The organism is Bacteroides sp. BFG-606 (assembly GCF_024788145.1).
In the GTDB taxonomy this organism is placed as follows: domain Bacteria; phylum Bacteroidota; class Bacteroidia; order Bacteroidales; family Bacteroidaceae; genus Bacteroides; species Bacteroides vicugnae.
The window spans coordinates 923701-981371 of record NZ_JANUIL010000001.1 but is presented as its reverse complement, the minus strand read 5'-3'; the positions used below and the strand labels follow the sequence as shown (position 1 = coordinate 981371).

The following is a 57671-nucleotide window of genomic DNA, read 5'->3' as shown; positions in this document are numbered from 1 at the left end:
CGGAAAGAACTGGCATTTGTATTGGGGTATTATTATTCTGATTATGACCTCTCGAGTTTGGTGCATTCACTCTCTAAATACATCAATAGTTTCCAGTATTTCGTTATCCAGAACCATCAGAAAGTAAAGACGGTGGAAGAACTCGCCCAGTTGGGTGGATATACACTTAGTACATTCCGTCGTATATTCAATAATGTTTTCCATGAACCCGTCTATGAATGGATACTGGCACGACGCAAGGAGGGTATCCTCGATGATCTGAATAACTCTACTTATAGCATTTCTGAGATATGCTATAAGTATGGCTTTGAATCTTTACCTCATTTCTCTAATTTCTGTAAGAAATCATTCGGTGCTTCTCCGCGTAATTTGCGTGGGAAAAATGGCTCATGGTAATTTATTAATAATAGTCGTGATCTATTAATAAAGAAATCCCCTGTCGGACTAGCCGGCAGGGGATTCTGTCATTAATCAAATTAAGCTCTCGCTATCTTGAAATCTAGCAATTTCTAGTCTTTTAATTTTGCGATGATGAAGTCACGGTTCAAGCGGGCGATGTTGCTGATAGAGATGTTCTTCGGACATTCAGCCTCACAAGCACGAGTGTTTGTACAGTTACCGAATCCCAGTTCGTCCATCTTTGACAACATAGCTTTTGCACGACGCAAAGCTTCCGGTTTACCTTGCGGCAGCAAGTTCAACTGGCTAACTTTTGCAGAAACGAATAACATAGCAGAACCATTCTTACATGCAGCTACACAAGCACCACAACCGATACAAGAAGCAGCATCCATAGCTTCGTCAGCGATAGGCTTCGGAATCAGGATAGCGTTAGCATCCTGCGGAGCACCTGTACGTACGCTCACGTAACCACCAGCCTGCATAATCTTGTCATAAGCAGTACGGTCTACCATCAAGTCCTTGATTACAGGGAAACCGGCCGAACGCCAAGGTTCAACAGTAATCGTATCACCATCCTGGAAACGACGCATATAGATCTGACAAGTAGTAGCACCTGTTGCAGGACCGTGCGGGTGTCCGTTGATGTAAAGAGAACACATACCGCAGATACCTTCGCGGCAGTCGTGGTCGAATACTACCGGTTCTTTTCTTTCGCTGATGAGCTGTTCGTTCAGAATATCCAGCATTTCGAGGAAGGAAGTATCGCCGGGGATATCTTTCATTTGGTAGGTTTCAAAAGCACCTTTAGCTTTCGGACCAGCTTGGCGCCATACCTTCAGTGTAAATGATATATTTTTATCCATTTTCTTCTAATTCTTTTAAATGTTTAACTTCACCGATTAGCTCTTGTAGTTACGGGTTTGAACCTTGATAGCTTCGTATACCAGCGGTTCTTTGTACAACACCGGAGCTTTTTCATCGTCACCTTGATATTCCCAGCATGCTACATAGAAGAAGTTTTCGTCATCACGTTTAGCTTCTCCTTCTTCAGTCTGGTATTCTTCACGGAAGTGACCACCACAACTTTCGTTACGGTTCAATGCATCGTAAGCAACAAGCTCACCCATTGTGATGAAGTCGTACAGACGGATTGCTTTGTCAAGCTCTACGTTCATGCCTTCTTTAGAACCGGGGATAAACAGATTCGTTTCGAATTCCTTGCGGATTTCTTTCAGTTCGGCAATACCTTTCTTCAAGCCTTCTGCTGTACGTCCCATACCTACATATTCCCACATAACATGACCCAGTTTCTTGTGGATAGAATCAACAGATTCTTTACCCTGGATGCTCATGAACTTGTCGATCTTAGCTTGAACTGCCTTTTCTGCTTCTGCAAACTCAGGAAGATCAGTAGAGAAACGAGGAACAGTGATTTGATCTGCCAGATAATTCTGGATTGTATAAGGCAATACGAAGTAACCGTCAGCCAAACCTTGCATCAATGCAGAAGCACCGAGGCGGTTTGCACCGTGGTCGGAGAAGTTACATTCACCGATAGCGAACAGCCCCTTGATAGTGGTTTGCAGTTCGTAGTCTACCCAGATACCCCCCATTGTATAGTGGATAGCCGGATAAATCATCATCGGATTATAATATTTTACGCCATTGATTTCTTTTGCCAGTTCTCCCGGATTAACGTCAGTGATTTCTTCATACATATCGAAGAGGTTACCATAACGTTGGAGAACGATGTCGATACCCAAACGGTTGATAGCTTCAGAGAAATCGAGGAATACGGCTAAGCCGGTGTTGTTTACACCGAAACCTGCGTCGCAACGTTCTTTGGCAGCACGGCTGGCAACGTCACGCGGAACCAGGTTACCGAATGCCGGATAGCGGCGTTCCAAGTAATAGTCGCGGTCTTCTTCAGGAATATCACTTCCTTTGATTTCGCCTTTCTGAAGTTTCACAGCATCTTCTTTCTTCTTCGGAACCCAGATACGACCGTCGTTACGGAGAGATTCAGACATCAAAGTCAGTTTAGACTGCTTGTCACCGTGTACCGGGATACAAGTCGGGTGAATCTGAACGTAAGCGGGGTTAGCGAATACAGCACCCTTGCGGTAGCAAGAGATAGCAGCTGTACAGTTACATCCCATAGCGTTGGTAGACAGGAAGTAAGCATTGCCATAACCACCGGTAGCGATAACTACAGCGTGAGCGGCAAAGCGTTCCAGTTCACCTGTTACAAGGTTTTTAGCGATGATACCGCGGGCACGTCCGTCAACGATTACCACGTCTTGCATTTCATAACGAGTGTACAGTTTTACAGTACCTACGTTTACCTGACGGCTCAATGCAGAGTAAGCACCCAGCAACAACTGCTGACCGGTCTGGCCTTTAGCATAGAAAGTACGGGATACCTGTGCACCACCGAAAGAGCGGTTGTCCAGTGTGCCACCATATTCGCGAGCGAAAGGAACACCTTGTGCCACACATTGGTCGATGATAGCGTTAGATACTTCAGCCAGACGATATACGTTAGCTTCACGGGCACGATAGTCACCACCTTTTACAGTATCGTAGAACAAACGGTAAACGGAGTCACCGTCATTTTGATAATTCTTTGCAGCATTGATACCACCCTGTGCAGCGATAGAGTGCGCACGACGGGGAGAATCCTGAATACAGAAATTGAATACTCTGAAACCCATTTCACCGAGTGAAGCAGCGGCAGAAGCACCTGCCAGACCCGTACCCACAACGATGATGTCCAAACGGCGTTTATTAGCGGGGTTCACCAATTTCTGGTGAGCTTTATAGTTGGTCCATTTCTCAGCCACCGGGCCTTCTGGAATTTTTGAATCTATCTTGATCATAATATTATTTACAATTTAATCATTTACAATTTACTATTTAGCAAGCACCGCCACAAATCAGTGTTTTCACAAAGAATACCACTACTACCAGTGCGAAACCGAGTACAACAATCGTAGAATAGATGTTAGAAATGCATTTCCAACGATTGATCCATACTTTGTTGTTCCATCCCAGTGATTGCATTGAACTCCAGAAACCGTGAGTCAGGTGGAACCACAAAGCAAACAGCCAAACGAGGTAAAGAACTACGTAAACCGGGCAAGAGAAAGTCTGCTGGATGTGATAAGCACCGTTAGCAGCATAAGCCAGTGTCAGTGTGTCAGCATGCATGCCCATGTTGTGCATCAGTTCCGGCAACTGCATTTTTGCCCAGAAGTTGAAGAGGTGCAAACCAAGACCTACGATAACGATAAGACCCAGCACCAACATGTTTTGAGATGCCCATTCTACAGTTTTCGGTTTGTCTGTCACTGCATAGCGTTCGCTACCACGCGCTTTGCGATTCTGCATTGTCAGCCAGAATGCGTAGATAATGTGAATTACGAAAAGAGCAGCCAGTCCTGCGGTAGCCACTAATGCATACCAGTTTGCTCCCAGGAACTCACAAATCATGTTGTAACCATCAGCCGAGATGATCGCAACCAAGTTCATCGCCATGTGAAATGTTAGAAACAGGACAAGGGCGATACCGGTAACGCTCATCACCACTTTCCTTCCTACAGATGAATTACTTAACCACATAAATGATTGAATTTAAATTATTTAATTGTTAGAACTAAAATTTCGACGTTTTACACCTCTTACGGACTGCAAAAATAGGGGAAATAGATTGATTGAGCAAGGAATTAAAGAAATAATTCTTTAATAATGAATCAATGTGCTAATGTGTCAATATGCCAGCCAGTATGCACGCATGGCGCAACTGATTGGCATATTGGTATTATGGGACTATTTATTGTATCTTTCCGATTTTCTCACCACTGGCTGCTTTCTTGCGTAAAGCGCGTGGGGTATCGCCAAAAGAGTCTTTGCAGAAGTGGGCGAAGTGAGACAGGGAGTCGAATCCGTATTTGTTGCAGATTTCAGTGATTCGCATTTTGGTGTGTTGCAGGTCTTCCAGTATTCCTTCCCGTTTCTTTTCCAGTATCCATTCATATACGGGCATGCCATACAAGTTTTTGAAAAGGCGGCGGAAGGTAGTGGTCGTGTATCCTCCCAGATGCGCAAATTCTTCCACATTCTTTACATTACTGTAATTCTGCATGACGAAATAGTGGAAACTTTCCGTATAAGTGCTGATGGGATAGAAGAATGAACTTAGCTGGGGCAGAGGATAGAAATTGGTGATCAAGAAAACAAGTTCCTTACATTTTAAGTCGATATACTTGCCGCAAGGAGTTTCTTCGTTGAGGAATTCGGGCATGCTGGTGACAAGGTGGTATAACCTTTCACTCATAATCAGTGGAGTGTAGGTCACCGGGACCTCTGTGTGTTCCATCATTTCCTTGTACCGGTCTTCGCAGAGCAGAGGCAGTTCGTTGAACCAGTAGACAACGTATTCAACATCTGTCAATGCTAGTATTTCGACCTTGGAACCAATAGCTTGCAGGATAAACTGTCTTTCACGCAGTGTATTTCCGGGATACTCCTCACTATTGATAAGTAACTCACCCTTTATCATGAAAAGCATACAATTCTGCGTACACTTATCCTTGGGGATATGTTCCCCTTTGGGTAAGTTTCTGTATATAAGGATATTCTCAACAGCTTTGGGACATCCTGTACAGTTGGTATATTGTATGCAAAATGAATCTCCTGGCATGAAGTTATTCGTGAATTGTTATTTACGGGGAACAAAGATATAATTTTTTTTGCGGAAAATGACATTCTTTCTTTCATTTATGTTTTAGTAGAAAGCTTTGTACGATTGTCTTTATTATAGTGGAATGAATTTATAACTAAAATTATGAACTATATTATGAAGAACAAAAAGGTATTAATAGGAATGGCGGGCATGGCTGTTTTGTCTGCCGAAGCTATCGCACAGAAACCGGCCAATATCATACTTATCAACCTGGACGATGCTGGAAACGGAGATTTCTCTTGTCGTGGAGCAGTTGGTTATCAGACTCCACATATTGACTGGATGGCTGCCAATGGGATGGCAATGAACAATTTTTATGCGGTTCAGCCTATTAGTGGTGCTTCGAGGGCGGGGTTAATGACAGGATGCTATCCGAATCGTATCGGATTTGCTTACGCTCTGAATCCCGGTTCTCCTTATGGGATCAGTGCGGAGGAAGAAACGGTTGCGGAATTATTGCGCGACAAAGGATATGCAACGGCTATTTTCGGGAAGTGGCATCTGGGAGATGAGAAAAAGTTTCTTCCGCTTCAGCATGGTTTCGATGAATATTATGGGCTGCCTTATTCGAATGATATGTGGCCTCATCATCCCCAGTACAAGTTCCCGGATCTGCCTTTAATTAAGGGGAATGATATTATCGGTTATAATACGGATCAAACAAGGCTGACTACCGACTATACCAATTATGCAGTCGACTTTATTCATCGCAATGCAAGGAGTAAGCCGTTCTTTTTGTATCTGGCCCATTCGATGCCTCATGTACCTTTGGCTGTATCTGATAAGTTTAAAGGAAAAAGCAAGCAGGGGTTGTATGGTGATGTGATGATGGAGATAGATTGGAGTGTGGGGGAGATTCTCCGAACCATTCGTGAGGAGGGGATAGAGGACAATACGATAGTGATTCTCACTTCGGATAATGGGCCGTGGGCGAATTATGGCAATCATGCAGGGTCGTCCGGCGGACTTCGGGAAGCAAAGGCGAATACATTTAATGGAGGTACCCGTGTTCCTTGTTTCTTCTATTGGAAAGGGAAGATTCAACCGGCTACAGTGTGCAACAGTTTATATTCCAATATCGATATTCTGCCTACTTTGGTTGAGATAGCGGGAGCTGAAAAACCGAAGCAAAAAATAGATGGAATTAGTATGTTGCCAGCATTGACGGTTGATCCTACGATTGCTGCCCGCAAATATCTTTGTTTTTATTATCATAAGAATTCGCTGGAGGCTATTACTGATGGAAGTTATAAGCTGGTTTTTCCTCACAAATATGTGTCTTATGACAGCCAGGTGCCTGGTAATGACGGACTTCCCGGAGCGTTGGGAAAGGGTGAAGTGAAGGAGTGCGAACTTTATGATTTGAGACGGGATATGGGTGAACGTGTGAATGTGATTACGCAGTACCCGGAAATTGTGAAAGATTTGATGAGAGAGGCCGATGTGTGGCGTGATGAACTGGGAGATGATCTGACCGGGCGTCAGGGAAAAGCACGAAGGGAAGCCGGTAAGTCGGATAAGGCTGCCAAGTAGATAAGATAACCTAATAGATTCAGAATATATATGGTTAAAGTCAATATCTGCCGGAGTGCATTATTTCCACCTATATCATTATTTCTATTCATTTTTGTAGGCTTCTCTTTGTTTACGGTGGATTCTGTGGCATCGGTTTCTTATCGGAACTTGATTCCCGAACCAGTGTCGATAGTAGAAAAAGATGGGAGACCATTCGTCGTGAATGAGCAGACGAAGGTGATTTATTCGGGGAACTATCCTGAATGGAAATCTGTTGCGGATTTACTGGCTGCTTATCTCTCGGAAAGTACCGGATATCCGTTGACTATTGGAAAGTTCTCAAAGCTGCAGCGTAGTAATGAAATTATTTTTGAAAGGAATTTCCAACTGCCGAAAGAAGGGTTTAAGTTAGAAGTTACGGAAGATTATATGATTATCGAGGCGGCAGACTTGGCGGGAGCGTTTTATGCTGTTCAGATGTTGCGGCAGTTATTACTTCTTGGGTGGGAAAGACCGGCGGAACAGGAAAAAAGAATAGGAGAAGTAATCGTATCGGGGAAGGAGTTAAGTTTTCCTCCTGTGGCGTTGGAAGATTATCCTTCCATGTCATATAGAGGGGCCATGCTTGATGTGAGCCGTCATTTCTTTTCCGTTGCGCAGGTGAAACGTTATATCGACTTATTGGCTTTTCATCGTTTGAATCATTTTCACTGGCATCTGACGGACGACCAGGGATGGAGGATAGAAATAGAAAAATACCCGAATCTGACTAAAGTCGGTGCATGGAGAGGGGCGGACAAATATGGTGGTTATTATACCCATGAAGATATAAAAGAAGTAGTGGCTTATGCAGCCGAAAGATTTATAACGATTATTCCGGAAATAGATATGCCCGGTCATACACAGGCTGCTTTGGCGGCATATCCGGAATTAGGTTGTATGGAGAAGAATTATGAAGTGGCTACGGAAGTTGGTGGAGTTCATAAAGATGTGATGTGCCTGGGAAATGATTTTACCCTGCCTTTTGTAAAGGACGTTTTGAAAGAAGTTGCCGGGTTATTTCCGGGGGTGTTTATTCATATCGGAGGGGACGAAGTGCCTAAAGACCGTTGGCAGCAATGTGATGCTTGCCAGAAGGCAATCACGAAACATGGTTTGAAAGATGCTGGTCGGCATACGGCAGAGGAGTTTTTGCAAAGTGCTTTTAATGAAGAAATAGCTGGTTATCTGCATGGATTGGGAAAGCGGATGATTGGCTGGGATGAAGTGCTTTCCGATAGTTTGAGCAGGGAGGTTACTATTATGTCCTGGCGTGGGCTAGGACGTGCCACGGCTGCGCTCCGCAAAGGTCACTCTGTGATTGTATCTGCGGATTCTCATTTGTATTTGAATCATTATCAGACAATAAACTCGGAACAGGAACCTCGTGCAACCGGCGGACTGGTGGAGATGAAGAAAGTATTTGAGACTCCTTTTTTCTCCCTGCAACTTTCAACGACCGAAAAGGAAAGAGTGCTAGGGGCGGAAGCATGTTTGTGGACTTCATTTATCGACAATGACTCATTATTGGATTATATGCTCCTTCCGCGTCTGGCTGCTTTTGCAGAAGCTGCATGGTGTGAAGGGAGGCGTGGCACTTACGATCATTTCTTGCACCGTTTGCCCGGTCTTCTGAATTGTTATAACCGGTTGGGATATGGACATGCGAATCACTTTTTTACTATTTCCGCAGCCTATCAGTCCGTTCCTGAAGAAAGGAACTTGCAGATTTCGTTGGAAAGTTTGCCCAATACGGAAATTTACTACACGTTGGATGGCAGTCAACCAATTAAATCTACTTCTTCCTTATATAAATCTGCCTTCCGGATAGATAAGAGTTGTGTCTTGAGGGCTGTTTCCTATTTATCTGACGGACTTTCCAGTGATGAATTGCGTCAGGAAATCTTTGTGAATAAAGCCACATTCAGACCTGTCCGGTTATTAAATGCCCCTTCCGAACGTTATCAGGGGGAAAATGGGAGAGTACTGGTAGATGGAATCCGAAGCATAAACTTTCATAATACAGGTTTGTGGGTAGGGAACCACTCCTCTGATCTGAGCGTAGTGATAGATTTGGAGTCTTTGCAATCTATTTCTTCGGTGGAAGTCTCTGCTTTGACTGATTTAAGTGCCTGGATTATGGGGCCACAGTCTATTTCCGTATTCGTATCTACGGATGGAGAGAAGTATGCTGCAGTATCCCGCCAAATATACGATGCGCCGACAGACGCTATGGGAGAAAAACAGAGTGATCTGAACCGGCTTTCTTTTGATGCAACGTCTGCGCGTTATGTAAAGATTGTGGCGGAGCCTTTTAAAAGCTTGCCTAAAGGACATTCCGGTGAAAACGAACCCCCTTTTCTATTTATTGATGAAATAAGAATCTATTAGTTATTAGTACTACTACTTCTTCCGGCAAGTCCCGTACTGTAGCCATTGGCTTGCAGAGTAGTTGTCAGTCGGCGGATGTTGCTATTACAGGCATAGTCTGCCGACAGACCGGTAAGTATCGTTTTATTCATAGATATATAAGTGTTGCATTTCCTCAAATGTCAGTTTGTGCCCGTCTTGCCACCAGTGGGAGTCGGATAAGTTGCAGAAATCTTTTTCTTCTTCCATACGGAAGGCTAATTGTTCTTTCAGGTCGTGCGCTGTTTTTTCCTGTCCGGGTAATAGATTATGTTGTTCCGATGGATCTTTCTGCAGGTCGAATAATTGTTCGGTAATTGTTCCGCCTACATTGTAAATAAGGTATTTGTATTTTCCGCTGACGAATCCCCGTTGCAGGTTGGAGTAGGCGAGAAATAAATCGCTGCGGTGTGTGGCGGTAGAGTCTTCCAACACATGACAGAGAGATTGTGCCGTCATACTTTCCGGTAAGGCAATGTTTGCCAGTTCACAAAGTGTCGGGGCAATGTCGTGCAGATAGCACAGGGCGTTACTCTTTCTCCCTTTCTGTACTTTGTAGGCGGGAGCGATAAGGGTGAGCGGTACTTTCACGCTGTGGTCGTAAAGGTTCTGCTTTCCCAGTAATCCGTGACGTCCCATTGCCAGACCGTTGTCGGAGGCAAAGACGACAATCGTGTTGTCCGCCTGTCCCGTTTCTTGCAATGCCTGCATAATACGTCCTATCTGTACATCCACTTCGCTAATCATCCCGTAATAATCGGAGAGTTCTTTTTGTATCTGCCCGCCTGTCCGTGGGACAGGTACCAGTAATTCGTCACGCACGTTCATCTCTCCATTGTCAAATGGGTGGCGGGGGGAGAAAATTGGCCGGCAGGTTAAGAGTGTCCGGAGCGTATTTCTGACCGTAAGCAGGGAGTTGGTTGCGCGGGTCGTGAGGTGAAGTAAATGCGACATAAGCAAGGAAAGGCTGCTTTTCATCTTTACGCCTTTGCAAAAAACGGATAGCTGCGTCAGCATACATTTTTGATGAGAATTCTTTTCCTGTAAATTCAGTCTCTTTTCCATATACGCCTGTCGAGTCGTAATGGTTCAGATGAGGTGAACAATGCCCGTTCAGTTCATACGGATGCATACCACCGAAATAGATGTTGTCTCCTTCCTGAAATGAGCGGTTGAAGGAGGCCTTGTCCGAATGCCATTTTCCTGTGGCAAAGGTGCGGTAACCATTCCGTTTGAATTGTTGCGGGAAAGTGGTGTGTGTTTCGGGAATTTTCATCCCGTCCGCCTGAATATCATAGATTCCGCGTCCGGTCATCAACATGGCGCGGCTTGGCATGGATAATGCTCCACACAACGCACCATTCGTATAAGTATTTGTAAAGGTGATACCTGCGGCGATGAGGCTGTCGATTGCAGGAGTGCACACGTCATTATTACCTAGAGCATGAATAGAAGAAGCTTGTAAATCATCTGTTAAAATGAATAAGAGGTTGGGATGCTTCGGAGTATTTTCTGTGTTCGGCTGACATCCGGTGACTAATGGCGTAAAAATGAATGGGAGATAGCAGATATTTAATGAATGTTGGATGATTTGTTTCATGTTGACAATGGCTGTATTTAAAGTTACCTTTAAAAGGTTTATTATGTTTTAGACGTGAATTAAGTTTGTAGAACGAACCGGGAAGAAATTCGTAAGGTCACTTAATTCACGTCTAAAGATAATGAATGTAATTTGCGCTATTTATTTTTCAACAAAAGTTAGTTTGTCTTTGTAAAGCATTGGTCGGCTTTCCATTCCTTGACACTTCCGGATACTAACGTTGCATGGTTATTGTTTCCTGAACTGTCATACAGAATTTCGTCTTTACCTTCCTCGACCGGACCTTCATCCATTTTCCAGTAACCGACAAGATTGGAGTTTACAGTGACTGGACCTGCCATGTTGTTTTGGATTTCAGACTGCGTGAGAGCTTTGTTCCAGAGTCGTGCCTGTCCCATCATGTGCTCATTTATCGTATTGGTGTTGAAGAATGCAATGGATGTGATAGGAACAGGTATGCCGCTTGCTTCAACGTCTTGTACTTTTTCTCCGTTGGCATAGAAATAACATTTCACTTGGTCGTAGACAAGAGCGACATGTGTCCAGGTCCGTTTCTGGAAGGAGAACTTGTTGAAGAACCCTTTGTTATTTTCGGCTTGCGTTCCGAAGATATTAATCTGCATCTGGTCTTTGGTAATCTGGTTGTTGGCATTACCCAAACGAATGTAGAAGGCAGAACAGTCGATAACACACTGGTTGTTGTAATTGAAGCCGTCCATCCACAGCCAGAATTCGATAGTGAAGTTTTCTACCGAAATAGTGTTTACATTTTCCGACTTGAAGCCACCTAGAGTACTCATATAAGGTGTATACTGAGTCCACGGCTTGTCGAGTAACAAAAGATATTTGGAACCCAGTTTTTCTTCGGGGACACTGCCGTCGCCTATCACTCTGATGGGCAATGCATATTTTACGCCTTCTGCCGCGTCATAAGGGCTAATGGTCACAACAGTCGGTTGAGCCATTGTCTTGCCGCTTGCGATGGTCACTTCTTTGTTGAATGAATGTTTGTCTGCCGGCAATAATGAATAGTTGGCCAGCGTCTTTTCATTGTATTCGTTCAGTATGGTTTCATCCACCACCAATGTGGCGTTGACGTCTTTAGACATGATGTCGGCGATGCGGACCGTAAAATCTGTTACTGTCTTTTCACCTACATTGACAGGCACGCTCTTTACATTCTTGAAAGCAGCTTCATTGATGTAAATGCGGTTTCCTATCGGGTCATATTCTTCCTTACAACCGGTTAAGGCTAACAAAGTCAATAATCCGGCAAATAATGTATATGCTTTATTCTTTCTCATAATATATTATTTTTTAGCTGGGTTCATTATTTGGATAGCTTGGCGCAAGTATTTGTAATTGTTGGAGAATTCGTATTCCATGTGGAATGTACCCAGTCCCCCTTTGCGTCCTTCAACAGGGTTCCAGTAAGCCATTCCGAGCAAGGAAGGCATTTCTCCTCGTTCCGGGTCACGGAAAGTAACTCCACCGGTTGCGGCCCAACTTTCAAAGTTTTCCGTTACGATGTAACGTTCGGGACCTATATATTCTTTTATCCAGTCGAACCGTTGTTTTAATCTTGTGGCGGAAGTTGCTCCGTATGCTTGCGATACTGCATAATTGGCATATTTCCAACCCTCTTCCGAGATGAGATCTACAAAGCCGTCTACAATAATCAACTTGTCCGGACCTAATCTTTGACGCATTTCCCTTAACAGGGTAGTCATGTTTTCTTCTTTGTACAGCAAGTCTTTGCTGGTACATTCGTGGTCGAAATCAATTCCGTCATAGCCGTATTTGTGTATACTGTCGGCTATCGCTTGTGCAGCTTTCGGAATATTTTCCGCTACGTTCTCGAAGTTACCGGGAAGATTGGCCATGTTGTGTGAGAATAGGGTGAATGTAACACGTGTTCCCAACACTTCCTGAACATATTTCAGGTCGTCTTTCTGGAATTGCGTCAGACTGCCGTATGATCCCCAGATAGAAACGATATCTACACTGTCCGGAATACTTTTCAGACTGTAGTATAACGAGGCTGCCCCTTGCGGTGACCAGCTTCCGAACCATCCGAATGTGAGGGGGTGATCACTTTTTTTATATTCCCTGAGTGCTGCATAATATTCTTCAGACAGCGGTTCAGGTTCGAAATTCTTGGTTTCCATTTCAGTCCAGTCATCGCAGCTATGGAAATTCATAGCTATGAGCATCACAAATAATAGGTTGAATATATTTTTCATATTGTTTATTCTTTGGTAATTTATCCGGTTAATCCTTCTTTGCCCACCATAAATCAGTAGCATCCGTATCCTGTCCGTTCGACAAGAAAGTACAAGCCTCTGTAACGTTGGCTCCATTACTGTTGTATTCATCTTCCGAGAAACGCAGACGGCGTTGCTGGCGTTCTTTAGTGACACCTTGTGTGGAAAGGTTGTCATGTGCGGGGAATACAGCCGGATATCCGGTGCGACGGAAGTCAGCCCAAGTTTCGTTTCCAATCGGGAAGTTGGCAATCATCTTTTGTGTCAGGATGCGTTGCAGGTTATCTTCGTCTGCATTAGCACCTGTCTTATCCCAAGCTACCGTTAATTTGCATGGGTTTGTGTAGTTGTAGGCAGCGTTCAACGGACATATGTAATCAGCCGGTACGTTCGTATTGTTGGCAATGTATGCATCGGCACCTGATATTCCGTGCTCGTTGAATGACAGGCGGATACCTTCTTTGTAGAATTCTTCTGCCGTTCCGCCCATGTTCCACTTTTTCAGTGCGCCTTCAGCCCGTAGGAAAGCTACTTCTGCTGCGTTGAATATCAACATGGGAGTTTTCGTTTCTACTTTGACGGTAGAATAGGTTGAGAACATACTGGTGGTAATACCTTGTATGCCGGAGCGCACGCCGATATAATCATAATCTCCGGATACGGATGATTTAGTAAAGTAGGCTTCGCAACGAGGATCCTGATATCCGTTCATAAAGGAGACGATGCAGGCATTGGCACGAACCTCCCCCAAGAGTTCACACTGGCAAGACCATTCTTATAGTTCGTTGCAGTGATGTTGTCGTAGGCGTCGCAGTCGTTACTGTCCATCACTCCGTATGGATGCGATACGGCTTCTTCTGCTTTTTCCTGTGCATATTCGGGTACTGCATTACTGATGCGGATAGCGATACGTAGTTTCAGGGAATTGGCGAATTTAATCCATTTCTTATAATCCCCCTGATAGATACGGTCTTCTGTGGTCAACTCGTTAAAGGACGGGTCGGTATTCATCAATGCGGTGAGTACGCCGATGCTGTAATCCAAATCGTCCATCATTGCTTTCCATGCAGTCTCTTCATTATCGTATCCTACGGAGTATTGTCCGCTTTCAACTTTTGTGTAAGGAAGCGGACCTTGCATGGTAGCTATAATCTGCATGATATATACCCGCATGATTTTAGCTAATGCATAATAGTGTCCCGAGGCTTCGCTGAAACGCTCGATGGAGAAATAGTTGGGGTAGAAATTTTTGAAATACCAGTCAACCGACCATTTATTCCAGTTGTCGTCTACATTATAAGTATAGAAATGTTGCGACCGGCTCCAACTGCTGGAAGGAGTCAGCATGCCACCGAACGGACCTGCCCAGAAAGTGATGTTACGTTGGGCGGGGTTCTCTTCGGTAGAAGACATACACGTGATAAGTTGTGCAAACAGCAGACGGGAGTTCAACGTAGGTGGCTGATACTGATTGGTGTTGAATTCCTCAAATTTTCCCGTACAATTACACATGAGTACTGTCAATAGTACCGAACATATTATTTGGGTTACTTTTTTCATAATTCTTTTTGTTTAGAAATTGAGTTTTACGCTAAATCCGAGATTACGTGTAGTGGGCTGCATAAAGTAGTCATAACTTTGATAGTAGTTCGACTGTGTTGATGCGGTTGCTTCTGGGTCGAAAGGTGCCTTGCAATAAATCATCCAGAGATTCTTACCTACTAATCCGACGGTCATTCTTAGTTTGTCACGGAACCATTCTTTAGGCAATGTGTAGCTCAGGCTCAATTCCGCCAGACGCACATTGGTGGCGCTGTATGTATAATATGCAGCGTATCCTTTCACAGTGTCAAAGTATTTTTCCGTATCTACATATCCATGATTGATAGGCACGCCACCAGTATCACGGTAGTTGGCAGTTACTTGTGAAACTCCGTACTGGTCAAGCACACTTTGTGTACCGGACAAGGCAATACCACCGAAACGAGCAGTAAGCGTCATACCCAGATTGACACCTTTGTAAGAGAAGTTGTTGCTCCATCCCATGTTTGTCTTCGGCAGGATCGAACCTAGTTTGAATTCGTCTACCGATTCGATTTCAATCTTTCCTTCCTGTGAAACGAAGACGTTACCATTACCGTCTCTCTTGATACGGTGAGTAGCATATACGTCACCGATAGAACCGCCTTTGTATAATTTTACACGTGCATCGAGATTGCCTAATTGTCCCATATCGTAATTATCTTTGGTAATTGGCTCTCCGGTCATCGGGTTAATGGAACCTTCGGTCAGCTTGATAATTTTATTCTTGTTCCAAGAGAGAGTCAGGTGGCTGTCCCATGCAAAACCGTTCCACTTGTCGCTATATCCTAATGCCATTTCTATACCTTCATTGCGGACATTACCACTTTGGATATACGCTTTGGAGTATCCGGACGAGATAGATAGGTCGGCGGTGAAAGTCTGGTTGATCGTGTTCGACTTATAATAAGTCAAATCGAAAGAAAGACGGTTGTCCAACCATTTTGAGTTCAGACCGAATTCCCATGAACGGGTCTTTTCCGGTTTCAGGTTACGCATCGGGTAAATGGATGTGGAAGACCATTTACCGGAAGCTATATTGAATTCGTATGTCGGACGTGTGATGAAACGCTCGAAAGAAGTACCTACTTCTGTATATGAACCGCGCACTTTCAGGAATGAAATCCATTCGGGTAGTCTGGCCATGCTGGAAATGACACCGGACAAACCTACGGATGGATAGAAGAAAGAAGATGCTTCGGAAAAGGCAAGTTGTGATTCCCAGTCGTTACGTCCGGTAGCGGTTAAGTAAAACATACTCTTGTAGCCGACTTCCGCATTGATGAAAACACCTTGCGACTGCTGGATATATCCCGATTGGATTCTTCTGTATTTGGCAGATGTGTCAATGTTGTGTACGGCAAAGAAGTTATAAATACCTTCCAGGTTACCGCCATGACCTATCTGCTCTTCTCTCTGGTCGTTGATAGAAGCTCCGATATTGGCATTTACGGACCACATGTTTTCGTTGAATGATTTGGCAATGTTCAGCATGATGTCACCGTAGAAACTGCTGTACTCTTTGCGGTTGTCATAGTAACCACCATAATCGCTGGCAAACTGCTCGATAGTAGAAGCGTAGCGCTTATCGGTGGAACGCATATCTGTTTTGTCATATTTCAGACGACCGGTAATGTCAATTCCGTCGATGATGTTCCATTTCAACGATGCATTGGTCATGAAACGTTTCTTTTTATTCTCACGGACAATGCGGTTCATGGTCCAGTAAGGATTTTGCAGTTCCATACTTTGAGTTTCGTACGGCCAGTATTGTTCATAAATGCCCAAACCTTCGTTGTAGCGTTCGTACATACGGATTGCATCGAAGTTTTCTCCGCGTGGGAACAGGTATAAAGCGGTAAGCGGGTTGAAATAACGTCCCTGTGCGGTCATATTTCTGTCATTCTGGAAAATCAGGTTGGCACCGAAGTCCAGAACCAGTTTGTCGTTCAGGAAACTAGCGGTATTGCGTCCTGATACATTATAACGTTCGTATTTGTTGTTTGGCAGAATACCGTTTGAGTTAGTTGCCGAGACGGAAACATACGTCTGGTTTTTTGACGTACCAGTAGAGAGCGATACCGAATTAATGGTATTTACACCTGTGCGGAAAAACTTTTCAGGGTCATAGTTGCTGTTCACAAGGTCACCCCAGCTGGCGAATACTCCATCTTTATTTCCATATTTACTTTGCATTTTGGGTAACATGGTGGGAGTAGAGAAAGTAGTACTGCTCGATACACTGATATTCGTTTTATCTTTTGTTCCTTTCTTGGTGTTGATAAGTACTACACCGGAAGCAGCAGCATTACCATAAAGTGCCGCTGCAGCGGGACCTGTCAGCATGTTGATGGACTCAATATCTTCCGGGTTGATATCCGCAACGGCGTCACTACCAGGCTGGTCGGCTGTGATACCCGTATCGGTCCCTTCGTTCACAACGTTGAACATCGGAATACCGTCGATAACGTAAAGGGCATTATTAGATTTGGTAATTGACTTCACGCCACGCATTACCACACGCGCTGCAGAACCCGCACCGGATGCCGAAGAATTGATTGTCACACCTGCAACCTTACCATTCAGCGAGTTCATAAAATTCGCATCCTTTACAGTAGTGATATCGTCAGAGCTTAACTGTTGCACATTGTAGCTCAACGCTTTCTCCGAACGTTTGATACCCAAAGCGGTTACAACCACCTGCTCCAGTTCAGTTGCTTCTTCCGACAGGACGATGTTCAGTCTCGTCTGACCGTTGAAAACAATGTTCTGTGTCTGATAACCGATATAAGAAACAGTCAGCACATCACCGACGTGTATATTTTCCAAACGGAAATCACCGTCAATAGAAGTAATGGTTCCCTGTCCGTTTTTAGTGGAGATGGAAGCTCCGATAACAGGACCGGAGGAATCATTTATTACACCCGAAACGGCATAGGATTTCTGTTGTTCCGTTCCTGATTTTTTGATAAACAAAACAATCCGTTTGTCTGTAATCCGATAATCTATGGAAGTGTTTTTCAGTAAAGAGGTTACGATTTGATTAATATCATTCGATGTCATCTTTATTGACGTCTTCTGATTAGTGTTGATGTCACTGTTGTAAAAGAAAGAATATCCACTTTGTTTCTCAATACTTTCGATTACTTTGGCAATGGAGGTATTCGTAAAGTCTAGCTTGACATCCCGTTTCACGGTCTGTGCGAGAGCAAAATAGGGAATCATTAAAAGTAATATTGCCAAAAAGAGGTCTTTTTTGAGCTCTTGTGTGGAAGTGTGGCAATATTTTTGATAAGAAATTTGGTACTTTCTTAAGTTTGTCATACTTTTATAAATTAGAAATTAAGGATTGTGACGATGGGCATCGTCATGATTTTTGCAAAGTCTCAGAAGCGGGAAAATATTGGTACTATTTTCTCGCTTTTTCTGTGTTTTTTACAGTACTATGTCATAGGCTATTCGTTTTTTAAGTTTTACAATATGGGTTATTTTAGTATTATATTTTTTCCTTTTCGTTCATACTTGAACGGGGTGCTTATCTGCATTATTTTTAAAATAGACTCAAGCGGCTCATTGGTATAAAACTCTCCCGTAAAGGATTTTCCTATCAGCTCATCATTCATGATGATAAATTTCACATTAAACAGTTGTTCCAGGCGTTGGCAGATGTCGAGCAAAGGAGTATCTGACAATACCCATACATTCTGGGTCCAACGTATCTCACGGATGGCATTGTTTAATTCTGTAAGCAGCATATTTCCGCTGTTAACATCGTACTTCAGTTGCTGACTGGGTTTCATCAACATCTGTTTCTTTTCATTGCTTACTTCAATAGAGCCTTCCAGTAAGGTCGCTGTAATCTGCGGAGACTGCGAACTGGCATTTACAGTGAACTTTGTTCCCAACACTCTGATCTTTAATTCACCGGCACGTACAATGAATGGATGTTTCTTATCATGCTTTACATCAAAGTAGGCTTCCCCTTCCAGAAAGATTTCTCTTGAATCGCCCGAAAAATGCTCCGGATAAATCAGCTTGGAATGATTGTTCAACTGAATCATGGTTCCATCGGGCAATGGCACTTTCTGTACGATCCCACTGTTGTTGGTCTTTATGATGAACGAAGGATCTGTATCCAACATCATGTACAACCACCCGCTCATTGCAATTAACAAAGCCACCGTAGCTGCTGCGAGCCATATTCGGTACTGCTTGTTACGGCGGCGGAAAATGTCAATAGAGTTGCTGTCAGTTTGGATTCGTGTCATCAGCCGGGAGAAAGACTTTTCTGCTGAGTGTTCTTTACTTGGTCCCGGAGATCGCAGTTTGATACCGGCAATCAACTCATCCATTTCATTTGTTTTTTCTTTTTCAATGCGCATTTTTTTCTTGTTTTCTAAAGCTTTATACTATATAGAAAACTCAAGTGGTAAAACTACTAAAAGGAAAAAGAACTTTTTTTTAAAATTTTTCTAGAAACGGTTTTATTGATTCCTTTATTTTAGCTTTGGCGAGTAAAAGCTGGCGTTCTACGGTACAAAGTTTCACGTTTAAAGCCTCTGCTATTTCGCGATGATTCATTTCATCTTCTTTCGCCATTTGAAAGATGACACGGCAACGTTCGGGCAATGAGGAGATTGCCTGTTTTACTGCTTGATGCAATTCTTTGTAGGATAATTCGTCCAGAGGATTCTGGGTAGTGATGTTTATTTGCAGTTCGGTCTCAGGAAGATCATCCCTTTTGGAGATATATCCACTTTTCAGTACATTGAGGCATCCGTTGCGTACTGCTTGATAAATGTAAGGGTGAAAATTAGGGATAGCCGTAAGCATGCTTCTGTCTTTCCACAAAACAAAAAATACGTCTCCTATAACGTCCTCGCACGCAGCTTCCGAATGAAGAAACAGCATCGCGAAATTGAAAAGGCGGTCGTAATAATGCATATATAACGTACGAAAAGCTTTCGAATCCCCTTCAGATACTAATTTCAGTATCTCTTGTTCATTGCTTATACGTTGTTTATTACTCATAGATTTTTCTCTTCTGGTAAAAGATTGTGGTTTGGCGTACAAAGAAACAGACTTTATTTTGTTTTTCCTAACGTTTTTATGAGTGGTGTTTGTTTTTTCTCTGTTATTGAGAAAACTTTATGTTGATTTTTGGAAGTATTATAGTAATTATTGAACATCTATTTCTATTTGTCATGCGTATTTTTGTGATCTAAATTCATTAATTATCAATCATTATGCTAATGCTAAGAAAAATTGTATTCTCTCTTTTTTTTGTTTGTAGGGTTATCGTTATTTGCACAACAAAACTATATGGTGAGTTCTTATGTGCGGGGTAATTTCTACAATCGCGGACGTATTTCTACTGAAAGTCTGCGGGCGAGTGACGACCTTATTTTCTTGAATGTTCATCCTGATAAAGATGGATCGCTTTCATTCGAGAACCCACGTGCATTTCAGGGAAAGGGGGTGACAACTTGGGAAGGATTGATTAAATCGGTTCGTGCAAAAGTAAAAGGAACAAAAGCGAAAATACGTTTAGGAGCTTCCAGTGGTGAATGGAAGGCAATGGTGGCTGATGAGACTGCTCGTACGGCATTTGCAAGAAACATAAAGAAAGTGCTGGAAAAGAATAAATTGGATGGCATTGACCTTGACTTTGAATGGGCGGAGAATGAGAAAGAGTATGAAGATTATAGTCTGGCTATCGTGAAGATGAGGGAGGTGTTGGGCGATAAGTATATTTTCAGTGTTTCTCTGCATCCTGTTTGCTATAAAATTAGCAGGAAAGCTATTGATGCAGTTGATTTTATTTCACTTCAATGCTACGGTCCTTCGCCGGTTCGTTTTCCGGTAGAGAAATATGATTCGGATATTCAGATGGTATTGAAGTATGGTATTCCCAAAGAGAAACTGGTAGCGGGAGTTCCTTTCTATGGTGTGACAAAGGATAATTCAAAGAAGACAGAGGCTTATTTCAGTTTTGTACAAGAGGGATTGATTACTGAGCCTGCACAAAATGAAGTAATATATAAGGGAGAGAAATATGTGTTTGACGGACAGGACAATATCCGCACTAAGACCCGTTATGCGATGGAGCAAGGACTAAAAGGCATGATGAGTTGGGATTTGGCCACGGATTTGCCGCTGGATGATTCTAAATCATTGCTCAAAGTGATGGTTGAAGAATTAAGGAAATGACCTCCCCTACAGGTCGCTGAATTTCCTATTGGGAGGTATCAGAAGAGATTCTTCATTATCGTTCTGAATAATAGAACAACATGAAGGCAGATTCTACTTCTGATACATCTCCCTTTCTCAAGATTGTTTAATTTGCTTCAGGTAATCTGAAGGAGAGAGCCCAAATTCTTCCTTAAAGCATTGACGGAAATATCCCGTACTGTTCATTCCTACTTTGTAGGCTATTTCAGAGATATTGAACTTCCCTTCAAGCAGCAAACGTTCTGCATTCTTCATTTTCACTTTTCGGATATATTCGTTGGTCGAGAGTCCTGTAAGTGCTTTCATTTTCCGGTAAAGAGTGGAACCGCTCATGCACATTTTATCAGATAGATAGTTAATATCAATCTTCTCTGAAGAAAGGTTTTCCTCGATTAAAAGGGTAATTTTTTCGATAAACTCATTATCTAATTTGCTCAAAGCTTCGGCAATTACTATACGCTTTTCACTTAAATCTATTTGACTTCCCGGAGTAGATTGCGCCTGGAATTGGGCTACTAACTTTTTCCTTGAATCGAGCAGATTATTGATTCGGCTACGTAACAGAGAAGCACTGAAAGGTTTCGTCAGATAAGAATCGGCTCCTACTTCATATCCTTCTTCTTTATCTTGGAGAGAATCTTTGGCTGTCAGCAGAATAATAGGAATATGGCTGGTGCGCACATCATCTTTTAATTGCTTGCATAAAGTGATGCCATCCATCACAGGCATCATAATGTCGCTGACTACAATATCGGGGATACGGCTAAGAGCTTGTTGCTTACCTTCTTCTCCGTTGTTGGCCGTGATTACCTCAAACGAGTCGGTGAAGGATTCAACTATATATTTCTGTATTTCTTCATTGTCTTCTACAATCAATAGGATTGGTTTACTGGTATCTAATGTCGCTTCTTGTGAATATTCCAGTTCCGTATTCTGGTTCATCTCTTCTTGAACCGGTTCCGTTGAGTCTGCGTGTAAGGCATTGGGGTAGATATTATCCGTCAGTAAACTGATATAGAACGTACTTCCTTCATTTTGGATGCTTTCTGCACGAATTTCCCCTTCATGTAAGGTGACGAGATTCTTCACCAAGGCCAGTCCGATACCTGTACCGGATGCCTGATGCTTGCCGCTTTCCTGATAATAGCGGTCGAAAATATGTGGCAGGGCCTCGGCGGAAATTCCGTACCCTGTATCACTGACTTTTATTTCCGTATAAGCTACCTCATTACGCATGGTCTGATGCAAACTTAGCGTTACGCACCCTTGTTCCGTATATTTGATAGCGTTGGAAATCAGATTGTCCAAAACAATCGTGATGATTTCTTTATCGAAGAAAAGAAACATTTCTTCTTTTTCTATCTGAATCCGGAAATCTATTTTGGTATTTTGATTTAATTCTTTGTATTTAAGCCCTATTTCATAAATCAGAGGGGCAATGTTTCCTTTGCTGACACACAATTTCTTGTTTTGTGTCTCCGTCTTTCGGAATTCCAGTATCTGATTGATCAGATTGAGCAAACGTAGTGCGCTCTGATGGATAACTGATAGTTTCTGGGCTTGTTTTGCAGGAAGTGATGCTTCTTTTTGCATATCTTCGAGAGGACCGAGGATTAAGGTCAGAGGGGTACGTAGCTCATGCGTGATATTGGTATAGAAACGCAAGCGTTCCTGATTTAACTCCTGTTCCTGCTCATGGTTTTTCTTTTCCAACGTATAGAGACTCTCCAGATCTAACTTCTTTTTGTAAGCATGCAAGATAAGATAAGTGATGCTGATAGATACCAAGATGTAGATAAGTTTTGCCCACCACGTCAACCAGAGAGGAGGATTGATACGGATGGTCAGGGAAGTGGCTTCTTCCGGCCATTTTTGATTATGAATTCGTGCTTTGATAAGGAACTCATATTTTCCCGGAGGAATGTTTCGGAAAGTGACACTATTATTTTCGTTGACGGTATACCAGGAATTTTCGAGTCCTTTCAGCATATACACATATTCTACCTGATTGACAAGTGAGTAGTTTTGTACATTGAATGTCAATCCGAAGCTATTTTGTGCATGACTCAACTCAACGTTTTGTCCTTTGGAGAGATTGATAATCATGTCATTGTTTTCCAGATTACTCAACCGTCCCAGTATTTTCATCTCTGTGACAACTGCTGCCGGGGCCGGTTGTTCATTCATAGTAATGTCTGGATTGAAACAACATACTCCATTGATAGAACCGAAATAAATCTGTCCATTCTTGCTTTGTGTGACACAACTGCTTGAAAAACTTCCTGCCGGAACATCGTCAGAGTGGTCATAGTTATAAAAACAGCCTTTATTCGTGACATAACAACTGATACCTTTATTATTGCTAAACCAGATATTCCCTTTTTTATCTTCTGTTATGGCACAAATATTCGTATTGATCAGCCCGTCTTTCCGTTGGTAAGTTTTGTAATTCAGCTCATCAGTCGACAGGAAACAAACTAATCCTTCCCCCGTTCCTATCCACATTCTTTTTTGTTTATCCTGTATGATCTGATTGATGGTGTTAGAACAAAAGCCATCTCTTTGAGTGAACGTCTTGATTTTCTGTAAGTTCGGGGTGTATATGCCAAGTCCGTCTCCGAAAGTTCCAATCCAAAAACGTCCTTTCTCATCTTGAGCTATAGAACGTATAAAATCACTGTGCAGTTCGCTATTATCTGTATTGTAATGTTGGATAATTTTCATGGTGAGAGGATTTAATACAACAATTCCTCCACTATATCCAACCCAAATGTTATGTTGGGCATCTTCATAGATCGTACGGACGTCTAGATTAGATTGTCCCATGAGGGAGATGGAACGGAATCTTTTATTCCGGCTATCATAATAGCTGATTCCTCCTTGGTAGGAACCGAACCATAAATTCCCTTTTGAATCCTGTAAAGAAGCTAATATAAAATTTGAAGGAATATCTCCACTCTCTTTCTTATAAATGGCAATCCGTTTCTCTCCTTCAAATACATTAATACCTCCTCCGTCTGTTCCGATCCAAATCCGTCCTTGTCTGTCCATACAAAGACTGCTGGCTACTTTGTTGTTCAGGCTGTTTTCATTGTTTGGAATCGGGGAATAGCTTAATGTGGTGAACAAAGGAGGTTTGCTACTAATAAAGTTGATGCCTCCTCCCCATGTTCCTATCCAGATATTGTCGAAAGAATCCTGAAATATACATCGAGCGCTTGCATTAGAGAGGCTTCGACTATCATCACCCTCCTGTATGTATTCAATAGAAAGCTCCTCTGGTGAGAGAAACATACCTTGCTTCAGGTTTAATATGGCAATGCCATTGAGCTCTGAAGCAATCCAAAGTCTATTATCTTTTAATTGCCGGATGGATAATATGCGACTGCATAAAGTAGCATACTTGTCATTCTTGTTATTTCTGAATGTGATAAAGTTATCATTGGCAGCATTATATAGAGCCAATCCATTATTCGTTCCTAACCAGATGTTGCCGTTTGCATCTTTTATGATACAAAACACATCATTACCGGGCAAGCTTGTCGGATTTCCCGTTTCATTCTGGAAATTCTTTACACTTTTGTCTTTGAGAGAAAAAATACTGAATCCGCTTCCGACATGGCCGATATACAAATTGTTGTCTCCTCCGTCCAATACTGTCCATGTCTGATTGGAGGGCAGACTAGGCACCGTACTCCTATTATAATGTGTGAATTGCCCGTTATTAATATTTAGATATTCTATACCTCTATAATAGGTGCTGACCCATAAACCATCGTCGTTTTGGGTGGAAGGAGAGATGTCCGTTACGTCATTTGTAATCAGGCTGTGTGGATTTTCCGGGTTATGTTGGTAGGCAGTAAATGTTTGTTCGTCATAATTGTATGCATTTAGTCCGTCTCGCTGAGTGGCTATCCAAATGATGGGACGTTTGGAATCAGCATACACCCGGTTGAGTTCGTTGCCGGTGATTCCCTGATTGTTATGTGGCAAATCATTTTTATAATAAGTAATGAAGCGGGTACCGTCAAACTTATTAAGTCCTTCTTCTGTAGCAAACCATAAAAAGCCTTGTTTATCCTGTGTAATACTGACTACATAATTGTTGGATAATCCTTGTTCTATCCCCAGTTTTTTTACAGAATGAGACTGGGCTGTCAATTGAAGAATAGACAACAAGGATAAAAATAAAGTAGAAGCAATGTGTTTTTTCATAACTCGTGCTTATTTGTTTCAATTACCAGTTCAAAAATAAGAATAAATATTTTATTTAGAGTGTGTAAATCGTGCAATGAATGATTTGCATAGCTCTTCTGCATGATTTTTGCTTAATTGATTTATATCAATACTCTATATTTGCATCGGAAAAAACAACAAAAAATGTTTAATCTTTAAATTCTAATTTATGAGGTATGTAAGAATCTTATGCATGTGTGTCATACAGTTGCTTCTGTCAGCTGCAGCATTTGCACAAACACAAGTTACAGGACATGTGGCCGATGTGAGAGGAGATGATATCATTGGTGCCAATGTTACTGTCAAAGGAACTTCTAATGGAACCATTACGGATATCGATGGTAATTTCACAATTAATGTAGATAGTAAAAATGCCGCATTGGCAATTTCGTTCATCGGTTATAAGACTAAAGAGGTGAAGGTGGATGGAAAGACACATCTTCAAATCGTTCTTGAAGAAGATACGGAAACCTTGGATGAAGTTGTGGTGGTGGGTTATGGTACACAAACCAAGAAAAGTCTGACCGGAGCCATCAGTGATGTTAAGTCTGATGCGTTGACGCGTTCTGTTTCTACGACTACTGCGGGAGCTTTATCCGGTAAGATAGCAGGTGTGTCTACGCGTGCTGTGGATGCCCGTCCGGGTAGAGGCATTAATCTTGAAATTCGTAATATGGGTAGCCCCCTGTTTGTAATCGACGGCATTCCTTACGGAGGAATGAACAGCCGCGACTGGTTGCAGGCATCGGATGTTTCCGGTAGCGATGTGTTTAATGCTCTGAATATCGAGGATATCGAGAGTATCACTGTCTTGAAGGATGCTTCTGCTGCTATTTACGGTCTGCGTGCATCAAATGGTGTAGTTCTGGTAACTACCAAGAAAGGTAAAAAGAATGATAAAGTAAGCATCAATGTAAATGGATACTATGGTTGGCAGAATCTGACCCGTTTCCCCGAATTGGCAAATGCAGGACAATATGTAAGAGGTTTGGCCGAAGCAGCACAGAATAGAGGTGAAGATCCAAGCAAATTATATAGTCCCGAAGAACTTGCTAAATGGGAAGCTGGTACCGAACCGGGATATAAGAGCTATGACTATTATGATATGGTAATAGAGAAAAAATGTGCCTCAATACCACATCAATGCGAATGTGACAGGTGGCTCTGAAAAGACCAACTATTATCTTTCTGTAGCTCATACCGGACAAGATGCGATGATGCCTGACTTTAAATATGAGCGTACCAATCTTCAGTTGAATATTGATACTAAGATAACAGACCGTTTTACAATAGGTGCACAGATTAGCGGTAAGTATGAAAAGAGTGAAGACGTAGGTTTGCCGGGTGGTGACGGTTATTATTCGGCTATATTGGCTATGTTCAAAATGCAGCCTATCGAAAGCCCTTATGCCAATGATAATCCGGAATATATCAATAATGTACATGAGAATGGTTACAATCCGGCTGCATTCAGTCGTGACATTGCCGGTTACAAAGATAATTTGACTCGTAATGCCAATATCAATGCTTATGCGCAGTATGATTTCTCTTTCGGTTTGACTGCAAAAGCTACGTTCTCGTACAATTACACCAACAGCCGTTTTGACGGTTATCAATATGCTTATCAAATCTATACATACGATAAGGAGAAAGATACTTATAACGGAACATCTGCCGCAGGACGTTGGAGAAATCAAATAGATCGTAGTGTGCCTGCGCGTTATATGCAATTGCAATTGAATTATGCAAAACAGATTAAAAACCATAATATTTCGGCGGTTTTGGGTTATGAAGCCTCCGATTATGATTGGACTAAGAAAACTTATGGTACAGAACCTTCTACTGACTATCTGCCGTTATTGCAGTTTGATGAGCTCAACAGTTTCGCTGATGAATGGAGTTACGAAGCGCGTGCCGGATGGATTGGCCGTATCAATTACGACTTTGCTCACAAATATCTGATTGAATTATTGGCTCGTTATGACGGTTCTTATCTCTATGCAGCAAATAATCGTTGGGGATTCTTCCCGGGTGTATCTATAGGTTGGAGAATCTCGGAAGAGAAATTCTTTGAAAAGTTGAGACCTGTTGTAGATGATTTGAAGTTTCGTGCTTCTATTGGTCAGACAGGTACAGAAAAGGATGTAAAACTGTTCGATTACTTGAGTGGTTATACGTGGAATAATGGTAATGCTGTATTGGATGGTGAACTGGTGACCGGATTGAACCAGAGAGGATTAACTATTACCAACTTATCCTGGACGAAGAATACAACATCGAATATCGGTTTTGACCTGACTATGTTCAATAATCGTTTGAAGATCACGGCTGATGCTTTCCGCAAAGATATTACCGGGGTACCGACTCCTCGTTATGACGTATTACTGCCTACTGAAGTAGGTTATGATTTACCGAATGAAAATCTGAATAAACAGGCTTATATCGGTGCGGAGGGTATGGTTACATGGACCGACCATATCGGCGATTTGAACTATACTGTAAGTGGTAACTTTACTTTCTCACGCTACAGAAGCATTGCGACTTATAAGCCACGTTTCAATAATTCCTGGGATGAATACCGTAATTCCGCAGAAGATCGTTGGGGGGGTATCTATTGGGGATATCAGGTAATTGGTCAGTTCCAGTCGGAAGAAGAAATTCGTAATTATCCGATAAATCTGGATGGCAATAATAACCGGACACTGCTTCCCGGTGACTTTATCTATAAAGATGTGAATGGTGACGGTATAATCAACAGTATGGATGAGCGTCCTATCGGTTATCCGGAAGGCTGGGCGCCTATCATGTCGTTTGGTGGTAATATTGGTTTGGCGTGGAAGGGAATTGACCTGAATATCGACCTTTCCGGTGGTGCTATGCAAGGATGGAGACAGAACTATGAATTGGCTAATGCATATCATGGTAACGGAAACTCACCTGCTTATTTATTGGAAGATCGTTGGCACCGTGCCGACTTGTACGATCCGGAAAGTGAATGGATACCTGGACGTTATCCGGCTATCCGTAAAGGTGAATTCAGCTATAACAATAAGAATAGTGACTTCTGGTTGCACAATGTGCGCTATCTCCGTATCAAGAATCTGGAAGTGGGTTACAGCCTGCCGGCACAACTGTTGAGACCGATTCGTGCACAGAAGGTGCGTGTTTATGCTAATGTTTCTAACTTGTGTTCGTTCGACAATGTGGGTAAGTTTGGAGTCGATCCTGAAATTACTGCCGCAGCTGCAGTGGTATATCCGCAACAACGTACATTCCTTCTTGGATTTAATATTACATACTAAAAAAGAACGCTATCATGAAAAGCAAATCTATAAAAATAGTTCTGTTGGGAGTCGTCCTTACTTCCATGTTATCGAGTTGTGGCGACAGCTGGTTCGAAAGAGATCCCAAAAATATCCTTACCAATGAATTGGTATGGAATGATCCGAACATGATTAAATCGCAGTTAGCCAATTTATATAATCGTATTCCGCAGTTGCACGGTGACTTCAACACCGGCGGTATGTGCGAAACGGACGATGCCATGTACTGTGGAACATTAGATCAAAATTATCGTAACGAGCTGCGTTATGGAAACGACTATGGACGTTGGTGGGATTATAAGTTGATACGTGACATCAATATGTCTATTGAGAATATTGATACGTATGGAACGGATATTTCAGCAGATGATAAGCTCCAGTTCAAAGCCGAATTTCGTTTTATCCGTGCTTACGTTTATTTTGAACTGGTAAGACGTATGGGTGGTGTGCCGTTGATTACTACTACTCTGGCATATGACTACAATGGAGATCCTTCTTACTTACGTAATCCGCGTGCCAAGGAGCACGAAATATATGACTTTGTATACAGTGAATGTGAAGCAATCAAGTCACAATTGGGCAATAAAGGTAGTCAAAGTCGTGCCAATTACTACACTGCATTGGCATTGGAAAGCCGTGCTATGCTGTATGCCGGTTCTATTGCCAAATATAATGCGCTGAAGACTCCTAATATTGTAACGTCTGGCGGAGAAGTAGGTATTCCGGCTGATATGGCAGACGATTATTATCGTAAATCGTTGACAGCTTCGCAGGAAATCATTAAAAACGGTGGATATGAACTTTATGAGAAGGAGTCAGATAAAGGAGTGAACTTCTATAAGATGTTTGTGGACAAGACGCTGAATAAGGAGGCTATTTGGGTGAAAGACTATAAGAATCCTTTGAAAGTGCATAGCTTCGGTTATGATAATGTAGTTCATCATTTGAGAGAAGATAACGATAATTCTTCTTGCATCGGTCCGTCTTTAGGATTGGTAGAAGCATTTGATTATTTGGATGGAACTTCGGGGACCTTACATTATAAGAATGGTAATGACTATGTAGTATATGATACTCCGAGCGATATCTTTGCCAATAAAGATGCACGTTTGTATGGTACGATCGTCTATCCGGGCTCAAAGTTCAGAAATCAGGATGTGGATATTCAGGCAGGAGTAGCAGTATGGAATGATAAGACCGGTTCCTACGACTTACTGACAGACTCGAAATTAGGAAGTGCTTATGACGATGATAAAACTTTTGTCGGCCAGGACGGTCCTCAGACTAATAGTCCTAACGTGAGCAATACCGGATTTTATATCCGTAAGTTTATCAGTGAGGCATCCGGTTACACTCTCCGTAACTACGCTGAAAACTGGTGGCCTTGGTTCCGTCTGGGTGAAATCTATTTGAATGCTGCCGAAGCTGCTTTTGAATTGAATGACGAGCCGACAGCTTTACCCTACATTAACCGCTTGCGTCAGCGTGCCGGTTTCCCGGCCAACAGTCTGACAAGCCTGACAATAGAAAAGATTCAGAACGAACGTCGTGTGGAACTAGCTTTCGAAGATCACCGTTATTTTGATATGAAACGATGGAGAATAGCTGATATCACCTGGAACGGAAATACAGATAACGATAAAGCGATCGTTTACGGTTTATATCCTTATCGTATTGCTAAACCAAAACCGGGAACATCGGATCAGGACAAGTACATTTTTGTAAAGACAAAATCCGAACGTTTCAAGGTGGCAAGAACCTTCCAGCAGTCTAACTATTATTCATTCATTGCTGATGATGTAATTAATAACAATCCGACGATTGTGAAGAATCCATTCCAATAAAAATAAGAGATTATGAAAAAGATTATACCTTTCTTTATTATGATATGTTGTTTGTTGGCAGTAAGCAGTTGCAGCTACGACAACTTTGAGGAACCTAAGGCTACATTGACCGGAAGAGCAATTTATGACGGTGAAGCAGTAGGAGTTAGAAGCGGAAGTTCAGAGTTTGCTTTATTCCAGGACGGTTATGCTTTGCATGGCTCTATTCCGGTGTATGTTGCGCAGGACGGAAGCTATTCCGTGTCCCTTTTCAATGGTGATTATAAATTGGTGCGTATGGGTAATGCTCCTTGGGAAAGACCTTCTAATGACACAATTTATATTACAGTGAAAGGAAACACTGTGCAGGATATTCCTGTGACACCGTATTTCTCTGTTAGAAACGTATCTTTTGCCAGAAACGGCAACAAGGTTGCCGCACGGTTTACTATTAATAAAGTGGTTGCTGATGCCAATATGGAGAATGTAGGTATCTATCTGGGTACAGGTGTTTTGACGGATGAGAAACAGAAAGAAGCAGAGTTGAAGTTGGGTAATACAGTATCACTCGGTCAGGAAAACACTGCTGAAATTGAGATCCCGAATGGTTTGATAAACGAATCCTATCTTTATGCCCGTGTAGGAGTCAAATCAGACAAATCATCGGAATATTGTTACAGTCAATCTATTAAAGTAGCATTGAAATAAATAGTATCAAGAATGTAAATACCGGAGGGGGAGTATCACAACCTGATATTTCCCCTTTTTATCCAACTAATGAAAATATGATAGTACCTATTAAACGAACTTTGATTACAATCGGCTTGATGCTGGCAGTGACGCTGCCCGCTTTCTCGTTGTCTGGTAATCCTGTGTTGCCAGGTTTCCATGCTGATCCTGAAATTTTATATTCCAACAAGACTAAGAAATACTATATCTATTCTACCACAGACGGACAGCCCGGATGGGGTGGTTGGTATTTTACCGTTTTTTCGTCTGTTGACTTAAAGGATTGGAGGGATGAAGGGATAATGCTGGATCTGAAATCAGACCAAGTACCTTGGGCGGATGGTAATGCGTGGGCGCCTTGTATTGAGGAGAAGTTGATAGGAGGAAAATATAAATACTTCTTTTACTACAGCGGTCATCCGAAAGCAGGAGGAGGAAAACAGATCGGAGTAGCTACGAGCGATTCTCCCACCGGGCCGTTTGTTGATTTGGGACGTCCCATCGTAACGGATTCACCCACCGGAAACGGTCAGCAAATAGATGTGGATGTGTTTACCGATCCGGTTTCGGGGAAGTCTTATCTGTATTGGGGAAATGGTTATATGGCAGGTGCGGAGCTGAATGAGGATATGGTTTCCATAAAGAAGGAAACAGTCACAGTGATGACTCCCGTAGGAGGTACTTTGCAGGATTATGCTTATCGTGAAGCGGCTTATGTATTCTACCGTAACGGGCTTTATTATTTTATGTGGTCGGTAGATGATACTGGTTCTCCCAATTATCATGTAGCTTATGGCACTTCAACATCACCTTTGGGACCGATTAAAGTGGCTGATAATCCAGTTGTGCTGATTCAAAACCCGGAAAAGGAAATATATGGTCCTGCTCATAATGCTGTTTTGCAAATTCCCGGCACTGATAAGTGGTATATTGTTTATCATCGCATCAATAAGAATTATCTGAAAAGTGATCCCGGTGTTCATCGTGAAGTATGTATAGATCGTATGGAATTTAATGAAGATGGGAGCATTAAGCAGGTAATACCTACTCCTTGATAATATCTTTCTTGATTTTGGTAGATGGTCAGGTTGTTTCAGGACGGAATTATATTGTATGATTTGAATAATGGAAGATTATAGATGAATAGGATTATAGGTAAAAAGAGAGTAGCGATTTTAGGTTTTCTGTTTGTATGTGTGGCGGGTGGATGTTCTCAATCTGTACCTGATGTAAGTTATCAGATAGAAACGGATAAGCCCTGTCAAACGATGGCATATTTCAGTGCTTCAGACGCTTGGAGTATGCAGTTTATCGGACTTTGGCCGGAGGAAAAACGCAACCAGGTAGCCGATTGGCTGTTCAGTACGGAGAATGATGCGAACGGACAGCCGAAAGGCATCGGCCTGTCCCTCTGGCGTTTCAATGTCGGAGCAGGTAGTGCGGAACAAGGGGAGCACAGCCAGATTGCTTCTCCCTGGATGCGAGCCGAGTGTTTCCTCAATGCAGATGGAATGTACGACTGGAACAAGCAACAAGGACAACGCAATTTTCTGAAACTGGCAAAGGAACGGGGAGTCAATAAATTCCTGGCTTTCCTGAACTCGCCTCCCGTACATTATACACAGAACGGATTGGCAACCAATACCGGTCGTGGAGGTACGGCAAATCTGAAGCCGGATTGTTATGAAAAGTACGTCCGTTTTCTGGCAGATGTAATACAGGGAGTGGAAAAACATGATGGCATCAAGTTCAACTACATCTGTCCTTTCAACGAACCGGACGGACACTGGAATTGGGTAGGACCGAAACAGGAAGGTTGTCCGGCAACCAACAAAGAAGTAGCTCATACTGTCCGTTTGTTAAGCAAAGAATTTGTAAGCCGGAATATGGATACGCAGATTTTAGTGAATGAATCTTCCGATTATCGCTGTATGTTCCGCACTCACGAAACAGATTGGCAACGGGGTTATCAGATTCAAGCCTTTTTCAGTCCGGATAGTGTAGATACATATTTAGGAGATACTCCGAATGTTCCCCGCCTGATGCTTGGACATAGCTATTGGACAACGACTCCGTTAAGTGAATTACGTAATATCCGCTGCCAGTTGCGGGATACCTTAGATAAACATCAAGTGGGCTTCTGGCAAACGGAGACTTGCATCATGGGTAATGATGAAGAAATTGGTGGTGGAAATGGTTTCGACCGTACAATGAAGACAGCGCTCTATGTGGCACGTATCATTCATCATGATATTGTGTATGCCAGAGCTGAAAGCTGGCAATGGTGGCGTGCCATTGGCGGTGATTACAAAGACGGACTGATTCGCGAGTACACTACTGACGATAACTTCTTGGATGGTAGAGTAGAAGATTCTAAATTGATGTGGGCTTTAGGAAATTATAGCCGTTTTATCCGTCCGGGAGCAGTCCGGCTATCCGTTTCGGCTTTCGATCAAACAAACGCTTTCATCCCTGATGGCGATACCGATCAGCAAGGATTGATGTGTTCTGCTTACAAAAACGTAGATGGAACGTATGTGATAGTCGTTATAAACTATGCTAATGAAGAAAAAGAGTTTTCTATTCATAAAGAAAAAGTAGGAAATACGCAATGGCAGATTTATCGTACTTCGGATAAAGAAGGGGAAAATTTGCTTCCGGTGAAGACAGTGAAAAGTGGAAAAACAGTTCAGATTCCGGCGCGTTCTATTGTAACGCTTCAGAGCAAATAATTAAAAACGGCTCTATATTTTTATTTCTTTTTGAAAGTTGTACATTTGTGTGTCCGTCCATTGCTACGAAGGTAATGGACGGACACAATGCATAAATAAGGAGGCATTTTATGGACAATAGAGGAGAAATTGTCATTTATCAGACGAAGGATGGGAAAACTTCCATTGATGTGAAGTTGGAGAATGAGACGGTGTGGCTCAATCAAGCTCAAATGGCGGAATTGTTTCAAACGGATAGAACTTCCATAGTGAAGCATGTTAATAACATCTATAAGTCGGAAGAGTTGGAGAAAGACTCAACTTGTGCAAAAATTGCACAAGTTCAGATGGAAGGGAATCGGACTATCAAGCGTCACATTATTTATTATAATCTTGATATGATTATTTCTGTCGGTTATAGGGTCAATTCCATGCGTGGCACCCAATTCCGTATCTGGGCGAACAAAATCCTGAAGGACTACCTGATTAAGGGTTACGCCATTAATCAGCAGGTCAAAGCTGCTCAACTGGAAGACCTGAAGAGCACCGTGCGTCTTCTTTCCAACGTCATCGAGCATAAGCAACTGACGCTGGATGAGGCTAATGGACTCTTGCGTGTGATTACCGATTATACTTACGGTCTGGATACACTGGATAAATACGATTACCAGCAATTGGAAGTAGACTCCACGACTCCTACTGAAGAATTTCGTGCCACCTATGAAGAAGCTATGGAAGCCATTCACCTTTTGCAGGAAAAGTTCGGAAGCAGTGATTTGTTTGGAAATGAAAAGGATCAGTCGTTCAAAAGCTCTATCAACACCATTTATCAGACATTCGGTGGAGAGGAACTTTATCCAAGCATTGAAGAAAAAGCCGCAATGCTTTTCTACCTTGTTGTAAAGAATCACTCGTTTAGTGACGGTAACAAGCGTATTGCCGCTTTCTTGTTTCTTTGGTTTCTGGAGAAGAACGGTATATTATATAAATCCGATGGCTCGAAGTTGATTGGAAACAATACGCTTGTGGCACTTACGTTGATGATTGCCGAAAGCCGGACGGAAGAAAAGGACGTGATGGTGAAGGTAGTAATCAATTTGATTAATAAGAATAATTGAATTTAGGTCTTATTAATGAGTGATATAGATAATGAGAGATACCTCGCTTCAAGGTGTCTCTCATTCTACCATAAAATAGGTTATTTTTTTGGGGGAAATTTATTATCAGGAATACCATTTTGCTGACGTCAGCAAAATGATCGGCAGTGTCTTCTTGGGCACTTTTTTCATACTCTTTACTTTATTGCTGTATAGTATTTGCTTCATCCTCTTTTATCTCCGCCTTGCCATAATATCCCGGCATCGGCACATAAATCGGATTATAATAAGTATTGATATTCTTCAACTTCTTCTCCTCCTCTTTCAGCCGTTTGATTTGCCGTGCGGCAGTGGTAGGGGTAAAGCCGCACAATCTTTGAAAGTCGCGACGGGTTAATACAGGGTTGCTCTTGAAGTAGTTTGTCAGCAATTTGTCTATCTCGTCATTTGAAAGGACAGCCGAATGGGGTTTCAGTTTACTTCGCTCCACATGAACAACACTGACTGACCTTTTCAGTTTGGCATCCGCTTTAAAGCTGATGTTGGCTTTGAGTTTTATCTGATTCGCTTTTAGTTTGGGCGAAGTGATAGGTTCTTGACTATTCAGCTTTATCTGGAAATAACCGATGCCATCCAGATGGACGCTTTGTCCTTCCCGAAGACGATCCCCCATAAAATGACTTAGGGATTCGAGAACAGACTTTACATCCCCTTCAGTTAGAGAAGTTGCTATCTGGATTTCTTTTGCCAGATAGTCTGTGTCAATGTGTTGGAAGTTGACTACACGTGCGTGATACACTTCCTTACCTTCCTCATCCTTGGGACGGGGAGTCTTGTACAATTCAAATTGTATTGCCATTATTTACTTGTTTTTGCCTTATACATTACTACGTATTTTAAATTTATCGTTGTAAGCCTATAAGGACATTGTTTTTTTGTTGTTGCGAAGCTAATCGATCATCTTCGGACTTAGAGGGAGGGTGTTATATAGCTGTTGTTTGTTTGCTATCAAGCGGCTTTTATAAGTTATCCTGCCTTTATTCTTGGACTAAGGCATAGGGATAGTTATCTTCCGGTGCCTTTATCATTAGTTTCCCACGGCCGTGGAGAGATCTCGTCATGGCTGTGGTAGTATCTTTCCACAGCCGTGGTAGGAATTCGCCACGGCCATGAAGAATGAACTATATCGGTAGCAAAGATAAACTATATCAGGGAGAAAAGCAAAGTATTCCTACTTGTTGTAGGTATTTATATGCCTTGTTCTATTTGATAGATATAGGGCAAGGGAGAATTAAACTATTTTACTGTGACAACTGTGGCATTGTCTGAAAAATATAGTTATATTTGTAGCGTGTCTTCAGAGAGAAGATATGTTTACTTTTGAATTGGAGAAAGTGTTTTTATTATCTGCTCCGTAAATCTGGTAAATTTAACACCTGCAGATAATAAGTGACCGGTCTCCACGTCCATGTTGTATATATATTTGTTATATATCTCAACGGGCGTGGAGCTATTGCTTATTATTCAGGTGTAGGCTTACCAGAGCCGTCGGAGGATAGTACAGTAATAGTTTCCGCGCCTTTTTTATTGGCAAACGGGAACACATAATTTAAAAATGATAGTTATGAGTAACTTTACTTGTTCCCGTTCCTGTCTGATGAAGCACGATTTAGAACGCTCCGTCGACAAGCTTAGTTTTATGAAAGAAAACTGGCCTAGCTTTGCAAATATTGAAAGTGTAGACCAATTATCAAAAGCTGAATTGCGGTGTTCTCTCTGTTTGTTGAATATAGTGATAGACGGACTGTCTAAAGATGAATTTTCATGTCCGAATAAAGAACTCATTCGTTTGGTCATCATGTATGTGTATATACAGGAAAGGTTCGATTTATGTGAGATCAAAGAACTGCATACTAAATTGGTGATGGCTCCTGTGAAGAAAAGAAAGAAATGGCTCTCTAAGTCATAGTTATTCAGGTTGTCTTTGCAAAAATGTGATGAAAGTAGTGCTTTTTGCGGTGATAGGTGACAGATGTGGTGATAGGTTGAAAAACAACCTATCACCGCCGGAAACCTCGATGAATAAGGTATTTGATTGTCGTCGGTGATAGGTGATAGAGAAAAGTGATTTTTTATATATGAGAAGAAGCTTATTAATGAAGAGTATTTTTATTCGGAGTATTCCATACTTTCGTCTGATCGCATACAATATCAATCCATTGGTCACCGCATTTGATCTTGAAATCTCCTTTTTCCAGTCTCCACTTACCGTCATATCCGACAAATGCCAAATCGCTTCCTTTTAGTTTCAACGTAACAGTCTTTGTCTCTCCCGGTTTCAAAGAGATCTTTTCAAAGTTCCGCAGACGGATATTGTCCGGTGTACTGCTTGCCACCAGATCTTTAGAGAATAACAACACACTTTCTTTTCCGGCAACTTTGCCCGTATTGGTTACATCAATCGTGAATATCAGCTCATCATCGGCATTGAAAGTCGGTTTGTCTACTTTTAGGTTATTATATTTATAATTGGTATAGCTTAATCCGAAGCCGAACGGCCATTGAATATCCATCACCGAATCATAATTGTAGTTACCTCCCATTTGCCCCATATTTTCACAAGGTTTGTAGTCATAAGTTGCCAAAGCGTTGATTAGGCGGGGATAAGTAAACGGCATTTTTCCACTGAAGTTGGCATCACCGGCCAATAAGTTAGCAAGTGCATCGCCACCATAATTGCTTGGCAGCATGATGTTGACGACAGCTTTTGCCAAAGGCTCTATGTCATTGATAATACGCGGACGTCCTTGGTTCAGAACCAAAACGATAGGTTTACCCGTAGCGGCCAGAGCTTTTACCAGATTGTGCTGATTTTCCGATAAGGTAAGATCCGTCAGGTTACCGGGAGTTTCGCAATAGGAGTTTTCGCCAATGCAGGCGATGATAATATCTGCCTGTGTTGCCGCTGCTACCGGTTTTTCAATTTCCGGTTTGTTTTCTTCCCACCAGTTATCGTTTTTGTAAGGAGCATAGGTGACTCCCGGTTCGTAGATAATATTCTCTTTTCCGTATTTCTCACACAAAGCCTCGTAGATTGTATGATATGCCTGCGTGTAATCATCGGCAACGTGTCCCTGCCAGCTATACGACCATCCGCCATTCAGGCAACGCATGGAGTTTGCGTTCGGTCCGGTCAGCAGAATCTTTTTGCCTTTCGCTATCGGCAGGGTATGTGCGTCATTCTTCAATAACACTTCCGATTCTTCGGCAGCCTGGAGGGCAACGGCAGCAAACTCCTTAGAACCGAACTTGTCATACTTCTTAATATCCCAATACGGATTGTCGAATAATCCCAGACGATATTTCAAACGCAACACACGGGCTACTGCATCGTCGATGCGCTCCATAGATACCTCTCCTTCTTCAACCAACTCTTTCAGATAATCGCAGAAACTCACTTCATAAGGAACCATTGACATGTCGATTCCGGCATTGATGGCAATCTTGATAGCTTCTTTCTTGGTGGCAGCAATATGATCCCGTGTGCAGAGATTGTTTATGTCCGCCCAGTCTGTTACAATCAGACCGTCCCAGTTCAAGTCTTCTTTCAGCCATTCGGTCAGTAATTCACGGTTGGCATGAAAAGGCAGGCCGTTGTCAACGCCGGAATTCACCATCACGCTCAATGCACCATGACCCACGGCAGCCAGGAAAGGAGCGAAGTGTTTTTCACGCATATCGCTGCGTGAGATGGAAGAAGGAGTACGGTCTTTCCCGGAAACGGGTACACCGTAACCCATATAGTGCTTCATACAGGCAGCTACATGGTATGCTCCGATGCGGTTCGGGTCTTCTCCCTGAAATCCCTTTACGGCCGACACGCCCATTTCTGCATTTACATAACAATCTTCTCCATAGTTCTCCCACATACGTGCCCAACGAGGGTCACGACCTAAATCGACAACCGGGGCAAACGTCCAGGGGATGCATCCTGCTTTGGTTTCATAAGCAGATATTTCGGCACTTTTCCTTGTCAGTTCCCGGTTGAAAGTGGCTCCCATGTTGATGCCTTGCGGAAACATCGTTCCGTCCAGCGTGTAGGTCGTTCCATGAATCTGGTCTACTCCATAGATGCACGGGATACCGATTTCTTTCATTGATTTCTCCTGTATCTGCTTGATGGCTTCCGCCCACTTCTCCTTCTTCTGTGCTACTCCCAGAGGGACATTCAGTAGTGAGCCTACCTTATATTTACCGATAACCGTGTCGAGCATCGCCTCGCTTAGACAGAATCCTTTCTCACGGCTGGTTTCAAGGTCAGACACCACATCAATGGTGATTTCACACATCTGACCGATCTTCTGTTCGAGAGTCATTTTTTGAAGCCATTTCCGGATGTTAGCTTCAATAGCCGGATCGGTTGGGATGGCGGGAGGGGTAGCCTGCGCGTGAGTTGTAAGGCAGGTACCGGCAAAGGCTGATACTAATACCATTTTCTTAATGCTTTTCATGAGTTGATATTTTTAGAGTGAGACTTAAAATCTACCACAAATGTAGAAAGATTTGCAGTCACTCGAAAGGGCGAAATACAATTGAATACATATGATGCCCCAATAAGATACATTCTGTGCGTATGGGGAAAACATTTGGCAGACCGGGTGTAAACGAAATACCATGTCTCCTTGAGGGAAAACATCTACTTTTGTATCGTCGGCCGGCAAAAGATGTTTAACTCTTAAATTATATGATATGCGAAACGCTTTATTCCTTATTTTCATCTCGCTTTGTTCTGTATGCAAATCATCGGCTCAAGGTTACAGTAATCCTGTAATTTCCGGTTTCCATCCCGATCCGAGTGTTTGCAAGGCAGGGGATGATTATTATTTAGTCAACAGCAGCTTTCAATATTTCCCCGGAGTGCCTTTGTTTCATAGCAAAGACCTTGTGCATTGGGAGCAGATAGGAAACTGTCTGACCCGTCCGTCCCAGCTTGATCTGACTAATGCCAATTCGGGAAGCGGTATTTTTGCTCCTACCATTCGTTACAATGATGGAGTGTTTTACATGATTACGACTAATGTTTCCGGTAAAGGGAATTTCCTGGTGCATACTACTGATCCCCGTAGTGAATGGTCGGAACCTGTCTGGCTCGAACAAGGAGGCATTGATCCTTCGCTTTATTTTGAAGACGGCAAATGTTTTATGGTCAGTAATCCGGATGGATACATCAACCTGTGTGAGATTGACCCCCTGACAGGCAAACAGCTTTCTTCTTCCAAACGAATATGGAACGGTACCGGGGGCAGATATGCCGAAGGTCCGCACATTTATAAGAAAGACGGCTGGTACTATCTGCTGATTTCAGAGGGCGGTACGGAATTGGGACATAAAGTAACGATTGCTCGCAGTCGTTACATAGACGGTCCTTATCAGGGAAATCCGGCAAATCCTATTCTGACCCATGCCAATGAGTCGGGACAATCCAGTCCGATTCAGGGAACAGGGCATGCTGATCTGGTGGAAGGCACTGATGGTTCTTGGTGGATGGTTTGCCTGGCATACAGAATTATGCCGGGAACTCATCATACATTGGGACGTGAAACGTATCTGGCTCCGGTGCGTTGGGATAAGAATGCCTGGCCTGTGGTCAATGCCAACGGAACTATTTCTTTGGAGATGGATGTAACCACTCTGCCTCAACAGGAAATGAAAGGCAGACCGGAACGGATAGGCTTTAAAGAAGGAAAACTTTCTCCCGAATGGATTCATCTGCAAAATCCGGAAGCGAAGAATTATATTTTTACCAAAGATGGCAAACTTCGTTTGATAGCGACTCCTGTTACGCTAAGTGACTGGAAAAGTCCTACCTTTGCCGCCTTGCGACAGGAACACTTTGATATGGAAGCATCCGCTCCGGTAGTCTTGCATAAAGCGGAAGCAAATGATGAAGCGGGACTTTCCGTTTTTATGGAGTTTCATTCTCACTATGATTTATTTGTCCGTCAGGATAAGGATCAGAAACGTTCTGTTGGTTTGCGGTATAAACTGGGAGAGATTACTCATTATGCCAAAGAAGTTTCCTTGCCAACCAGTGGTGAAGTGGAACTGGTGGTGAAGTCGGATATCAATTACTATTATTTCGGTTATAAAGTGAATGGAATATATCATGATTTGGGTAAGATGAATACTCGTTATCTAAGCACTGAAACAGCAGGTGGATTTACCGGAGTTGTCTTGGGACTTTATGCTGTATCAGCCTCTAAAGAATCAGAGATGTGCGCTGATTTTGGGTGCTTTAAGTATAAAGGAAAATAGGAAGAAAACAAATGAATCCCCTTTATAAAACAAATTCACCCCATCGTTTCCAAAACGCTCCCTATATGAATAACATTACAGAAGCGAAGTTACATACCGAATATATAATTTTGCAGTGTAGAAAACAATATGTTTTAAATTAACTATTAAACAATATACCATGAGTAAACACTTTTTTAGAAAATGCACATTTGTGCATCTCTTTAGCTTTTCGGTAATCATTCTATTATGTTTGCCGATAATGGCTGTGAAGGCTGCTCCTTCACAAACTTCAACTGTCAGTGGTGTAGTTATCTCGGCTACTGATGAGTTGCCTCTGGTGGGGGTCAGTGTCTTGGTGAAGGAGACAGCCAATGGAACGATAACCGATATGGACGGAAATTTCAAGCTGAATGTGGTATCCGGCCAGACTTTAGTCTTCTCTTATATAGGATACGTTACGCAGGAAATCGTTGTGACGGGTCAGAAATCGCTCAATGTAATATTAAAGGAAGACACCGAAATCCTTGATGAAGTAGTGGTGGTGGGTTATGGTGTGCAGAAAAAGAAACTGGTGACCGGTGCAACGGTGCAGGTGAAGGGTGAGAGTCTTGCCAAGATGAACACCAATAGCCCTTTGCAAGGTATGCAAGGACAGACACCTGGGGTGAACATTTCTTCCACTTCCGGTCAGCCGGGCTCGGATATGAAAGTCAGTATTCGTGGTCTGGGTACTGTCGGAAATTCCAGTCCGCTGTATCTTATTGATGGTGTGGGCGGCGATATTTCCACTTTGAATCCTGCTGATATAGAAAGTATCGATATATTAAAGGATGCAGCTTCGGCAGCTATTTATGGTGCACAGGCTGCCAATGGTGTAGTGTTGATTACCACAAAATCGGGCAAGGAAGGAAAGGCGCAAATTTCTTTTGATGCCTATTATGGTGTGCAGACTGTGGCACGTAAGATAAATATGCTGAATGCGAAGGAATACATGACCATTATGGACGAGCAGGCTGTTAATTCCGGAAATGCGCCTTACAACTGGAGTTCGTTCCGGAGTATTTATGATGCCAATGGAAATGTACACGACACTGATTGGGTAGACTCGATGTTTAAAGACAATACCAGGACGCAGAGTTATACATTGGGTATCACCGGAGGTTCGAAGACTTCCACTTATGCCTTATCGTTGGGATATATGAGTCAGGAAGGAGTAGTGGGCGGTAAGGACGTTTCGAACTATGAACGTTACAACTTCCGCGTCAATTCCGAGCATAAGATATTCAAGGATTCGGATTTGCTGAAAGTGGGCGAGCAGGTCAGCTTCGTCTACAAAATGAACAATGGTATTTCAGTATCCGACCAATATAACAATACTTTGCGCGGCGCATTTGCCACTTCGCCGCTTGCTCCAATCTATAGCGATAACAATGTTTATGATTCTTCTTATAACGATACATCGAACTCCGATTGGTATAACGGTGACGGCAATCCTTACGGCTTGATGATGACCAACAGCAACAACAAGAACAAGACGGCAACATTCTCCGGCAATGTATATGCCGAACTGCAACCGGTCAGGAACTTGAAGTTGAGAAGCGTATTCGGGGCGGTGTACGGTTCTTCGGAATATCGTAGTTTCAATCCGCTTTATCAATTCTCAATTTATACTTATAATACGACTCGTACATCAGCCACCCAAAATATGAATCATTCTTTAGGAATGACTTGGACCAATACGGCTGCTTATGACTGGACATGCGGCAAACATGCATTCAATGCTTTAGTCGGAATGGAAGTATATCGCTATTCCGGTACTTACCTGCAGGCCAAAACCGGTGCATTGAGAGAAGGCTTTGACGACTGGGATCATGCCTATGTAGGTAATGGTACAGCTTCGAGCGCCGACGACGGAATGTCTGTCGATGGATATCCGCATGATGAAAGTCGCTCCGTTTCTTATTTTGGACGTTTCGGATGGAACTGGAAAGAAACTTATATGCTGAATGCCACCTTGCGTGCTGATGGCTCATCGAAGTTTGCACGTGGCAACCGTTACGGTGTATTTCCATCTATATCTGCAGGATGGACTCTCTCAAATGAAAAGTTCATGGAGAATACTCAGAATTGGCTTGATTATCTGAAGTTGCGTGCAAGTTGGGGGCAGGTCGGCAATCAGAACATCGATAATTACCAGTATACGGCTCCTATCACCTCTTCCAATACCCATTACATCTTCGGAACAACTGATGGTGCTCCGGCACAGTCCGGTTACTGGGGGGCGTATCCTAGCCGTCTGGCCAATGAGAACGTAACTTGGGAAACCTCGGAACAGACCAATATAGGTATTGACGCACGTTTCTTAAAAAGCCGTTTGAGTTTGACCGCCGATTTCTATATCAAGACAACTAAAGATTGGCTGGTGGAAGCTCCTATTCTGGCTACGGCAGGAACGGGTGCACCTTTTATCAACGGCGGCGATGTGAAGAATACAGGTTTTGAACTGGCTTTAACCTGGAATGACCAAGCAGGTAAAGATTTCAATTATAATATTGGTGTGAACGGTGCATATAACAAGAATAAGGTAGGGAATATTCCTACTGAAGATGGTATCATTCACGGCAAAATCAATATGTTGTATGATAATACACCGGAGTTCTACCGTGCACAGAATGGTCATGCTATCGGTTACTTCTGGGGATACGAAACTGCCGGTATCTTTCAGAACAAAGAACAGATTGCCAACTGGAATGCCGACGGAAAGCATGGCATCCTGCAGGCCGACGCACAAGCGGGTGACGTTATCTACGTAGACCAGAATCAGGATGGAATTATCGACGATAACGATAAGGTGGATTTGGGCAATGGCACTCCCGATTTTACCTACGGATTCAATGTCGGATTTAACTACAAGAATTTTGATTTCTCATTGGTAGCCTATGGAGCCGCTGGCAATCAGATTGTGCAATCGTACCGTAATCATGCCAATAGCAAGGCTAACTATACGACTGCCATCCTGAACCGCTGGACCGGAGAAGGAACCTCCAACCGGATGCCTCGTGTGACGGATACTAATATCAACTGGCAGTTCTCTGATCTTTATCTGCAAGATGGTGATTACCTGCGTATTAGTAACATCACCTTGGGCTACGACTTTGCCAAGCTGATTAAACTCAAAGCTATCAGTCAGGCCCGTTTGTATATTCAGGTACAGAATGCGTTTACTTTCACCAAATATGATGGCATGGATCCCGAAATTGGTTACGGAACCTCCGACTGGGTATCGGGTATCGACTTGGGGTATTATCCTCGTCCGCGTACATTCCTCGTTGGTGTCAATCTGAAGTTCTAATTTATAACCTTAAAAAAATCAGAGAATATGAATAATATGAAATTATATATAGTGGGAATGGGACTAGCCGTGATGTCACTTACGGGATGTACGGCAGGCTTTCTGGATGTGGAATCGAAGAAAGAATCTACTACCGGTAACTTCTACCGGACTGAGAGTGATGCGTGGCGGGCATTGATAGGGTGTTATGATGGCTGGCAGTGTACTACGTCCAGTCAGGCATGTGCTTTTTATTTTGCTTCGCAAATCATGGCGGACGAGTGCTTTGCCGGTATGGGAAATACTGACGCCCGCAACTATCAGGTGATAGATCGCTTCGATGCTACGCAATCTCCTTCCGATATGAACTTGCTGGAAACGGAATGGACCAACTATTATGCAGCAGTGTATCGATGTAATGAACTTCTGGCTCATGAAGGTCAGATATCCTGGACAAGTGACCAGACGAGAAATACTTATATGGGTGAATGTCGTGCCTTACGCGCCTTGTGTTATTTCGATATGGTCCGCCTTTGGGAAAATATTCCCTTATTCACTGAACCTGTGAATGAGAACCGTGCACAGGCCAACCCGGAAGAGGTGTACAATCTTATCTTTAGCGATCTTAAGTTTGCTGCGGATAATATTCCGGCAGGTGCATACCCTAAAAGTGCAGCTGCTTCGAATGACGGTCATATAACCAAGTTTGCTGCTGAAGCGCTGTTAGCTCGCGTTTACTTGTTTTATACAGGCTATTACGGTAAAGAACCTCAGGTAGAAGGTGTCACCAAAGCTTCGGTATTGCAGGGATTGGAAGATTTTATCTCTGTTGCGGAGACCGAAGGCTACGGGCTGGTTGAAGAATTCAAAAACTTGTGGCCGGCTGCTTCCACTTCATGGAGCCGAAATGCGGCGACAGGTGATTATACACAGACTACAACCTATGCCGGAAAAGGTAATAAGGAGGTGGTATTGGCACAGAAATTTAATTATACGCAAGACTATGACGGAAATAATGATGGAAACCGCTGGCTGGTCTATATGGGAATACGTAGTTATTTGAATCATGCACCTTACGGAAAAGGATGGGGAGGATGTACGGTCAATCCCAAAATGTGGACTGTCTATGGTGCAGGTGATGCACGTCGTGAAGCTTCTATCATCAATCTGGATAGTGAAGGTATCGCCGATGATTCGGAATATGCAAAATCATATGCCGACCAACGTGAATACACCGGATATGCGGTAAAGAAATATACTCCGATGTCGAAATGGGTCAAAGATGAAAAGTCCGGTGCATGGTCGCTTGTTGATGAAGTTTCCGGTTTAGGCAAAGGCGATTTCCAGATTTCACAATATCAGGATTTCATTGTGATGCGCTATGCTGATGTGTTGTTGATGGCTGCTGAATTAGGAAGTCCGAGCGCACAGGCATATCTCAATCAAGTACGTCAGCGTGCTTATACGGTGAATGATGGTAAGGGAAACTTGTCGGTTTCAGGTGATTATCGGGAAGTTGCGGTCACAAAAGAAAATATAATAAAGGAGCGTATGCTGGAGTTTGCTTTTGAAGGACAGCGTTACTGGGACCTGCTGCGTCAGGGTGTGGATTATGCCGCTTCGCAGATTGCAGGCACTACGTCGGTTGTCAGCGGGGGAAATCCCGAGGATGTAAGCATTACAGTTTCGAATATTACCGGCAAGCGAGGTTTTTCTCAGATTCCGAATAATCAGATTACACTTTCGAATGGCGTTTTGAAACAGAATGTAGGTTGGTATTAAAAAATGGAAGTTATGAATAAGATTGTATCAAAGTTATATATAGCATTGCTGGCAACGCTCGTCACATTGTTGTCGGCATGTACTCCCGAAACTTATGAATTGGGAAGTCAGGATATCGTTTCGGATGATCTGGCTGAAGGAATTGCTTTTTCGATCACGCATGATGCGGTGAATCCGAATATTGTTTATCTGAAAAGTCTGATGCCTTCAAGTTATCAGGTATGTTGGGAACATCCGCAAGGGCGGAGTCAGAGTGCGGAAGTTAAGTTGCAGATGCCGTTTGAGGGGGAGTATAGCGTGAAGTTCGGTGTACAGACACGAGCCGGAATAGTGTATGGTCCCGCTGCAAAGTTTTCCATCGACAGCTTCTGTGCTGAATTTGTGAATGATGCTTTATGGACTTATTTGTCGGGAGGGGTCAACAATGAGAAGGTTTGGATTTTCGATAACGGCTCGTATGGCTTTGCTGCGGGTGAAGTGACTTATGCTGATCCGAGCACGACCGTAGAGTGGAACAACTGGAGTGCCAACTGGGATCCGGGCGTCGGTCATTCGGGAGATGATGCCATCTGGGAGAGTACGATGACTTTCGGTCTGACTGGCGGAGCGAATGTGACAGTTTATAATTCTTCTTCACAGAGTACAACCGTAGGTACATTTATGCTCAATGTGGACGATCATACCATCACGTTTACTGACTGTGAACTGTTGCACACGCCTTCATGGTCGGACAGAAGTACGAACTGGAACCGGAATCTGAAGTTGCTCGAACTGGATGAAAATCATCTGCGAATCGGGGTGATGCGTGACAATAGTGAAGGACCCTGGTGGTTGATATGGAACTTTGTTTCAAAAGAATATGCCGACAATTATGTGCCTGAAGATAAACCCGATCCGGAACCGGTATTGCCTGACGGATGGGAAGACATGGTATCAGAAGTCGTGACCACAGAAATCAAATGGACGATGTCGCCTGATGTTCCGTTCGACTGGGCAAATCTGGATGGTAGCCTGATGAATAACTTTACGGCCGGTAACTATCCTGATTGGGCAGCTCCGGTCAGCGGATTGGAGAAACTTGCTTTGACTTTGAATTCAAGTACGATGACATATTCCCTTATTTTGCCCGATGGTACTTCTTCGGACGGAACCTATAGTTTGGATAAAAAAGGTGTTTATACCTTCAGCTTGCCTTTGCCTGCCTATCACATCGGAGGTGGTGATATTATGTTTGGAGCAGATGCTAACAACCAACTCCGTATCTTAAGTATTGAGAGTGTAGGAGGATCGGTGATGGGTATGTGGCTTGGTGCACGCAGCTCTGAAAAGGATGAATACCAGGCTTATCATTTTGTGCCCAATGCCGGGGGAAGCACAGAACCGGAGGCAACCACTATTACTGTTGACAACAATAAATTGGTGTGGGGACATCTGGAGAACGATAAGAATAATTTCCGTATCGAACTGTACAATCAATATGGTCAGACTGCGTCTGCATCTCCGGTTGATCCGGCAAGCATTGTGTTCGACTATTCAATGGAACTGACTTTCACTATTAGCGGACTGAGTGGCGATGCGGCCACCAAGGAATATAATGCAGGTCTGATGTGTACGGCAAGTGGTTGGTGGCCTAGTTATTCGGGTACGAGTGATGTAAAAGTGAAAGGCAACGGTACTTATACTATCAACATTAAACCAGAAGCGGCATATAACGGTGTAATCGTATTTGTGATTGATATCATTGATATGTTCAGTGACATTGCAGAACCGGATAAAGTGAACGTTACTATAGATACTTTAAGAATCTTGTAATTGAATGAGTATGAATAAGATTTGTAGCCTTTGGACTTATTATATTTTCTGTTTGGCAGGTGTTTTGCTTATTTCCTGTACGGAAGATGAAGTAGCGGAAACTCCTTTCATCACAGTCTCAAAGCAAGAACTGACTTTCGGTAAGAATGGAAGCGAGACTTTACTCTATATACAATCAAATGTGTCTTATGAAGTAGTGTCGGATTCGCCGGAGTGGTGCAGCATCACCCGGCAGGAATCGGACTCAAAAAAGACTGGCAAGTATTTGGTTAGTGTAACTGCTAATCCTGATACAGAATCCCGTTCGACTACGATTAAGGTAACAGGAAGTGAAATGAATGAGGTGGTACAGGTGAGTCAGCTTGCCAGTGATCTTTTAGTGGGGGAAACACACGAAGTGACAGTTGCCGGTGAAGGAGAAAACTTTTCTATTAAGATGCAGGCATCCGGAGATTATGAGATAACGATCGATGCCGGATGGCTGCATCATAACTCCTCACGTGCTCTGACTGAAAAGGTGGAGACATTTACCGCCGATCCCAACGTTGGTAATGAAGTTCGTAAAGCCGTCATCACATTCATGCTGAATGACCTTATAGAATCGGTTACCGTGATTCAACAGGTTTCTTCGATACCGGAAGCAGATATGACAGGCATGGAGAAGAATGCGATGGAATTGATGAAGGAAATCGCGATTGGATGGAATCTGGGTAATTCGCTGGAAGCTACCGGTGGAGAAACCGCTTGGGGAAATCCGGCTACTACCAAAGCCATGATTACCAAAATAAAGGAACTTGGATTTAGTGCGGTACGCATTCCTTGTGCTTGGAATGATTATCTGGCAAGTGATGGAAGCTATGAGATACAGGCGTCGTGGCTCAACCGTGTGAAAGAAGTAGTAGACTATTGTGTGGATAACGAACTGTATGTTATTCTTAATATCCATTGGGATGGTGGGTGGTTGGAGAATGATATACCAAACGGCTATAATAAAGCTGTAGACCAAAAGCAACGGGCTTTGTGGCGTCAGATTGCTACTTTCTTTAGAAATTATGACGAGCATCTGATTTTTGCTGGCTGCAACGAACCGAATGTTGAGGATGCCGATGATATGGCAGTACTGCTACAGTATGAACAGACATTTGTAGATGCCGTTCGCGCTACGGGAGGGAAAAATGTGTATCGTAATCTCATAGTACAGGGACCTGCTACGGATATTGACAAAACTATCCAATGGATGGGGCAGTTACCCGAAGACCCGACGGACGGGCGTATGATTGTTGAAGTGCATTATTACAGTTCGTGGCAATTCTGCGGAATGGAGAAAGACGAGAGTTGGGGAAAGGCTTTCTATTTCTGGGGAGAAGAGAATCGCGGGTATGCTGTTGGCAATTACGAAGGTCGTTGGGACAATATTGGCGGAGAGGAATACATGAAAGCTCAATTTCAGAAGCTGAAGACCCGGTTTGTAGAACAGAATATTCCGGTACTCATCGGTGAGTTTGCGGCTATCCGTCGTCAATTGCAGGATGAAGAAGCCCAAAGAGGACATGACCTGTCGCGTGCGGCGTTCGACAGATGTGTAGTGCGCCAGGCGCGTGCTCATGGACTGGTTCCATTCTATTGGGATCGTGGGGACGGTGTTTTGAATCGCAATACGTTGGACATTTATGACAAATTGGAGTATAACGCTCTGATAGAGGGACTCGCGACAGAATAGTCCGGATTAGAGTTGTTCTGTTGTTTCTATTGAGTATCAATAAACCATAAAGACGGTCTGTACGGGAATCTCCGTTCAGACTGTCTTTTTCTTGGCGGGTTGGTTGATTTCGCCAAATAATCCGCAGACTCTTTTTCTTGGCTGTTTGATAATATTTTATTTCCTTTGTACAAATCTGAAAAACATGATAAGAAAGAGCCTTTTATTGTTAGCTTTACTTTTCACTTCATGGATTGTGTCTGCACAATCCTATCTGTTCAAGCATCTGGAAGTATCGGACGGATTGTCTAATAATTCTGTAAATACTATTTATAAGGATCGTGACGGGTTCATGTGGTTTGGCACGACTGCCGGATTGAACCGCTATGATGGATATACTTTTAAGGTTTACCATCATGCCGAGGACGAGCCGGGATCTTTGCCGGATAATTATATCACTGATATTGTAGAAATGCCTGATGGACGGTTTTGGATAAATACTGCCCGGGGATATGTATTGTTTGACAAGGAACGGGATTGCTTTATCACAGATGTTACCGGATTTATGAAGAATCTCGAGTCATGGGGAGTTCCGGAACAGGTTTTTGTAGACCGGGAAGGGAATACCTGGCTTAGTGTGGCAGGTGAGGGATGTTACTGTTACAAGGAAGGCGGAAAAAGACTTTTCTTCTCGTACATGGAACATTCGTTACCGGAATATGGAGTAACACAAATGGCAGAATGTAGTGACGGGATCTTGTTGATTTATAATACAGGACTACTTGTTTGCCTGGATCGTTCCACATTAGCAGTAAAATGGCAGTCTGATGAAATCAAAAAATATATTCCGGAAGGGAAGAAGATAGAACTTTCGCTCTTTGTAGACAGAGACAATTGTATCTGGGCATATAGTCTTATGGGAATCTGGGTGTATGACTGCGGAACAAAAAGTTGGCGGACAGACTTGACTGGTATTTGGTCGTCACGTCCGGACGTAATCATTCATACGGTGGCACAGGATATAGAAGGCAGAATCTGGGTTGGAAAGGATTATGACGGTATAGATGTGCTTGAGAAAGAAACTGGAAAAGTGACTTCTCTTGTTGCCCATGATGACAATGGACGGAGTTTGCCTCATAATACAATTTATGACTTATATGCTGATAGAGATGGTATCATGTGGGTGGGAACTTATAAGAAAGGAGTATCTTATTATAGTGAAAGTATCTTTAAGTTCAATATGTATGAATGGGGAGATATTACCTGCATAGAGCAGGCAGATGAAAATAAATTGTGGCTGGGAACGAATGACCATGGGATTCTTTTGTGGAACCGTTCAACAGGAAAGGCGGAACCTTTCTGGAGAGATGCCGAAGGACAGTTGCCGAATCCGGTCGTGTCTATGCTAAAGTCAAAAGACGGCAAACTATGGGTCGGAACATTTAATGGAGGGCTGTATTGTATGGATGGTTCCCAGGTACGTTCTTATAAGGAGGGTGCCGGAAATGCTCTGGCAAGTAATAATGTCTGGGCATTGGTGGAAGATGATAAGGGGAGGATCTGGATTGCTTCCTTAGGAGGTGGTTTACAATGTTTGGAACCGTTGTCCGGTACTTTTGAGACTTATACGAGTAATAACTCGGCTCTGCTGGAAAATAATGTTACCTCTTTGTGTTGGGGAGATGATAATACATTATTTTTCGGAACTGCTAATCAGGGAGTAGGTATGATGGATATGCGTACTCGTGAAATAAAAAAAGTTCAAGGTCAGAGCGGTAGCATGAAAATGTCGAACGATGCGGTTAATCATGTGTACAAGGATAGCCGGGGACTGATATGGATTGCTACACGTGAGGGATTGAATGTATATGATATAAGACGCCATCTGTTTCTTGATTTATCTCCTGTTGCAGAGGCCAAAGGAAGCTTTATTGCTGCGATTACGGAAGATCAGGAGCGTAATATGTGGGTATCGACCAGTAGGAAGGTAATCCGGGTGACAGTAACTTCTGACGGAAAAGGGAGTTACCTTTTTGATTCCAGGGCTTATAATAGTGAGGACGGATTGCAGAATTGTGATTTTAACCAGCGTTCTATCAAAACCTTGCACAATGGAATCATTGCCATTGGAGGTTTATATGGGGTAAATGTTTTTGCTCCGGATCATATACGCTATAATAAAATGCTGCCTACTGTGATGTTTACAGGTCTTTCGCTGTTTGATGAGCCGATAAAGGTGGGACAGTCGTATGGTGGAAGAGTGTTGATAGAAAAGGAATTGAACGATGTAGAAAATGTCGAGTTTGATTATAAGCAGAACATTTTCAGTGTATCTTTTGCTTCGGATAACTATAATTTACCGGAGAAAACTCAATATATGTATAAGTTGGAAGGGTTTAATAATGACTGGCTAACTTTACCGTTAGGAGTACACAATGTGACTTTTACAAATCTTGCACCGGGAAAGTATGTTTTGAGAGTGAAAGCGGTAAATAGTGACGGTTATGTCGGCGTGAAGGAAGCGACGCTGGGTATTGTAGTCAATCCTCCTTTCTGGATGTCATGGTGGGCCTATTTGTTGTATGCCATCGGTTTGGTGGTCGTGCTTTTTCTGGCACGCTACCGGATGCTGAAACGTGAACGTGAGAAGTTTCATCTTCAGCAGATAGAAAGCGAGGTGGCGAAGAACGAAGAAATCAATAATATGAAATTCCGTTTCTTCACGAACGTCAGCCATGAATTGCGTACACCGCTTACATTGATTATTTCTCCTTTGGAGGGTATGCTGAAAGAAACAACCGATGAATTGCAAAGTACACGTTTGCAGTTGATGCATCGCAATGCGCAGCGGTTGTTGCACTTGGTCAATCAACTGCTCGATTTCCGTAAAGGGGAGATGAGCACTCATCAGTTGTCTCTGTCGGAAGGAGATATTATCTCGTATGTGCATAGTGTTTGCAACTCTTTCCTATTGATGGCGGATAAGAAACATATTCAGTTCTCTTTCTTCTCGGGGATAGATACATTCTCGATGGCTTTTGATGCTGACAAGGTGGGAAAGATTGTCATGAATCTGCTTTCCAATGCCTTTAAGTTTACTCCCGAAGGAGGACGGGTGACGGTGATGATAGAGCATGTGGCAGGAACTCCTGATATGCTGGAGATCAAGATTGCTGATACTGGAATAGGAATTAGTGAGGTGGATAAGGAACATATCTTCGAACGTTTCTATCAGGCGGGTCATAAAGGGGTAGAGGAAACTACCGGAAATGGTATCGGCTTGAGTTTGGTACGTGACTTTGTAACTCTGCATGAGGGAGAAGTGAAGGTCTTTGATAATATAGGAACAGGCTCCGTTTTCGTTATTCAGTTTCCGGTAAAGCATGTGGAGACACAGGTGCAATTGCCGCCAGAGACAGGTATACCGGCCGGGGAGGAAGAAGATAAGGAGATAAAAGAGGAAACCAGAGAGGAAACGGAACGTAAGGATTTCCCATTGTTGCTGATAGTAGATGATAATGAAGACTTCCGTATCTTTATGCGTTATAGTCTGGAATTGCAGTATCGTGTCAAACTGGCTGTGAGTGGTAAGGAAGCATGGGAGATGATGCAGGAAGAATTGCCCGATCTGGTTATCAGTGATGTGATGATGCCTCAAATGGATGGTAATGAGTTGTGCCGTCTGATAAAGCAGGATAAGCGCACAGCGCATATCCCTGTGATTTTGCTGACAGCACGGCAGAATACCGAAGCGAAGCTGGAAGGATTGCAGACAGGAGCGGACGATTATGTAACGAAGCCGTTCAATATGACTATTCTTGTGTTGCGTATCCGTAAACTGATAGAATTAAGCCGCTATCATCGTGTCACCCAGGGAATGATTGACCCTGCCCCCAGTGAGATTGTGGTTACTTCATTGGATGAGAAATTGATAGAGAAAGCAATCAAGTATGTGGAAGATAATATGTCGCGTACCGAACTCTCGGTAGAGGAGCTTAGCCGGGAACTGGGTATGAGCCGTGTGCATCTGTATAAGAAATTACTCCAGATCACAGGAAAGACACCGATTGAGTTTATCCGCGTGATCCGCTTGAAACGGGCAGCGCAATTATTGCGTGAAAGCCAGCTTCATGTATCTGAGGTAGCCTTCGAAGTAGGCTTTAATAACCCTAAATATTTCAGTCGTTATTTCAAGGATGAATTTGGTGTTTTGCCCTCTGTTTACCAGGAAAAAGAAGGGAAATAACAAATGATACCTCTGAAAAAAACATATCGTCCGGTCACTGTTTAAAAGTTCCCCTTCTATAAAACATTAGAAGGGGAGCTTTTCATTTATAGTACTTACTTTTGCGATATGAGAAAATATATTGTTGAACCCTAAAGGTAGGTATGATTATGAATATGAAAAACATTTTCTGTTGTCTGTTGCCGGGACTTCTTTTCGGAGCATGTGCCAATAAGGTCTATGAGGAGACAGGCGATAGCGTGATAGTTAAAGTACAACAGGAAGTAACAGGAGGTCCCCGACTGGTTCGTCTGCAAGTGATGGGAGATAAGTTAATCCGTGTTTCTGCTACTGCCGACAGCAAGTTTGCCGATCCGCAAAGTTTGATTGTTGTTCCGCAGGAGAAACAAATCTCATTTGCCGTCATGCAGAATGGCGATACGATTACAGTGTCTACAAAAGAAGTGAAAGCGTCCGTATTGGCCAGTACCGGAGAGGTGTGGTTTGCGGATAAAGACGGAAAGTTAATCCTGCAGGAAAACAAGGGAGGAGGAAAGAAGTTTACTCCAATCGAAGTAGAAGGAACAAAGGGATATACGATCTGCCAGGTTTTTGAATCTCCTGAAGATGAAGCGTTCTACGGATTGGGGCAGCATCAGGCGGATGAATTTAATTATAAGGGTAAGAACGAAGAACTGTTCCAATACAATACGAAAGTCTCTGTTCCATTCGTTGTTTCAAATAAGAATTATGGTGTACTGCTGGATAGCTATTCATTGTGCCGTTTCGGTAATCCGAATGACTACTCCCAATTGAACCGGGTCTTTAAGCTTTATGATAAGACAGGTCGGGAAGGTGCGCTTACCGGTACTTATGTGCCGAAAAAAGGAGAGACGTTGGTTCGTCGGGAAGACTCTATTTATTTTGAGAATCTGAAAACGATTCAGAATCTTCCGGAGAAATTGCCGTTGATGGGGGCTAAGGTCACTTATGAAGGTGAAATAGAACCTGCTCAAACAGGAGAATTTAAGTTTATTCTTTATTACGCCGGATATGTCAAGGTCTATTTGAATAATGAACCGGTGGTGCCGGAACGTTGGCGGACTGCATGGAATCCTAATAGCTATAAGTTTGCTGTTCATCTGGAAGCAGGGAAGCGTGTGCCGTTGAAAATTGAATGGCAGCCTGATGGCGGGCAGTCTTATTGCGGGCTGCGGGCATTGACTCCTGTAGATCCGGCAGAACAGGGAAAACAGTCATGGTGGAGCGAGATGGCAAAGCAGCTTGATTATTATTTTGTGGTTGGTGAGGATATGGATGAAGTAATCAGTGGCTATCGGACTCTGACCGGAAAGTCGCCTGTTATGCCGAAATGGGCAATGGGTTTCTGGCAAAGCCGGGAGAAGTATAATACACAAGATGAAATGTTAGGCGCACTGAAAGGTTTCCGTGATCGTAAAATCCCGGTGGATAATATCGTACTGGATTGGAATCACTGGCCGGAAAATGCCTGGGGAAGTCATGAGTTTGATAAGGTACGCTTTCCGGATCCCAAAGCAATGGTCGATTCCATTCATGCTATGCATGGGCGTATGATGATTTCGGTATGGCCTAAGTTCTATGTTACTACCGAACATTTCAAGGAGTTCGACAAGAATGGGTGGATGTATCAGCAATCTGTCAGGGATAGTTTGAAAGATTGGGTAGGCCCCGGTTACCATTATGGTTTTTATGACGCTTATGATCCGGATGCACGTAAACTGTTTTGGAAGCAGATGTATGAGCACTATTATCCGTTGGGTATCGATGCCTGGTGGATGGATGCCAGCGAACCGAATGTACGTGACTGTACCGACTTGGAATATCGGAAGGCTTTGTGCGGACCTACGGCGTTGGGTTCCTCTACGGAATTTTTCAATGCTTATGCACTGATGAATGCAGAAGCCATTTATGACGGTCAGCGCGGAGTGGATAATAATAAACGTGTGTTCTTATTGACCCGTTCGGGATTTGCCGGGTTACAGCGTTATTCTACAGCTACATGGAGCGGAGATATCGGTACACGTTGGGAGGATATGAAGGCACAGATTTCTGCCGGACTTAATTTCGCCATGAGTGGAATACCTTACTGGACAATGGATATTGGCGGCTTTTGTGTAGAGAACCGTTATGTGGCGGGACAGAAGCAATGGAATGCGACAAAGACGGAAAATGCCGATTATAAAGAATGGCGTGAATTAAATGCCCGTTGGTATCAATTCGGTGCATTCGTTCCTCTGTATCGTGCACATGGACAATACCCGTTCCGTGAAATATGGGAGATTGCACCGGAAGGACATCCGGCCTACCAATCGGTTGTTTATTATACCAAACTGCGCTACAATATGATGCCGTATATTTATTCGTTGGCAGGCATGACCTGGTTTAATGATTATACAATCATGCGTCCATTAGTCATGGATTTTACAGCGGATACCCAAGTAAATGATATTGGTGACCAGTATATGTTCGGCCCTTCGTTTATGGTATCGCCGGTTTATCGCTATGGTGATCGGAGCCGTGAAATCTATTTCCCCCAAGCAGAAGGTTGGTATGATTTTTATTCCGGCAAGTTTCAGTCCGGTGGAGAAAAGAAAATGATAGATGCGCCTTATGAACGGATTCCGTTGTATGTGCGTGCGGGAGCTATCGTACCGTTAGGTGATGATATTCAGTATACGGATGAAAGACCGGCGGATCATATTCGTTTGTATATTTATCAGGGAGCGGATGGAGCATTTACTTTGTACGAAGATGAGGGCGTGAATTATAACTATGAACAAGGGATGTATGCCATGATACCGATGAAGTATGATGAGGCTACCAAGACCTTAGTGATTGGTGAACGTCAGGGAGAATTTCCGGGTATGCTGAAGGAACGCACCTTCACTGTGGTTACGGTCAATAAGGAGAAAGCCCAACCGTTTGATTTGAATGCGAAAGGGGTGACTGTGAAATATAATGGCAGCAAGCAGACATTGAAACTGTAGGCTGGATGATATAATCCGATGATGATGATTGGTAAATTGAAATATTTGATATTGGGGAGCTGTCTGATGCTGTTGGGAGCATGTAACAGTTCTTCCCCCATTTCTCCACGCGAGCGGTCTGACTTTAATGCGGATTGGCGTTTCCACTTGGGAGACGGATTACAAGCTGCACAACCCGGTTTTGCCGACAATGACTGGCGGGTATTGAATCTGCCTCATGATTGGGCGATTGAGGGAGACTTTAGCTGTGAAAATCCTTCCGGCACAGGGGGAGGGGCGCTTCCGGGTGGAGTTGGATGGTATCGCAAAACTTTTAGTGTAGACAAAGCAGATATAGGAAAGATCTTCCGCATTGAGTTTGACGGAATATATATGAATTCGGAAGTATTCATTAACGGTGTTTCGTTAGGAGTACGTCCTTATGGATATATCAGTTTCAGTTATGATCTGACCCCTTATCTGAAATGGGATGAACCCAATGTGCTGGCTGTTCGGGTGGACAATGCGGAGCAACCTAATTCACGCTGGTATTCAGGTTGTGGCATTTACCGGAATGTATGGCTAAGCAAGACTGGTCCGATACACGTAGCCGATTGGGGAACGTATGTCACGACATCATCGGTTGACAAGGGAGAGGCTGTACTGAATCTTGTTACTACTATTGTGAATGAAAGTGATACAAATGAAAATATCACGGTCTGCTCATCCTTGCAGGATGCTGAAGGCAGAGAAGTTGCTGGAACGCGGTCGGCCGGAAAAACGGAAACTGGCAGAGAAACTGTTTTCGCCCAG

The 57671-nt window shown here is 43.0% G+C and carries 32 protein-coding genes and 3 pseudogenes (2 of these 35 only partly in view); 19 read left to right on the top strand and 16 right to left on the bottom strand.

All coding sequences use genetic code 11. The features are described from left to right. Window positions 1–396: the final stretch of a helix-turn-helix transcriptional regulator gene (locus NXV01_RS03750; protein WP_259021741.1), read on the top strand. 447 nt of this gene lie to the left of the window's left edge; the window shows 396 of its 843 coding nt (coding positions 448–843); the start codon falls outside the window, past its left edge; the stop codon is at window positions 394–396. Window positions 397–509: 113 nt separating this feature from the next. Here the strand turns inward: NXV01_RS03750 and NXV01_RS03745 are convergent, their stop codons facing one another. The 4 genes from NXV01_RS03745 to NXV01_RS03730 all read right to left on the bottom strand — a co-directional run bounded on the left by NXV01_RS03745 (window position 510) and on the right by NXV01_RS03730 (window position 5104). Further along, on the bottom strand, window positions 510–1265 hold the full coding sequence (locus NXV01_RS03745) for a succinate dehydrogenase/fumarate reductase iron-sulfur subunit (protein WP_004324019.1): 756 nt from the start codon (window positions 1263–1265) through the stop codon (window positions 510–512). Between the two features lie 36 nt (window positions 1266–1301). Beyond that, window positions 1302–3281 (bottom strand): fumarate reductase/succinate dehydrogenase flavoprotein subunit, encoded by a 1980-nt coding sequence (locus tag NXV01_RS03740; protein ID WP_004324018.1) that lies wholly within the window; start codon window positions 3279–3281, stop codon window positions 1302–1304. Between the two features lie 37 nt (window positions 3282–3318). Continuing rightward, window positions 3319–4023 carry a succinate dehydrogenase/fumarate reductase cytochrome b subunit gene (locus NXV01_RS03735; protein ID WP_148366856.1) on the bottom strand — a complete coding sequence of 235 codons (705 nt, stop codon included), beginning with the start codon at window positions 4021–4023 and terminating at the stop codon, window positions 3319–3321. Between the two features lie 211 nt (window positions 4024–4234). Further along, window positions 4235–5104, bottom strand: coding sequence for an AraC family transcriptional regulator (locus NXV01_RS03730; protein WP_195648774.1), 870 nt, complete (start codon window positions 5102–5104; stop codon window positions 4235–4237). A 156-nt stretch (window positions 5105–5260) separates the two neighbouring features. On the opposite strand from NXV01_RS03730, the gene NXV01_RS03725 reads away from it, so the two are divergent. After that, window positions 5261–6679 carry a sulfatase gene (locus tag NXV01_RS03725; RefSeq protein WP_148366854.1) on the top strand — a complete coding sequence of 473 codons (1419 nt, stop codon included), beginning with the start codon at window positions 5261–5263 and terminating at the stop codon, window positions 6677–6679. 30 nt (window positions 6680–6709) lie between these two features. Continuing rightward, a complete protein-coding gene (locus NXV01_RS03720; RefSeq protein WP_259021740.1) occupies window positions 6710–9091 on the top strand; it encodes a glycoside hydrolase family 20 protein in 2382 nt (793 codons plus the stop codon). Here NXV01_RS03720 and NXV01_RS03715 read toward each other — a convergent pair. The 9 genes and pseudogenes from NXV01_RS03715 to NXV01_RS03675 form a co-directional block, all read right to left on the bottom strand. Continuing rightward, window positions 9088–9222: a hypothetical protein gene (locus tag NXV01_RS03715; RefSeq protein WP_259021739.1), complete on the bottom strand. Its 135-nt coding sequence runs from the start codon at window positions 9220–9222 to the stop codon at window positions 9088–9090. The two genes, NXV01_RS03720 and NXV01_RS03715, sit on opposite strands and share 4 nt — an antisense overlap. Continuing rightward, a complete protein-coding gene (locus NXV01_RS03710) occupies window positions 9215–10063 on the bottom strand; it encodes a sulfatase/phosphatase domain-containing protein (RefSeq protein WP_259021738.1) in 849 nt (282 codons plus the stop codon). Before NXV01_RS03710 ends, NXV01_RS03715 begins: the two co-directional genes overlap by 8 nt. Continuing rightward, window positions 9948–10709, bottom strand: coding sequence for a sulfatase-like hydrolase/transferase (locus tag NXV01_RS03705; RefSeq protein ID WP_258978763.1), 762 nt, complete (start codon window positions 10707–10709; stop codon window positions 9948–9950). Before NXV01_RS03705 ends, NXV01_RS03710 begins: the two co-directional genes overlap by 116 nt. Before the next feature lie 158 nt (window positions 10710–10867). Further along, entirely contained in the window at window positions 10868–12013 is a 1146-nt protein-coding gene (locus tag NXV01_RS03700) for a DUF1735 and LamG domain-containing protein (protein WP_148366851.1), read from the bottom strand. Window positions 12014–12019: 6 nt separating this feature from the next. Continuing rightward, window positions 12020–12952, bottom strand: coding sequence for a glycoside hydrolase family 18 (locus tag NXV01_RS03695; RefSeq protein ID WP_148366850.1), 933 nt, complete (start codon window positions 12950–12952; stop codon window positions 12020–12022). 28 nt (window positions 12953–12980) lie between these two features. Then, window positions 12981–14386, bottom strand: a pseudogene (locus NXV01_RS03690) (SusD/RagB family nutrient-binding outer membrane lipoprotein). Window positions 14387–14545: 159 nt separating this feature from the next. After that, window positions 14546–17779, bottom strand: coding sequence for a SusC/RagA family TonB-linked outer membrane protein (locus NXV01_RS03685; protein ID WP_370540796.1), 3234 nt, complete (start codon window positions 17777–17779; stop codon window positions 14546–14548). Between the two features lie 260 nt (window positions 17780–18039). Next, on the bottom strand, window positions 18040–18936 hold the full coding sequence (locus NXV01_RS03680) for a FecR family protein (RefSeq protein ID WP_148366847.1): 897 nt from the start codon (window positions 18934–18936) through the stop codon (window positions 18040–18042). A 79-nt stretch (window positions 18937–19015) separates the two neighbouring features. Beyond that, the gene (locus NXV01_RS03675) at window positions 19016–19585 is read right to left on the bottom strand and encodes an RNA polymerase sigma-70 factor (protein ID WP_148366846.1); all 570 of its coding nucleotides are present in this window, start codon (window positions 19583–19585) and stop codon (window positions 19016–19018) included. A 215-nt stretch (window positions 19586–19800) separates the two neighbouring features. On the opposite strand from NXV01_RS03675, the pseudogene NXV01_RS03670 reads away from it, so the two are divergent. After that, a pseudogene (locus NXV01_RS03670) lies at window positions 19801–20764 on the top strand (glycoside hydrolase family 18 protein). A 117-nt stretch (window positions 20765–20881) separates the two neighbouring features. Here NXV01_RS03670 and NXV01_RS03665 read toward each other — a convergent pair. After that, on the bottom strand, window positions 20882–25000 hold the full coding sequence (locus NXV01_RS03665) for a two-component regulator propeller domain-containing protein (protein WP_258978758.1): 4119 nt from the start codon (window positions 24998–25000) through the stop codon (window positions 20882–20884). A gap of 190 nt (window positions 25001–25190) precedes the next feature. Between NXV01_RS03665 and NXV01_RS03655 the strand changes: the two are divergent. From NXV01_RS03655 to rhuM, 6 genes and pseudogenes are all read left to right on the top strand, one after another. Then, window positions 25191–28323, top strand: a pseudogene (locus tag NXV01_RS03655) (SusC/RagA family TonB-linked outer membrane protein). A gap of 14 nt (window positions 28324–28337) precedes the next feature. Next, a complete protein-coding gene (locus NXV01_RS03650) occupies window positions 28338–30188 on the top strand; it encodes a RagB/SusD family nutrient uptake outer membrane protein (protein WP_195648780.1) in 1851 nt (616 codons plus the stop codon). A gap of 12 nt (window positions 30189–30200) precedes the next feature. Continuing rightward, the gene (locus NXV01_RS03645) at window positions 30201–30875 is read left to right on the top strand and encodes a DUF3823 domain-containing protein (RefSeq protein ID WP_148366842.1); all 675 of its coding nucleotides are present in this window, start codon (window positions 30201–30203) and stop codon (window positions 30873–30875) included. Window positions 30876–30952: 77 nt separating this feature from the next. Next, on the top strand, window positions 30953–31951 hold the full coding sequence (locus NXV01_RS03640; RefSeq protein ID WP_195648781.1) for a family 43 glycosylhydrolase: 999 nt from the start codon (window positions 30953–30955) through the stop codon (window positions 31949–31951). Window positions 31952–32035: 84 nt separating this feature from the next. Then, entirely contained in the window at window positions 32036–33628 is a 1593-nt protein-coding gene (locus NXV01_RS03635; protein WP_259021735.1) for a glycoside hydrolase family 30 protein, read from the top strand. A gap of 110 nt (window positions 33629–33738) precedes the next feature. Continuing rightward, on the top strand, window positions 33739–34725 hold the full coding sequence (rhuM, locus tag NXV01_RS03630; protein WP_074556558.1) for a RhuM family protein: 987 nt from the start codon (window positions 33739–33741) through the stop codon (window positions 34723–34725). Between the two features lie 181 nt (window positions 34726–34906). Here rhuM and NXV01_RS03625 read toward each other — a convergent pair whose 3' ends face one another. Then, window positions 34907–35563, bottom strand: a complete 657-nt coding sequence (locus NXV01_RS03625) for an HU family DNA-binding protein (protein WP_148366840.1) — start codon at window positions 35561–35563, stop codon at window positions 34907–34909. Window positions 35564–36328: 765 nt separating this feature from the next. Here NXV01_RS03625 and NXV01_RS03620 point away from each other — a divergent pair. Beyond that, a complete protein-coding gene (locus tag NXV01_RS03620) occupies window positions 36329–36673 on the top strand; it encodes a hypothetical protein (RefSeq protein WP_217720871.1) in 345 nt (114 codons plus the stop codon). A 184-nt stretch (window positions 36674–36857) separates the two neighbouring features. Here NXV01_RS03620 and NXV01_RS03615 read toward each other — a convergent pair whose 3' ends face one another. Next, on the bottom strand, window positions 36858–39215 hold the full coding sequence (locus NXV01_RS03615) for a glycoside hydrolase family 3 N-terminal domain-containing protein (protein ID WP_259021734.1): 2358 nt from the start codon (window positions 39213–39215) through the stop codon (window positions 36858–36860). A gap of 238 nt (window positions 39216–39453) precedes the next feature. Here NXV01_RS03615 and NXV01_RS03610 point away from each other — a divergent pair, with 238 nt between their 5' ends. The 8 genes from NXV01_RS03610 to NXV01_RS03575 all read left to right on the top strand — a co-directional run. Beyond that, entirely contained in the window at window positions 39454–41019 is a 1566-nt protein-coding gene (locus NXV01_RS03610; RefSeq protein ID WP_259021733.1) for a glycoside hydrolase family 43 protein, read from the top strand. Window positions 41020–41260: 241 nt separating this feature from the next. Further along, window positions 41261–44353, top strand: a complete 3093-nt coding sequence (locus NXV01_RS03605; RefSeq protein WP_370540797.1) for a SusC/RagA family TonB-linked outer membrane protein — start codon at window positions 41261–41263, stop codon at window positions 44351–44353. Between the two features lie 27 nt (window positions 44354–44380). Further along, window positions 44381–46114 carry a RagB/SusD family nutrient uptake outer membrane protein gene (locus tag NXV01_RS03600; protein WP_259021732.1) on the top strand — a complete coding sequence of 578 codons (1734 nt, stop codon included), beginning with the start codon at window positions 44381–44383 and terminating at the stop codon, window positions 46112–46114. A 12-nt stretch (window positions 46115–46126) separates the two neighbouring features. Further along, window positions 46127–47926 (top strand): hypothetical protein, encoded by a 1800-nt coding sequence (locus NXV01_RS03595; RefSeq protein WP_234133151.1) that lies wholly within the window; start codon window positions 46127–46129, stop codon window positions 47924–47926. Between the two features lie 10 nt (window positions 47927–47936). After that, window positions 47937–49646: a cellulase family glycosylhydrolase gene (locus NXV01_RS03590; protein WP_259021731.1), complete on the top strand. Its 1710-nt coding sequence runs from the start codon at window positions 47937–47939 to the stop codon at window positions 49644–49646. Window positions 49647–49830: 184 nt separating this feature from the next. Continuing rightward, window positions 49831–53871, top strand: coding sequence for a hybrid sensor histidine kinase/response regulator transcription factor (locus NXV01_RS03585; RefSeq protein WP_259021730.1), 4041 nt, complete (start codon window positions 49831–49833; stop codon window positions 53869–53871). 143 nt (window positions 53872–54014) lie between these two features. After that, on the top strand, window positions 54015–56879 hold the full coding sequence (locus NXV01_RS03580; RefSeq protein ID WP_234133148.1) for an alpha-xylosidase BoGH31A: 2865 nt from the start codon (window positions 54015–54017) through the stop codon (window positions 56877–56879). A 21-nt stretch (window positions 56880–56900) separates the two neighbouring features. Then, window positions 56901–57671, top strand: the 5' end (the start) of a protein-coding gene (locus tag NXV01_RS03575; RefSeq protein ID WP_259023428.1) for a glycoside hydrolase family 2 TIM barrel-domain containing protein. Its footprint extends 1755 nt past the window's final position; 771 of the gene's 2526 nt are visible here — the first part of the coding sequence; it begins with the start codon at window positions 56901–56903; its stop codon lies off the right edge, out of view.

Excerpts from the sequence above, each read along its gene's own strand:
- NXV01_RS03745 (WP_004324019.1), bottom strand. The coding sequence starts at position 1,265 with ATGGATAAAAATATATCATTTACACTGAAGGTATGGCGCCAAGCTGGT.
- NXV01_RS03740 (WP_004324018.1), bottom strand. The coding sequence starts at position 3,281 with ATGATCAAGATAGATTCAAAAATTCCAGAAGGCCCGGTGGCTGAGAAA.
- NXV01_RS03735 (WP_148366856.1), bottom strand. The coding sequence starts at position 4,023 with ATGTGGTTAAGTAATTCATCTGTAGGAAGGAAAGTGGTGATGAGCGTT.
- NXV01_RS03730 (WP_195648774.1), bottom strand. The coding sequence starts at position 5,104 with ATGCCAGGAGATTCATTTTGCATACAATATACCAACTGTACAGGATGT.
- NXV01_RS03725 (WP_148366854.1), top strand. The coding sequence starts at position 5,261 with ATGAAGAACAAAAAGGTATTAATAGGAATGGCGGGCATGGCTGTTTTG.
- NXV01_RS03720 (WP_259021740.1), top strand. The coding sequence starts at position 6,710 with ATGGTTAAAGTCAATATCTGCCGGAGTGCATTATTTCCACCTATATCA.
- NXV01_RS03715 (WP_259021739.1), bottom strand. The coding sequence starts at position 9,222 with ATGAATAAAACGATACTTACCGGTCTGTCGGCAGACTATGCCTGTAAT.
- NXV01_RS03710 (WP_259021738.1), bottom strand. The coding sequence starts at position 10,063 with ATGTCGCATTTACTTCACCTCACGACCCGCGCAACCAACTCCCTGCTT.
- NXV01_RS03705 (WP_258978763.1), bottom strand. The coding sequence starts at position 10,709 with ATGAAACAAATCATCCAACATTCATTAAATATCTGCTATCTCCCATTC.
- NXV01_RS03700 (WP_148366851.1), bottom strand. The coding sequence starts at position 12,013 with ATGAGAAAGAATAAAGCATATACATTATTTGCCGGATTATTGACTTTG.
- NXV01_RS03695 (WP_148366850.1), bottom strand. The coding sequence starts at position 12,952 with ATGAAAAATATATTCAACCTATTATTTGTGATGCTCATAGCTATGAAT.
- NXV01_RS03685 (WP_370540796.1), bottom strand. The coding sequence starts at position 17,779 with ATGATTCCCTATTTTGCTCTCGCACAGACCGTGAAACGGGATGTCAAG.
- NXV01_RS03680 (WP_148366847.1), bottom strand. The coding sequence starts at position 18,936 with ATGCGCATTGAAAAAGAAAAAACAAATGAAATGGATGAGTTGATTGCC.
- NXV01_RS03675 (WP_148366846.1), bottom strand. The coding sequence starts at position 19,585 with ATGAGTAATAAACAACGTATAAGCAATGAACAAGAGATACTGAAATTA.
- NXV01_RS03665 (WP_258978758.1), bottom strand. The coding sequence starts at position 25,000 with ATGAAAAAACACATTGCTTCTACTTTATTTTTATCCTTGTTGTCTATT.
- NXV01_RS03650 (WP_195648780.1), top strand. The coding sequence starts at position 28,338 with ATGAAAAGCAAATCTATAAAAATAGTTCTGTTGGGAGTCGTCCTTACT.
- NXV01_RS03645 (WP_148366842.1), top strand. The coding sequence starts at position 30,201 with ATGAAAAAGATTATACCTTTCTTTATTATGATATGTTGTTTGTTGGCA.
- NXV01_RS03640 (WP_195648781.1), top strand. The coding sequence starts at position 30,953 with ATGATAGTACCTATTAAACGAACTTTGATTACAATCGGCTTGATGCTG.
- NXV01_RS03635 (WP_259021735.1), top strand. The coding sequence starts at position 32,036 with ATGAATAGGATTATAGGTAAAAAGAGAGTAGCGATTTTAGGTTTTCTG.
- rhuM (WP_074556558.1), top strand. The coding sequence starts at position 33,739 with ATGGACAATAGAGGAGAAATTGTCATTTATCAGACGAAGGATGGGAAA.
- NXV01_RS03625 (WP_148366840.1), bottom strand. The coding sequence starts at position 35,563 with ATGGCAATACAATTTGAATTGTACAAGACTCCCCGTCCCAAGGATGAG.
- NXV01_RS03620 (WP_217720871.1), top strand. The coding sequence starts at position 36,329 with ATGAGTAACTTTACTTGTTCCCGTTCCTGTCTGATGAAGCACGATTTA.
- NXV01_RS03615 (WP_259021734.1), bottom strand. The coding sequence starts at position 39,215 with ATGAAAAGCATTAAGAAAATGGTATTAGTATCAGCCTTTGCCGGTACC.
- NXV01_RS03610 (WP_259021733.1), top strand. The coding sequence starts at position 39,454 with ATGCGAAACGCTTTATTCCTTATTTTCATCTCGCTTTGTTCTGTATGC.
- NXV01_RS03605 (WP_370540797.1), top strand. The coding sequence starts at position 41,261 with ATGGCTGTGAAGGCTGCTCCTTCACAAACTTCAACTGTCAGTGGTGTA.
- NXV01_RS03600 (WP_259021732.1), top strand. The coding sequence starts at position 44,381 with ATGAATAATATGAAATTATATATAGTGGGAATGGGACTAGCCGTGATG.
- NXV01_RS03595 (WP_234133151.1), top strand. The coding sequence starts at position 46,127 with ATGAATAAGATTGTATCAAAGTTATATATAGCATTGCTGGCAACGCTC.
- NXV01_RS03590 (WP_259021731.1), top strand. The coding sequence starts at position 47,937 with ATGAATAAGATTTGTAGCCTTTGGACTTATTATATTTTCTGTTTGGCA.
- NXV01_RS03585 (WP_259021730.1), top strand. The coding sequence starts at position 49,831 with ATGATAAGAAAGAGCCTTTTATTGTTAGCTTTACTTTTCACTTCATGG.
- NXV01_RS03580 (WP_234133148.1), top strand. The coding sequence starts at position 54,015 with ATGATTATGAATATGAAAAACATTTTCTGTTGTCTGTTGCCGGGACTT.